This window comes from Clostridium pabulibutyricum, assembly GCF_058242705.1.
Map to the genome: position 1 here is coordinate 288,357 of NZ_JBZAYZ010000001.1, position 57,671 is coordinate 346,027.

Here is a 57,671-nt window from a genome sequence, read left to right on the forward strand (position 1 = left end):
AAGGCATCCAAAAGAGAAAATCAAAATGGCTGTAGTAAAGGGTGGAAAAAAAGCTGTCACACATTACAGGGTAATTAAAAGGTTCAAAAGTAATACACTTCTTAGGTGCATACTTGAAACAGGAAGAACACATCAAATAAGGGTTCATATGGCATATATTGGACATCCGCTCGTTGGAGATCCTGTATATGGTTATAGGAAGCAGAGGTTCAATTTGAATGGACAGCTTCTTCATGCAGGAAAACTTGGTTTTATACATCCGGACACTGGCAGGTATGTTGAATTCGAATCCGATATACCTGAGTATTTCAAGAGAATTATAAGTATTATAAGTAAAGAAACGACCTGAGCAACTTAAAACTCAGGTCGTTTCTTTACTTTTGTATTTCAATCATAACAGGGCAGTGGTCTGATCCTGTTATATCAGTGAGTATTTTTGCGTCTTTTACAAATGGAAGAAGGTTGTTTGACACAAAATGATAATCTATCCTCCATCCGGCGTTTCGTTCACGTGCTTTGAATCTGTAACTCCACCATGAATATTCTATCTTGTCTGGATTTATATGCCTGTAGCTGTCTGTATAGCTGTTTTCTATGAATTTATCTATCCAGTTTCTTTCTACCGGCAAAAATCCTGATCTTTTGGAATTTGCTTTTGCATTTTTTATATCCATTTCGGTGTGAGCAGTATTGTAATCACCGCATATTATGAGTCTTTTGCCGCGGGATACTAGCTGGTTGCAAAATTTTAGCACGGCATCATAGAATTTAAGCTTGTATTTAAGACGTTCTTCGCTCATCTGTCCGTTTGGAAAGTATATGTTTAGTATTGTGAAAAAATCGTATTCCAGTATAAGAAATCTTCCTTCCATGTCGAACTCGGGAATACCTATGGAATGTCCTACAGATATTGGTTTTAATTTTGTGTATGCACAGACACCGCTGTATCCTTTTTTATCTGCAAAACTGAAATAAGAGTGATATCCGTCTATATTCTTTATTTTACTTTCAAGAGTTTCATTTTGAAGTTTGGTTTCCTGTATGCAGACTATATCAGGACTTTCTTCATCCATCCATTCAAAAAAATTCTTTTTGCATATTGCTCTCAGCCCATTTACATTCCATGAATAAATTTTCATATAAAACCTCCTGGTCTAGGCGTCGTTTTCTTTCATTTCCTTAAGCTCGGAAGCACTATTTTCAGGAAGTATAAGATTTAAAACTATACCAATTATAGTTGCAAGGGCAACTCCTGATATTTCAACTGGCGAACCGGCAATATTAAATTTGAGTGAAGCACCGCCTATACCTATTACTATTATTACAGACGCAAGTATCAAGTTCCTGTTTTTGCTGAAATCTATTTTGTCTTCTACAAATATTCTAAAGCCGGAAGATGCTATTATCCCGAACAATAATATGCTGACGCCTCCTATGACAGGCATTGGCATATTTTCTATAAGTGCAGCCACGGGTCCTATAAATGACAGTATTATTGCAATTACAGCAGCGCCGCCTATTACCCACACGCTGTAAACTTTTGTTATTGCCATTACACCTATGTTTTCACCATAAGTTGTGGTAGGGGGTCCTCCTGCGAAACCTGCAAATATTGTAGCAACTCCATCACCGAGGATTGATCTGTGCAAGCCTGGAACCTTTGTAAAATCTCTTCCGACTACGTTGTTTGTTACGTATATGTGACCTATGTGTTCTGCCAGAGTTACAAATGAAATAGGTGCCATTAATAGCATTGCATTTACATTGAACTTGGGGAACACAAATGCAGGAAGCCTGAAGATGCTTGTGTGGAGTATTGAATTTATGGCTTCTTTTGGTACTACTCCAAGAACCAGTGCAGATATATATCCTACAATTATAGCTATAAGTATTGGGATTACACCAAAAAATCCTTTAAAGAACATAGTTCCTATAATACCAACTATAAGGGTTAGGAGAGCCACGGACATCCATGCCCACCTTGGAACAATCTGCATCTGGTCTGTTGTATAAGCTGGATTTAGTCCTGACCAGTTTATTGCAGTTGCAGCAAGTCCAAGACCTATTACAATTACTATCGATCCTACAACTATAGGAGGAAGTGCTCTGTTTAGCCAGTTTACACCACACCATCTTATTATCATGGATACAACTATATATACGATACCGGCAGCAACTACACCTGACAGCATTGAAGGTGTTCCATAACTTTTTGAAGCTATAAGTATGGGGCTTATGAAAGCAAAAGATGACCCAAGATATGCAGGTAATTTTGCCTTTGTGCATATTATATAAAGCAAAGTACCAATTCCACTGCAGAACAGGGCTATTGAAGGACTCATCCCGGTAAGTATTGGTACGAGTATAGTTGAACCAACCATTGCAAAGAGATGCTGCAAACTGAGAGGTATTGTTACGGGTATTGGTAGTTTATCTTCTACGTCTATAAAATTTTTCATATAATAAAAACGCTCCTTTTAGTCTCTCGGGACTATTTTAAAGTTTTAGTCTTCGTAAATTTTGACGGAATCAGTTCCATCTATTTCACAAATTTCTACAGATATTATTTCACTTTTTGATGTAGGTATGTTTTTACCTACGTAGTCAGCCCTTATAGGAAGTTCACGGTGTCCCCTGTCTATAAGTACGGCGAGTTGTATAAGCTCGGGTCTTCCACAATGGATTATGGCATCTATTGCAGCTCGTACAGTTCTTCCGGTGTAAATTACATCATCCACAAGTATGATTCTTTTATTTTTTACATCAATTAGATTTGAATCTTTTATAAGCGGAGAGTCTGAAATACTGCTTAAGTCATCCCTGTAGAGGCTTATGTCTACACTTTCAACCTTTAATTTAATTCCTTCTATATTTTCTATATTATTTGCTATTCTTTCTGCAATTGGATAGCCTCTTCGTTTTATACCCACAAGAATTATATCCTCTGCACCTTTGTTTTTTTCAATTATTTCATGAGATATTCTTGTAAGAGTTCTTTCTATAGATTTTTTGTCAAGTATGAGTGCTTTTAACTTCAAAATTATCACCACCTTTTTATCATGATATAAAAACTCATAAATAAAATGTTCTCCTTGAGGGAGAACATAGCAATCTTTAAAATAATATAATTACCTTGCTGATCTCTCCGGATCATTTAAAGGAAAATAAATTCTAATATATTATAAATTATATAATGTCAAAATTCAAGTCATTGACAATGAATTTTATTGAATTTGTTTTATTTCAGGTATTCCTGGAACTGTGTAGATGGTTTTATTTGTATAATATATAACCATTCCCGGTTTTGCACCATTTGGTTTATGTACATTTTTTATTTCGGTATAGTCTACAGCTGTTTTTGACATATTGCGAGATTTGCTGTAATATGCTGCAAGTCTTGCAGCTTGATATAGTGTTGTATCAGGAATATTTCCTGAATTTTTTATTATTACATGTGATCCGGGAATTTCTTTTGTATGAAGCCATATATCGTGTTTTCCGGCAAATTTTAATGTGAGATTGTCATTTTGAAGATTATTTTTGCCGACGTATATTTCTATACCGTCTTCCGATATGAATTTCATTGGTTTTGAAGGTTTTGATTTAGTTTTTTTGAATGATTTCTTGAACTTTATGTAGCCTTCTTCCATGAGTTCTTTCTTAATATCCTCTATGTCTTCATAGGTATCTGCATTTTTTATGTTTGACAATACTGAGGTTAGATAGTCCAGTTCTTGATTTGTCAGGTTCAATTGTTCATGTGATGCAAGTTCCGTTTTTTTTAGTTTATTGTATTTTTTAAAATATCTCTGAATGTTTTCCGATGGAGTTTTATTGGGGTCTAGGTTTATATTTACATATTCGAGTTCTGGACTATAAAAATTTTGAACATTTATGTTGGAAGCACCTTTTTTTATATTATATATATTGGAGGTCAGAAGTTCACCAAGAATTCTGTAGTTATCCTTTTTACCAGCATCTTTCAAGTTCTTGTTTAAAATTTTTACTTTTTTTATACACCTTTCAAGATTTATATTTATAAGCTTGATTAAATCTGAACTTTTGTTGTTTAATCTGTCAATTTTGTCTTTTTCGAAGTAAAATTCCTCAAGAAGTTTTGAAGGAGATTCGTAGGTATTGTATTCTTCATTATATACTAATGACAGGTCAAAACAATAAAAGTCTTTTATAGAACCATTCCTGAGATAGGAACTGAAGTGGAAATTTTTGAACTTAAGCTCATTAAAAATATTGTTTGAAAAACTGAACAGATTTTTTTTAAAATCTGAATCGTTTATGTTAAATTTTTCACTGAATTTTAAAAATAATTGTTTTGAAAATATTCGACTTACGCCTGTAAATAATGTTGAAAATATGGATTCGTCGAATTTTACATTATTGTTTTTGATGAATAAAACAAGATCCTCCAAATCGAATGAAAATGGATTAAGCTTGGGAGAGCATGGGGGAAGTTTATATTCTATACCAGGATAGATAGATCTCACGCTATTAACTTCAGGGGTGAGATGCTTTATACTGTCCATTATGATTTTGTCTCTTTTTCGTAGAAGGGTTATGTTGCTGTGTCTCCCCATTATTTCTACAATTATGGTATATATGCTGTTGAAGCCCATTTCATCAGAACTTTCGAAGTCTAAAAATATAACTCTATCGGTATCAAGCTGGTGAATTCCTATGAGTTTTCCTGAATTTATATGTTTTCTAAGAACCATGCAGAACATGGGTGCTTTTTGTGGATTCACCTTGTTTATATTGGTAATATGTATTTTGGGATAAACTGAACTTGCGCTTATGGAAAGTTTATAATTTTTTCTGTTGTTTTTTATTGAAAGAACTATCTCATCCTTTTCAGGTTGATTTATTTTTTCAACTCTTCCAGATAGAAGTTTAGTATTTAATTCATCTACTATGCTGGTTATAAAAATACCGTCTAAAGCCATCTAATCAATCCTCTCGTAACTGTGTATATTCATAAATTATATCATTTTAAAATTTTAAAATAAAGTTTGATTATATTTGTTGATAAAACGTTATACGCGTAGTAAACTTAAATCAAATAATGCTTTTCAGGAAGGTGGAAATCTACAGATGAAGTTTACCAAGATTCAGGGTACGGGAAATGATTTCATAATAATTGACGACAGGGACGATGAGTTTACAGGGAAAGAAAAAGAGACGGCAAAAAAGCTGTGCGACAGACATTTTGGAATAGGAGCAGATGGTATTCTTTTTATCAAAAACAGCAAAATTGCCCCTGTAAAAATGGAAATAATAAATTCAGATGGTTCCTATGCATCTATGTGCGGAAATGGAATAAGATGCTTTGCAAAATATATTTTTGAGAAAGGTTTGATTCTTGATAATCCTGTAGATATAGAAACAGGTGATGGAGTGAAAAGAGCATTTTTGAACATTGAAGACGGAGTTGTAGAAAGTGTAACTATAGATATGGGAAAACCGTTTTTTTCACCAGACAGGATTCCCGCAGATTTTGATGAAGAAGTAATAGACAGGGAGATTTTAATAAAAAATAAGAAATATAAAATTACATCGATGTTTATGGGGGTAACACATACAGTAGTTTTTGGAAAACTTGACAATTATAATATTTGTGAAGGGGCGGATATTGAAAAGTATGACATTTTTACAGAGAGGACAAATGTAAATTTTTGTGAAGTTACAGACAGAAGAAATATCAAGGTAAAAACATGGGAGAAAGGTGCGGGAGCAACGCTTGCATGTGGTACTGGATGCTGTGCATCGGTTGTTGCAGCCAATAGACTGGGACTTGTTGAAAAAAAAGTTGGAGTTGAAATTCCAGGAGGAAGGTTATCGGTTGAAATAAGAGATGAGGGTATTTTTATGACAGGTCCTGCAGTAATTTCTTTTGAGGGAGAATGTCAAATACCATGAAACGTTTTTTCAGGGCTTTCTTTTTTACAATGATTATTTTTGTGGCTTTCGTGTTTTCAGGATGCAGTAACAGGCAGAAGAAGGTGGTTGCATCTTCAGTACCTGATTTTTCAAAAACTACTGTAATGGAGAATTCAAGCGGTGAGGGTAAGTTCTACAAGCTTTATGGAAGCGGTCTAAGTGAATATGGAAAAGCAGATGGAGTACTTGATCTTGTGTATAACAAAGATAAATCAGTTTATGTATATCTTAAAAAGGAAAGCAGTCAAAATTCACCTAAAAAAAACAGAATTGAAATACTGTATGGTGATTCAAAAATAGAACTGGATGATTTTTATTATGCAGCGGATATAAAGTTGAGTCCTTCAGGTGATAAGATAGCATTTAGAACTTATGCTTCAAGTCTTCCTGAAAGTGCCGAGGGTTTGAAAGTATACGATTTGAAAGCAAAAAAGTACGTAAAATTAAAAACAAATGTTATTGTCTCGGGAAATCTGTATGATTGGATGGATGACAATAGAATTTTATATTATGGTATAAATCAAAAAAAAGTGAATTCCAGCAATATGTATGAATATAATACTGAAACGGGGATTGAAAAAACTTATTTTGACAACATCGACGGATACTGCATGTATTTTGTGAGTATAGGTGAAGATGTCATGTACATGTCAGGTATTGGCGATAATACTTCATTTTATTATTATGATTCAAAAACGAAAAAATCACGATTTCTCGATGAAGGCATATCAAAAATATATTCGTATTCGAAAGACAAAAAAAGTGGTGATGTATTTTTTACTGCAATCCAGAAGAACAATGTATCTGCTGTTTATGAATTTTCTACTAAAGACAGTGCGCTCAAGAGAATTACATATGATTTTCCAGAATGGGTAAGTGTAGAATCGGGAATTTCATATGATGATCATGGACATGTTTATTTTGTAGGTGGAAATGGTGAGAGCAAAGGAGACATATTTGTTTACAGTACAAAAGATGATACTATAAGTTTATTTTCCAATCATGAAGCAAAATACAAAATTTATGGAAGTATATAACTTTAAAATTTAATAATTCAGTAGTAAGAAACACCTTTTCGTAAAATTTAAGTTTTATGGAGAGGTGTTTTTGTTTAAAAAACAGTATTCTGTCAATAATTTCAACTAGATGATTTATGTCAAGGAGGTGTGATGTTGGAGGAAATAGAGTTGGAGAAGATTGAGGTCGATACAAGTTTGTCTAGAGAGATACCTGAGGAAATGGCAAGGGAGAATTGTCTTGTAGGCTTTAAGAGAGACGACCGTACCTTATATGTAGCTGTAAGTAACATGCCGGATTTTGAACTTGTTGAGAAATTGAAATTTGTTACAAAACATAATGTAGCTTTTTTTAAATCTCAAAAGCAAAAAATATTTGATTTTATAGATAACATGTATTACAAGCGAAAACTGGACATTGCAATAAATAGCATAGAAACTTCCATAGAGGAAGATGACAATTCCGGAGAGGATGACTTAAAAGAGTCACCGGTTATAAAAACTGTAAATTATGTAATGGAAATGGCTATAGTTAAAAATGCAAGTGATATTCATATAGAACCCTTTGAAGGATACTTGAATATAAGATTCAGAATAGATGGAACAATTCTCAAGTTTATGGAGATGCCGAAGAAAATATATCCATTTATATGTACAAGGATAAAAATAATGGCGGGTATGGATATATCTGAAAGAAGAATACCGCAGGATGGAAAAATACGATTTTCGAGAAACAATGAAAAATATGATATAAGAGTTTCCACGCTCCCTACAATATATGGAGAAAAAATAGTTATGAGAATACTTTATAGGGACAGGGACATATGCAGTCTTGAAAAACTGGGATTTTTAAAAAAAGATGCAGAAAAAATAATGTACATGACATCTAAACAAAACGGCATGTTACTGTGTGCCGGTCCCACTGGAAGCGGCAAGTCAACTACAATTTATTCAATTTTAAACAACGTTGATAAAACAGGCAAAAACATAGTAAGTATTGAAGACCCTGTAGAGTATGCTATGGATGGCATAAGCCAGGTAAATGTAAACAATAAAGCGGGAGTGAGCTTTGCGTCAGGCCTAAGGGCAACTCTTCGCCAGGATCCAGATATAATAGTGGTTGGTGAAATAAGAGATGCAGAGACTGCAAATATAGCTGTAAGGGCTGCTATAACAGGTCATTTTGTATTAAGTACAATTCATACAAGCAGTGCCGAGGAGGCAGTGTTCAGACTGGAAAGCATGGGAATACCTTCATATTTTATAAAAGATGCACTTATAGGAGTAATATCGCAGAGGCTTGTCAGAAAATTGTGTACTGACTGTAGAAAAAAGGAGTATGAGGCTTATTCTTCAAAGGGATGTTCAAAATGCAATTATACGGGATATTCAGGGAGAATATTGACCTACGAGGTAAATTTCATGAAAAACCCAAGCATGAACACCACTACAATGAAAAATAATTCCATGAATCTTGTTGAGAAAGGAATTACAAGCCTTGAAGAGATAAGAAAAATTTACATTTGAATTTTTGATTGGAGCAGAGATGATGAAACATGTGGAATATTCGTATAAAAGCTTAAATAAAAAGGTTTTAAAGAGAAAGTTATTTTTTGTAAAACCGGGTTTAAGGGATATATCTGTTTTATGCAGCAAAATGAATATTATGATTGGTGCAGGAATAGGAATATCAAAGGTGCTTTTGAGTATAGCATCGCAAACTCAAAATAAATTGCTACAAAATGCAGTTGTAGAAATAAAAAATGATGTTGTCCGTGGAAAAAGTCTTTATTCGAGTATGAGTAAATTTACAGAAATATTTCCTGATTATATGGTGGAAATGATTGGAGTTGGTGAAGAGAGTGGAAAGCTAGAAAGCGTGCTAGGACAATTAGCTGAGTATTATGAAAAACAGTATAAAATATATTCGGGTATAAAAGCTGCACTTGCATATCCCGCATTTGCATTTGTAATTTCAATAGTTATCATAACATATCTTGCAAATTCTGTAATTCCTCAGTTTATAAATATCATGGAACTTCAAAATGTACGAATCCCTGCAATTACAGAAATATACGTAAATGTATTTTATATATTCCATGCTTATGCTGTACATATTGCTTTTATTGGAATCGTATTCTTGTTTGCAATGTTGAAATTTTTAAAAAGTGCTTCGGGAAAATATTTAATGGAAAAGATAAAAAACAGTATTCCGTATTTTGGCGGTATTCATAGAAAAATATTGATTTTTAAAATAGTTTCTTCTATGAAAATTATGAACGCTTCAGGAGTCAATATATTAAAAGGAATATATATAACTTCAAAAATGATTGACAATATCAGTATAAAATCAAAGTTTATGAATTCAATTGTACTTATAAAATCGGGTGAAAGCATAGGAAGTGCTTTTGAAAAGTGCAACATCGGGAATAAATTGTTCCTTTACATGATAAAAACAGGTGAGGAATCCGGAAGACTTGACTTTATGCTGGAGAAGCTGGAAACTATTTTTTCACAGGATTTAAACAGAGATTTCAAAATTGTTTTAAAGATGATTGAGCCTGCTGTAATAATAATTTTGTCACTTTTTATTGGGGTTTTTATAATGTCGGCAGTCATGCCGGTGTTCAATATAATGGATTCTATTTCATAAGGGAGGAAAAAAACATGAACAGGAGAAAAAATATTTCTTCAGGAGGATTTACTCTTATAGAGCTTTTGGTGGTTGTTTCTATAATTCTTATTTTAATGGGATTTTTAGTTCCAAAGTTTTCGGGATATCAAAGCAAAGCAAAAAACACTAAAGCTATTAATACTGGGAAACAAATTCAAACAGCAGCCATGGCGAGCTATGGTGAAAATGACGGAGAATTTTCAGAGCAGGACGTGGGTGATTCAGTGAAGCAGCTTACATCGGCCGAGAATCCCAAGGTAAGCTGCGATGAAGGAGGATCAAAACAGATAAGTGTAACTTATACGAGTGATAAAAAAGAATACAGAGTTGATGTAGATGCTGATAAAAATAGCTATACAGTAAGTGAAGTTGATAATTCAGGAAATGAAAGCAGGATATTTCCAAAATAAATTTTAATTTGGAGTTTTTTATGAATTGTAAAACAGTAGAAAGAAGAGGATTTACACTTGTTGAACTTATTATTGTCCTTGGGATCATGGCAATTATTTTTGGCGTTAGTATGATAAATGTTGCAGCTTTTGAAAATTTAAAGAACAAAAACGACGTGTATATATTTCAAAACGAAATAATTCATTTCATAAATAGTTCAAAAAAATACTGCAGCGATAAAAATGTAAGGGGACATGTATATTTTGACATGAACAGAAAGGAAATGGGGTTCAGAAGTAATTCTAAAATTGTTTTTAGAGAGCAGTTTCCCAGAGGATTTGTATTAAATGTAAATACAAGAGACAATAGTATATCGATAAGTAGTAGTGGAATAGTTGAAGATGCATGCAGTATAGGATTCAAGGATAGAAAAGGAAAGATGCATTGTATAACGATTTGTGTGGGGACTTTTTATGAAGATATTAAATATTAGAAATACCAATTTGCCAGCCGGTGGATTTACGATGATAGAGGTTTTAGTAAGTGTGTCTGTATTTATGATTATGTTTGGGGCAGCGTTACAAGTACAGTTAAATTGTCACAAGATTAAGGCATACAATAAAAAAATAGAAAAATATGCTTATGAATTAAAATATGTAAAAGATAGTATTTTGTATGATTTAAGTTATCAGGATGTGGTGAGTCTTTGTAATAACAACAAAAGATATATAGATCTTAACCGTAGTTTGCCGACAAATGAAAGTGTCAAATATGTTTTTTCAAACAACAGTGCTGGCAAGAATTATATTGAAATGGAAGTTGAAAAAAGCGAAGTACTTAAAATAAACCTCAAGGTATGTATTGATTTTTATGGAGTAAATAAAGTCAAGGAGTGTGAGTTTTATAAAGGAGATTTTAAAAGGTAAAAAGGCTGGATTTACAATTATAGAAATACTTATGGTTATGGCTATTGTTGGAACGATTTTCACAATTCAGGCGCCGCTGCTTTTAAAGTATATGAAAGTAAACAGAAATGAAATAGTTACAAGCAGAGATGAATTTTATGTAAATGAAGCATTTATGATAATGAAATCTCAGATTAATAATGCAAAATATATAAAAATTTCGGATAATACAATTTATCTAAAAAGACATGACAATATGGGCTGGGATTATATGAAACTTGGGAGTGGCTCAAATATAGTACTTGTGTACGGATATACAAGATTTCAAACGGTAAATAATATATTGAGAGATGTTTCAAATTTTAAGGTGTATGAAAGAAGAAATTTATGTTATATAAGTATAAAGACAAAGAGAGGGAATGTTTACGACAAATGTTTCGGAATAAGTTCAAAGAGTGTAAAAGAGGATTCGTAATGATTTATGTACTTGTTATAGGATTTATGCTTTTAATGCTGTCTTTGGGGGCATATTACATGGAAACACTTGTAAAGACGGATTTAGTACATGATTATAAAAGTGTATTTTATGTTCAGAATATTCAAAAGGAGAGAGAAACTCTGCTTACAAAATTAAATTTGTATGTTGATAAGAATATAAATTATACAAATAACGATGATATAAAAAAGTGGTTTGCAGACCGGGGAGATTTTAGAATTTATTGTGGTCAAAGTTATATAAGCTATGATAAAAACAGTGATTTGTTCAAAGTCGAATATATTTTAAAAGGTGAGTTTTACAAGGAAGAATCTTATGAATATACGATAAAACAGGAAAGTATGAAATTTGGATGTATAGATTATTCTTTCTGATAATTTACGAGGTGATTGGATGTTTGATAGGGATGTTTTAGAGTTTGCAGAAAATAAGATTATATATGACAACGGAAAAAATAAAAAAGTTGTTTTTACTATTGATCAAATCAGTAGAATAAAGTTGGAACTTAGATTAAAAAATGTATTGATAATTGTTCGAGGGGAGAAAGTGTACATAGACGAGTTTGTTATACCTAGGGTGAAAAGAAGATATATAAATAGATTGATACAAGACAGGCTAAAATATAAATTTAAAACTATTGACGATATAATGTTTTGTTCTAATGTTACTTCGAATTCAGATCATAATTTGTGTGTGAAGCTTTTCTGTATAAATTTAAACTGCAGGGATTTGATTGAGAAGTTTACAAAAAACAAAATTAATATAAAAGGCATAGTTCCAATACAATGGTATGCTTCTCAAAAATATAGAGATAGTGTTAAAGTGGACAATTATTTTTTACCAAAATGGTATATGGACAATAGAAAAAATAAAATAAATAAAAGAATAAAAATTTTAATTGTAATATGTCTAATTTTAAATATGTTTTTTACCGGCATTTTTATATTTATGGGAAGAAAAATAGAAACTTTAAAATTAAAGGCGAATCAAATATCGAAAAAATATAGTATTTATAGTATGGCATACAATGAAAAACACTCAAAAGAGTTTGATTCAACACAAACTTTTTTTGAACTTGTAAATATAATCAAGAATTATGGAGATTTTAGAAATATAAATATAGAAGGCAGAAGTTCAAGTTTAGAATTTATAGGAGACAGTAAAAGATTTTCACAATTTATAGAATCAATGGAGAAGCACAACGAATTCGATATAGAAAATATAGTGTTTGAAAATGAATTGTACAATTCTATGCCTGAAGAAGGGAAGCGTAGTCAAAACGCAAATGTATGGAACGTAGAAATAAAATACAAAGGCAGGTGATAAAAATGGAATTTTTAAAGGATGAATATCTAAAAAACAAAGTATATAAAGTAGTGCTTGGATTTGTTGTAGCATGTGGGATATGTATTTTTTGTGCAGATGGTATGAGAGTCGGAGTAATGGAGGACGCGTATGCAAAAGTGGATAAATCCTATAAAATATCCCATATAACTAAAAGAAACGAGACAATAAGCAGCAGTAAATTGATAATATGTTTAAAGAAAATAAAAAATATAACTATTTTAAATTTTAAAAATGAATACTCTAGTGACAAGATAGAAGTTTCAATCAGAATTTCAGGAAATAAAAAGGTATTTGAAGATGTATTTCAAAATATAAAGAATATAAAAGGATTTTATAGCTTTGGAAATATAAAAATAGACCAATATAAAGATGGAAAAGCCAGTGCCATATTTTATGTAAATTTTATGAAAAAGATTGCGACCTAGTATTTGCAAATACCAATGAGTTTTGATAAAATAACATTGTTTAGCATGTGATTATCTATTCTATATGTTAAAGAATAATAAGGTGTAGGATTGGATAATATAATACTGAGTAAGCTCGTTGAAACTGTTAGGGGGATTTTAGTGTTTAGAGATAGAATCGAGAGATTAAGACAGTCTATGACAAGTGCAAACATGGACGCAGTCTTGCTTGTTGGAGATCCAAACAGAAATTATTTAAGTGGGTTTACAGGCGATGAAAGTTATTCATTAATAACTCAAAAAAAGCTATTTTTTATAACTGATTCAAGGTTTACACAACAGGCAAAACAACAGGTGAAGGATTACGAAGTTCTGGAATATGGTGGCAGTGGCTCGTTTGTAAGTTTTATATCAGACCTGGTTTGTGATAATAATATAAAAAGACTTGGTTTTGAAGAAAATGTAGTTACCTATAGAAACTACAGCCTTTATAAAAGCGGGTTGAACTGTGAACTTGTTCCAATGAATGGAATGATTGAAAATATAAGAATGATTAAAGATGAGCATGAACTTAGTTTTGTAAAAAGTGCTGCAGAGATTGCTGATAATGCTTTTCAGCATATGCTGGATTATATAAAATCCGGTATGACAGAAAGAGAGATAGGACTTGAACTTGAGTTTTACATGAAAAAACTTGGAGCATCGGATTTGTCTTTTCCGTCTATAGTGGCATCAGGGCAAAGATCAAGCCTTCCGCACGGTCAGGCAACCGACAAAGTATTAAAAAAAGGTGAGTTTTTGACATTGGATTTTGGATGTGTGTATAATGAGTACTGTTCAGATATGACAAGAACAGTTGTAATCGGAAAGCCGTCTGACAAGATGGTGGAAGTTTACAATACTGTGCTTTCGGCTCAGAAAAAGGCTATAGGTGCATATAAGCCGGGAGCTTTAGCCTCGGATGTTGATTCTATTGCCAGAGATTATATAACTAAGAAAGGTTATGGAAAGTACTTTGGGCATAGTCTTGGGCATGGTGTCGGAAGGGAAATTCATGAATCGCCGGCCATTAGTCATAAAAACAATACCAGGCTTGAAGAAAACATGGTTGTAACTGATGAGCCGGGTATATACATACCGGGTTTTGGAGGAGTAAGGATAGAAGACCTCCTCGTAGTTTCGAAAAATGGAGGAGAAGTGCTGTCAAAGTCTCCAAAACAGCTAATATGTATTGATTGATGCTTGTATTTATTTTGGGTTTAATTTATATTTACAAATAAAAAACTGATTATTCAATATGATGTTTATTGTTTAAGTGTTAAACTAGATAGGTCAAATAATAAAGAGAAAGGGGTAAAAGGCCGTTTTTATCAGCATTTTAGTTTTGAAATGCTGATTTTAGGGTGTGTGTCATCCGAATTTAAGCCTCTGGAGTGCAGAGACCAAGTAAAAGTAACATTAATGTGAAATTGTGTATTATGAAAGAGGAAGCAGACTTAAGTTAAATGGAATGTTTGCATAACGGCATGTTTATATGATATCAGCAGGAGATTTAAGAAAGGGAACAACTTTTGAAAATGATGGACAAGTGTACACAGTAGTTGATTTTCTTCATGTAAAACCAGGAAAAGGAGCAGCGTTTGTAAGAACGAAGCTTAGAAATGTAATAACAGGAGCAGTTACAGAAACAACATTCAACCCAACAGCTAAACTTCAGGAGGCAGTTATAGAAAGAAAAGAAATGCAATACTTGTATTCCGATGGAGAACTTTATTATTTTATGGATCAGGAGACTTTTGAACAGATACCTCTTGAACATGAAAAAGTGGCAGATGCTATAAAATTTCTCAAGGAAAATATGTTTGCTACAATAAAATTTTACAAAGGTGAGGCATTTTCAGTAGAAGCTCCGAATTTTGTTGAACTTCAAGTAACACATACTGAACCTGGAGTAAAAGGAAATACAGCTACAAATGTATTGAAACCAGCTACTCTTGAAACAGGAGCAATTGTATCAGTACCTATATTTGTAAATGAGGGTGAAGTAATAAGAGTTGATACTAGAACCGGAGATTATATGGAAAGAGTTCAATAGAATATATCTTTAGAGAATGTGATATAATATAACGAAAATATTTTTGAGGATGTGTGGCATTATGAATTCTGTAAATTCAAAGGTATCTTATTTGAAGGGACTTGTAAAGGGACTTGAAATTGACAAAAACAGCAAGGAAGGGCGAATAATTGTAGAAATTATAAATGTGCTTGATGATGTTTCCGAAGAAATTTCAGATATGGCTCACAATCAGAGATATATGAGTGAACATATAAATGAAATTGATGGAGAACTTTCGGATTTATTGGATGCTGTTATGTATGATGATACTGGATCTTTCGAGGATGCTTATGATAATTTTGAGGAATTGAAATGCCCCAATTGCAATGATATGGTTTATATAGACAGAGGTATTATGGAACAGGGCAAGGAAATAGCCTGTCCTAATTGTCATCAAAAGATACCAGTTGTCATTAAAAAGGATAAACAGTAGATTAAAGATAATTTTATATTATTTTAACGTAAATAACTATTTAAACAATGTTTAAATAGTTATTTTTTTATTTTGGAATAATTTTAGAAAAACAAAAATACAGATTATATAAAGAAAGGAGATGAAGGTATGGATACTAAAGAAATACTTGATATACTTCCAGAGGTTTTAAAAAAGCACCTTGCAGGGAATTTAGAAAAGAATAATCTTCAGGAGATAAGAATAAGGATAAACAGGCCGCTTATGCTCCAAATTGGAGATAAAGAGATCATTTTTAAATACAAGCCCAGTCATGATGATTTAAATACGATAGTAAAAAGAATGAGCAATTATTCCATGTATGCTTTTGAAGAGGAACTAAAACGTGGGTACATAACAATAAAGGGAGGACACCGAGTTGGAATATGTGGAAGATGCATTATTCAGGAAAATGGGGTCAAGACAATAAAGGACATATCATCTTTAAATATAAGAATATGCAGACAGATAAAGGGATGTTCTAATAAAATAATGAAGTTCATCATAAAAGGTGGATGCATGTTGAACACCATTATAATTTCCCCGCCAAAGTGTGGAAAGACAACACTTATACGTGACATTACAAGAAATATATCAGACGGAATGCCTGAGTTTGGCTTTTATGGAAGGAAAACTTGTGTAATAGATGAAAGAAGTGAAATTGGTGCCTCCGCCCTAGGTGCACCACAGCTTGATGTGGGCATCAGAACAGATGTGCTTGATGGATGTCTTAAAAGTGAAGGCATAATTATGGCTATAAGAAGCATGGCTCCCGAGGTAATTGTATGTGACGAAATTGGAAGTGATAGGGATATGGAAAGTGTAGTCACTGCTTTGAATTCCGGAGTGGGACTTGTTACGACAATTCATGGTCAGGGAATTGAAGATCTGTATAAAAGGCCTGTTTTTGCAAGTATAGTTCAAAACAGCGTATTTCAAAGGGCAATAGTTCTAAGTGGAAAAGATGGAGCGGGAACTGTGGAATATATATATGACTTTGCTGAGAGCAAGAAAATTCCAGGTGATGAATATGCTTAAATTTATCGGGTGTATTCTTATAATTTTCTCAACTACTGCATTTGGCTTTAATTTTGGTGAAAAGTTGAAGAAGAGAACAAGGGAACTTGTAGAAATACAGGGGTGCATATGTGAAATCAAGACCAGGATAATATATACAAATGAGCCTCTCCCGTCAGCAGCAGCAGCGGCTGCTGGGAAAACAGAGCCACCCGTATCTACTCTTTTTATGGAAGTTTCAAATATGCTTGCTAAAAATAGTGTAGATAGTGTGTATCAGGCATTTGAAAAAGTGTTTTCAAGTAAAAAAGAGATTTTTAGTTTAAAGGACGAGGATATAGATATAATCATGGATTTTTCAAAATCTCTTGGTGAATCCGATGTTGAAGGACAGAAAGCCATATTTTCTCTAACATCTGAAAATTTGAAGAAGCAGATAGAAAAGTCGGATAGGGTTTCAAAGAAAAATGTGAAAATGTACAGGTATCTTGGGTTTTCTTTGGGGGCGGTAGTAGTAGTGCTACTTATTTGATGTCTATTTAACAAGATTATAAGGGGAGATACGAAATTATGTTAGATGTAAGTTTGATATTCAAGATAGCGGCAGTAGGCATAATTGTAATAGTGATAAACAAAGTACTCGAGACAAGTGGAAAAGGTGAATATGCAGTAGTAACGAATCTTGCGGGAATAGTAATTGTACTTATGATGGTAATAACTGTAGTAAACAAGCTGTTTAACACGGTCAGAACCATGTTTCAGTTTTAGGAGAGACTATGGATATTATAAAAATAGTACTGTTTGCTTTTATTGCACTTTTTATAGTACTTATGTTCAAGGGAAAAGGCAGGGATGATTTTGCAGTATATGTAAGTATTGCAGCAGGTGTTTTGATATTCATATTCATGTTTTCAAAAATAACGGCAGTACTTCAATTTGTACAACAGCTTGCGTTGAAAGCAAATATAGATTTTGTATACCTTACTACTGTATTTAAAATACTTGCCATTGCATATCTTGCTTCTTTCTGCAGTGAAATATGCAAGGATGCAGGTGAAGGCAATTTAGGAACGAAGGTTGAATTTGCAGGAAAGATTCTCATACTTGTTCTTGCAATTCCTATACTTATGGCTGTGCTTCAGTCAATTTTAAAGATTATGTAGGTGTTCATATGAAAAATATTTTGTTAGGTTTAATTATTGTATTTATGGCGGGGTTCAGCGTACAGGCGGCGTACAATACGCAGTCAGGGAACTTTTCCATAAATCAGTATAATACTGGTTCAGGGGATAGTAATTTAGATAAACAGATTGATGAGCAGACTAAACAAATAGATGGTTTATATGACTATATATCAAATATGAAAACTAAGAATGAGATGCTGAATGATATAGATTTCAAGGAATATGTGAAGGACTTTATTAAATCCGGAAAAGGGGATATATCACTTAAAAAACTTATAAATACATGTGCAGCGTATTTTATAAGGGAATTTACGTCATCTGCAAAGCTTCTTGGAATTTTAGTCGTAATAGCAATAATATGTGCTCTTATAACGAATTTGGAGCGGGCATTTAGTTCAAATGGCCTTTCAAACATAGCATATTATGCTTGTTATTCACTTATGATAATAGTAATGGCGAAGAGTTTTTACATAGGTGTAGACCTCGCTAGATCTGTTATAAAAGATATGACTGATTTTATGCTTGCACTTGTACCTATACTTATAATGTTTCTGACAGTTTCAAGAAGTGCAGTTCAGGCTGCAGTCATGGATCCTATTGTAATTGGAACCATAAATTTGAGTGCCGAGCTTTTTACAAACTTCATAATTCCGGTAATATGTATGTCATTTGTACTTCAATTTGTAAACAATCTTTCGTCAGATTACAAAATAGATAAATTGACCAAACTTTTGAATCAGGGTGCGTTGTGGTTACAGGGAATAGTCATGACTGTATTTGTAGGGATAATTACAGTTAGGGGAATAACTTCAAAGAGTATAGATCAGGTAACTGCTAAAACGGCAAAATTTGCAATAGATAATTTTGTTCCGGTAGTAGGGAAGAGTTTATCGGATGCAGTATCCACTGCAGCGGGATATTCCATACTCATAAAAAATTCAATAAGCAGTCTTGGTCTTGTGGTACTTGTATGCATAATTGCATTTCCTATACTGAAGCTTTTAATACTTGTGCTACTCTACAAGCTTACGGCAGCTATAATAGAGCCGGTAAGTGACAGCAGAATTGTAAACTGTATAAATTCTGCAGGTGATTCTCTTGTGCTTATAACAGCGTGTCTTATATGTGTTTCCTTCATGTTTTTCATAATGCTGGCAATCATTGCTGCCTGTGGTACCGGGGCAGTTTAGGAGGCGGTTTAGCTTTGATAAACTTTTTAAGAGAATGGATTATAAACATATGCACTGCTGTATTTTTCATAACAGCAGTAGAGATGATACTTCCAGACAATAGTATGAAGAAATATTCCAAATTCGTACTTGGCTTGATCCTAATTACTGTATTTATAAATCCTATAATAAGTATTTTCAACAAAAATTTTGATATGAGTGCGTACACTACTAAAATTTCCAGAGAAATTGACAAAAATAGTGAAGGAAGTTCTACGAGGGTTGAAGAGTACAAGAAAGAAAATATAAGAAGCACTCTTGAAACCTTTAAGACAAACCTTGAAAAAAATTGTGAAGAAAAGCTTAAACAAAAATATCCAGATGGAACGTACGATGTAGATGCGGAAGTTGATTATGATACTGAGAAGGAAAGTGTAAGCATAAAAAAAGTGTGTGTTAGTGTGGACTACAGTACTGTAAGTGTTGTAAAAAAGGTTACTATAAATTTACAAAATGATGAAAAGGAAGGGGGAACTTATCAAAAAAAAGATGATGAGATACAGTCTTATTTGAGTAGTCAGCTTGATGTCCCAAAAGATTTGATACAAATAAGGCAGGCTTAAATGGTTAATTGAAAAATTAATTTAGAGAATGGATAGGTGAAAAACTATGAATTTAAAAAAGTGGTTTTCTTATGTTAATGAAAAGCTTAAGAGGGGAAGTCCGGGAGATAAGAACAAGGCTGTAAATTTTATAATAATATTTCTTATAGGTTTGCTTATGGTTATGACCGTAAGTTTCTTCAAAACATCTGATTCAAGTAAATCGGAGCAAACATCAAATTTAAGTTACAAAAATTCAAGCACAGATGAAAGTTCCGGTTCAAAAACACAGTCATATTCAAAAAATACCGATTCAGGAGAATATGAAAAATCCATTGAAAATAAACTTAAAGAAACTCTGGAAAAAGTACAGGGAGTTGGGAAAGTTGAAGTGATGATAAATTTTGAAAGCGGAGAGGAGCAGGTTCCTGCTGTAAATGTAAATGATTCTACAAATACGACTAATGAGAAAGATACATCTGGAGGCACTAGAACAACTACTCAGAATAATAATGGGAGTACTGTAGTTGTTACAAATAATGGAGAAAAATCTGAACCTCTGATAGTAAAAACATATAAACCAAAGGTGTCTGGAGTTTGTATTGTAGCTGAAGGTGCAGGCGACAAGATAACACAGCTTAGAATAGCCAAAGCGGTGGAGGATTTGTTTGATATAACAGATGACAAAGTAAATGTTTATCCTATGAATAAATAGTATATATATGTGTGTGGGAGCATATAATTTTTAAAGAGATGATAGAGGGGGAGATAAAATGAATAAAAAACAGGCAGTAATTATTGTAACTCTTTTGGCACTTGTAGTTTGTGTTGGTTTACTTGCAACAAAGGTAAACAGTCCTTTCAGTGTTGCAGACAGTTCAAATGGAAGCAGTGGCAAAAGTGCTGTTTCTTTTAACAGCAACGATACAATTAGTAAATCCAAATCACAATTTTTTGAAGAAGCAAGGTTAAATAGAGATCAAAAAGACGCTGAAACGCTTCAGAAGTTGAAGAGTCTTATTGACGACAAGAATGTGTCCAAGGACAATCGTGATGACGCTGAAAAGAAATATACGGCGCTGGCAATGGCTGCAGATTACGAATCAAAAATAGAAACCACTTTGAAAAGCAAAGGATATGATGATGTAATTTGTTCTATAGAAGGTGGAAAAGCCAGGGTTATAGTAAAGAAAAATGATGATATGACGGACAAAGATACGAGAGCCATAAAAGATGTAGTTGTAAGTATATCAAATCTTCAAGACATAGAAATAGAAACAAAAAAGTAAATTTTAACCATGAACATATTTATTTGTAAAAAAAAATTCCATTTGATATAATAAAAGTATTAATAAATCAAAATCAGGAGGTGCCATGGTGGAAGAAAATTCGAACGGTGAAATAGATATGGGCATTGTAAAGATATCCGACGAGGTAGTAGGTGTTATCGCAGGACTTGCAACTACAGAGATAGATGGGATAGTTGGTATGAGTGCAAATCTTGTTGGCGGCATCACCCAGATACTGAGTGGAAAGAAAAACCTATCAAAAGGTGTAAAGGTAAGTGTGGGAGAAAACAGTGCAGCTATTGACCTGTACGTAGTTGTAGAATATGGAGTTAGAATTCCGGATGTCGCACTAAAAGTTCAGGAAAATGTTAAAAAAGCGGTCGAATCCATGACAGGTCTGGAAGTTACAGCAGTAAACATACATGTTCAAAATGTTATAATTTCCAATTCGGAAGAAAACGAGTATGAAGAAGAATAGCATATACACCCTCATTTCCGGAGGGTGTTTTTTATATACTTGAACTGTACTTTATGTTTAAGTATAATTATATCTGAAATGACAGCAGTATATAACTCGTATTCATATGGAGGTCAGGATGAATAGAAAAAAGACAAGGGAAATATCAATGAAACTTTTGTTTCAAATGACTATAAACAAGCAGGATTCAAGTGAGGTGATGCAGTACCTGAAAGATGGAGAATATGAAGATATTGATCTTTCAGAGGTAGATATGGATTACCTTCAGCGTGTTGTAAGAGGTGTTGAGGAGAACAAGGATGAAATTGACAGTAGAATCAAAATGTATTTGAAACAGTGGAAAATAGGTAGGATTTCAAAAATAGACATAACAATTTTGAGAATATGTACATATGAATTTTTCCATGAAGACAACATACCTAAAAATGTATCTATAAATGAGGCGATAGAACTTGCCAAAAAATATGGAGAAGATAAATCTAGAAGTTTTATAAATGGAATACTTGGAAGCATGATAAAGGATGTTCCAAATAAAGCTTGAGCAATTCAGCAGTAAATAATACGAGAGGTATTGATATGAATATAAGGACGCTTACAGTATCTGATATAAACAATTATATAAAAATGAATTTTGACAATGATGTTATACTTCGAAATTCTTCCATCAAGGGTGAAATTTCAAATTTGAAGTTACACAGCAGCGGACATGTATATTTTTCACTTAAGGATGAATTTAGCAAGATAAATTGTATAATGTTTAGAAGTTCAGCGTCACATCTTAAATTTATGCCGGAAACTGGTATGAGAGTGATTGTCAGCGGCAGGATTTCAGTGTATCAAAAAGAAGGAGCTTATCAGTTGTACTGCAATGAGATGTCCCGGGAAGGTATGGGGGATCTTTATGAGGCCTTCGAAAAGTTGAAGAGGGACTTAAAGGCAAAGGGACTTTTTGATGAAAGACATAAAAAACCAATTCCACAGTATTCTTTTAAAATAGGGATTGTTACATCGCCTACAGGGGCTGCACTCCGTGATATTATTAATGTTACAAAACGACGTAACAGTGCGGTGAAACTTATTTTATGTCCATCGCTTGTTCAAGGCGATAATGCCGCGGATAATATAGTAAATTCAATAGAGGCACTTGACGGCAGAGAGGACATAGATCTTATAATACTTGCAAGAGGCGGTGGTTCAATAGAAGATCTGTGGTGTTTCAACGAGGAAAAAGTGGCCGCGGCAATATATGATTGTAAGACACCTGTTATAACAGGAATTGGCCATGAAATAGACTATACGATAGCTGATTTTGCGGCAGACAGAAGGGCTCCAACGCCTTCTGCGGCTGCAGAACTTGCTGTATTTGATATGAAGTCGGAGATTCAGAAAATAAGATCCATGAGAGATGCTCTGGTTCGAAATATGGAATTTGTTATTCAAGGTAGAAAAGAAAAATTTTCATATGCAAAGAAAAGATTAGCTTCAAACAGTCCTATGGTTTATATTGCAAATCAGTATGTAAATATGGATAGACTCAGGGAAATGCTTGATATGAAAATAAATACTAAAATTTCAGGAAGTATGGAGAAAATGGATAAATTCAAGAAATTGCTTGATGCAAACAATCCGTTCAATATACTTGCAAAGGGCTATTCGGTGATAGAGGATCAAAGGGGAAAGGTTGTAAGTTCAATAAATGCCTTGAAACTTCAGAATGAAGTTGATGTTATTATGAAGGATGGAAAATCAAGATTTGAAATTTCTGGGATCCATGATTGAAGGAGGGGTTTTGATGCCTAAAAAACAGGAAAATTACGAAGACATGATGGCTAAGCTTGAAGATATAGTGTCCAATATGGATGGTGACAAGCTTTCGCTGGAAGATAGTATGGGTAAATACGAAGAGGGTATGAAACTGTGCGGCAAGATATATAAGCTCCTCAAAAATGCAGAGGCCAGGGTAAATGTACTTACTGAGGAAGGAGAAAAGGAGTTTGATTCCAGAGACTGATGGAATTATAAAATTGGGGGGAATAGATTATGGGAAAAGAAAATAGTGGATTGATTGAAAAGCTTAAGATGGAAATAGATTCATATCTTCACAATTACATGGAGAACAAGGGTTCCTACAACAAAAGAATATATGAATCCATGCAATACAGTCTTGATGCAGGAGGGAAGAGAATAAGGCCAATTCTTTTTCTGCTCACGTATATGTTGTACAGGGATGATTACAGGGAAGTAATAGATATTGCTTCAGCCATAGAGATGATTCATACTTATTCGCTTATACATGATGATCTTCCAGCTATGGACAATGATGATTTAAGAAGGGGAAAACCTACCAATCACAAGATGTTTGGGGATGCAGTTGCAGTGCTTGCAGGGGACGGACTTTTAAATGAAGGAATGAGTATAATGTTTCGTCACTGTTTACAAAAAAATGATAAAAATGTAATAAAGGCATGCAGCATTATATCCGAAAGCAGTGGAATTGAAGGAATGGTCGGGGGGCAGACTGTTGATATACTGAGTGAAAACAAAAAAATTCCCATAGACCAGCTCTATTACATGCACAGTAAAAAAACAGGCGCACTTATAAAAGCGGCCATAGTTTCAGCAGCAGTTTATTCCGGAGCAAATGAACACGATTTGGATAAGCTTGAGTACTACGGCAAAAAAATAGGACTTGCATTTCAAATAAGGGATGATATACTTGATGTAACTGGAGACACTGAAAAACTCGGGAAAAAGGTAAAGAGTGACGAGAACAACAATAAAACAAATTTTATAACAACATATGGGTTGAACAAGTGTATTGAAATGTGCAATTCAATTACCAGCGAGTGTATAAATCAACTGGATAAAATAAACAAGAATACAGAAAATCTCAAGTATATTACGTACAGGCTTTTAAATAGAGAAAAATAGTATGCCTAAATTTACTTTGAATATGAAAACAGCTGTGTTATAATAATTAACTGTAATAAACCCTTCCTGAAGATTTTACAAAACTTCAGGTTTTTATTATATAAGAAACAAACTCGATGCTAAATTGATTTTATAAGGATAGATGAGTATATGTATACTTTACTTGATGATTATAAAGGTATAAATGATATTAAAAAAATGACACTTAAAGATAAAATGGAACTGGCCTGTGAGATAAGAAAATTTCTAATAGACAAGGTTTCAAAGACAGGAGGGCATCTGGCATCAAATTTGGGAGTCGTGGAACTTACGATTTGCTTGTTCGATGTTTTCGATTTTGATAGGGACGAAATAGTTTGGGATGTGGGACATCAGTCTTATGTGTACAAGATATTGACAGGAAGAAAAGATGGCTTTGATGTTTTGAGACAGTTCGGGGGAATGAGTGGTTTTCCAAAATCAAGTGAGAGCAAGTATGATTTTTTTCAGACGGGACACAGCAGCACGTCTATATCGGCAGCTCTCGGAATGGCAAGGGCAAGAGATATTAAGGGGAAAAATCATAGTGTAGTCGCGGTAATAGGTGATGGTGCACTCACAGGAGGAATGGCTCTTGAGGCTTTAAATGATGTTGGGTATAGAAAAACCAGGCTCATTATAATATTGAATGACAATCAGATGTCCATAGCCAAAAATGTGGGAGGTGTTTCAAGGTATTTAAACAGGCTGAGAATTGATCCAAAATACAACAAGTTCAAGCAGGATGTGGAGAATATTCTGAAGAAGATTCCAAATATAGGCAAGGGCATGGCTAAGTACTTGGAAAAATTAAAAAACGGCATAAAACAGATGGTAGTGCCTGGGATGTTTTTCGAAGATATGGGAATAAAATATCTTGGACCTGTAGATGGCCATGATATGAAGGAGCTTCAAAGAGTTATCGGACTTGCAAAACATATGGAGGGTCCTGTTGTAATACACGTGATTACAAGAAAAGGAAAGGGATATAAATTCGCCGAAAAAAATCCTGGAAAGTTTCATGGCATTGGACCGTTTAACTGCACAAGTGGAGAAATTTCTGCGGTGTCTACGGACACTTATTCGAAAGTTCTAGGACGTGAGCTTGTGAAACTTGCAGAAAAAAACAAAGATATAGTAGCTATAACAGCTGCAATGAGAGATGGTACCGGATTGAAGGATTTTTCGAACATATATCCCAAGAGGTTTTTTGATGTTGGAATAGCCGAACAACATGGCACAACTTTGGCGGCGGGAATGGCAAAATCAGGTTTGAAACCAGTATTTGCAGTTTATTCAACCTTTCTTCAGAGGGCTTACGATCAGATAATACATGATGTATGCATACAAAAGCTTCATGTTGTGTTTGCCGTTGACAGGGCTGGCATTGTGGGTGCAGATGGTGAAACACATCAGGGACTGTTTGACTTGTCATATCTTACACAAATGCCAAACATGACTGTAATGTGCCCAAAATGTATGGAGGAAATGTCTCCAATGCTTGAATTTGCATTTGGGTTTGAAGGCCCTGTGGCCATAAGATATCCGAGAGGTGGGGATATTATGGCATTAAAGCCAGTTGAAAAGTTAAAACTTGGAAAATGGGAAAAAATTATAGAGGGTAGAAGTATAGCCATAATTGCTTCAGGGAAAATGGTACAGTATGCACTGCTTGCGGGCAAGAAGCTTATGGAAAATGGAATAGATGCTTGTATAATAAATGCCTGTTTTGCAAAGCCAATAGACAGAAGTCTTATAGATGAACTTGTAGACAGAAATTTAGATATAGTTACGGTGGAAGACAATGTAGTAAGAGGAGGCTTTGGTTCTTATGTACTCGAGTATGTAAATACAAAGGACAGGGGAACCAGGGTGTTGAATTTAGGGTTCAAAGATGAATTTGTACCTCAGGGAAAATCGGAAATGATTTATGAATTGTATGGACTTGATGATGAAGGAATAAAAAATAAAATATTAAAATTCGCAAATAAAGGAGTTAAATATGTCGGATAGTAAGGAAAGACTTGACGTACTTCTGGTTGACAGGGGGATGTTTGAGTCAAGACACAAAGCACAGGCAAGTATAATGGCTGGAGAAATATTTGTAGATGGAGAAAGAGTTGACAAATCCGGAGAAAAAATAAAAGCAACTTCAAAAATTGAATTCAAGGGAAAAAAGCTTCCCTATGTTAGCCGTGGAGGTTTAAAACTGGAGAAGGCTGTCAATAATTTTAATATAAGTTTGAAAGATAAGGTATGCATGGATGTAGGTGCTTCAACAGGAGGATTTACAGATTGTATGCTTCAAAACGGGGCTTCAAAGGTTTACGCAGTTGATGTTGGATATGGTCAGTTTGCATGGAAATTGAGAATAGATGAAAGAGTAGTCTGTATGGAAAGGACAAATATAAGATATGTCAAGTTTGAAGATATAGGTGAACACTTGAATTTTTCGAGTATAGATGTATCTTTCATATCACTTACGAAGGTAATTCCTGCAGTATTGGATCTATTGGACGAAAAAGGAGAGGTAGTGGCACTTATAAAGCCGCAGTTTGAGGCTGGAAGAGAGAAAGTTGGCAAAAAAGGTGTAGTAAGGGACAGAAAAACACATATAGAAGTAATAGAAAAAATTGTAGATTTTATACATAAATCCGGACTTAAGATAATATCTCTCGGATATTCTCCAATAAAAGGACCGGAGGGAAACATAGAATATTTAATATACTTTACAAAAAACTCGGAGGCCTGTGAGATGTTTAAAAGTGAAGACATTTTAGATAAGGTCGATTTGGCGCATGAGAAGCTGAATGGAGAAAAACTATGAAAAGAATCGGAATTAACGTAAATATGACTAAAGATCCAGAAGGGAAAATGCTTCATTCAATTATAAGTACTATAAAGAATATAAATGACAGTGTAAATATAAGTGTTTACAAAGACTGTGCCGGACTTGATACAGAAGAAAGCAAGAAGCTTGATGTAATAATAGTTCTTGGAGGAGATGGGACTATACTTAATACTTCCTGTAACCTTTTAGATTCAACTACCCCTATACTTGGTGTAAATATAGGACATCTCGGATTTCTGGCACAGATTGAGATAAATAGTGTGAGGCCGGCTCTTGAAAGGTTTTTCAAGGGAGATTATACAATTGAAGATAAAACCATGATACATTGCAGTTTCAATGATGGGACAGGTAAGAAATCATATGATGGATTGAATGATATCATATTATATAAAGGTATAAGGAACAGAATTGAAAAATATGATATATTTATAGATGATGAATTTTATAATGCTTTTAGTGGAGATGGAATAATCATTTCAACTTCCACAGGATCTACAGCTTACAATTTATCGGCAGGAGGTCCTATAATTCATTCGAATCTTGATGCTTTTTGTATAACGCCGATGTATTCACAGTTTTTAACTGCAAGGACAATTGTACTTAAAAGCAGCAGTCGTATAACAATAAAGATGAAAAAAAACAATGAAAGTGCCTATTTGTCAATTGATGGACAGGAATGGATTGAAATAAACGGGCCTATAACTATAAATATAAGCAAGTCTGTTTATAAGAGGAAACTTATAAAGTTCAAGGAAAGTTCGTTTTTCAAAACACTTAGAGATAAAATTACATCGGGTACTAAGGAATGTGAAGGTGAAGTGTATGAAAGTTACAAGACACGCAAAAATACTTGAAATTATAAATTCAATAGATGTTGAAACTCAGGAAGAACTTGCCGAAGAGCTGAAAAAAAATGGAATGAACGTTACACAGGCAACGGTGTCAAGAGATATAAAAGAACTCAAGCTTATAAAAGTTCTGTCTGAAGATGGAAAATATAAGTATGCTACTATAAACCATACTGAAAAATTTCTACCAACAAAGCTGGCAGCTATATTTTCCCAGACAGTTACAAGCGTTGAGAATGTGGATAACTTTGTTGTAATAAAAACAATTTCAGGGTCTGGTTCCGCTGCTGCTGAAGCAATAGATTCTTTGAGTTTTATGGGAATCGCAGGAACTATAGCAGGAGATAATACCATATTTGTTCTGGCAAGGGACAAGGAAAAAGCTGGAGAGATAACTAAAAAAATGAAGAAAATGATTTCTCGTTAGGAGGATTGTTTATGCTTCTTCAATTAAATATAAAGAATTTTGCACTTATAGAAAACATGACTATTTCATTTGGACGTGGTTTCAATGTGCTTTCAGGTGAAACTGGAGCTGGAAAATCTATATTGATTGATGCTATAAACTATATAATTGGCAACAAGTTTAATAAAGAACTTATAAGAACAGGAAAAAACAAGACATTTGTGGAGGCGGTTTTTACACTTGAAAATTCAAAAACTTCCATGGAACTAAAATCAATGGGAATAAATTATGAAGAAGGAATTTTAATAATAAGCAGAGAGACTTTTCAATCGGGAAGAAGCATTGCCAAGGTAAATGGCAAGTCGGTTTTGCTTTCAGACCTTAAAAAAGTGACTTCTACTATACTTGATATTCATGGTCAGCATCAAAATCAAAATCTTCTTCTTCCTGAAAATCATATAGATTATCTTGATGATTATGGAGAAAATTCTATTTTGGATTTATTAAAAAAATATTGTTCCGAATACATGAAGTTTGATTCGATTCGTTTAAAAATACAGGAACTTTCGGATGATCATGGTGATATAAAGAAAGTGTCTGCTTTTTTAAAATATCAGCTTGATGAAATAAATTCATCAAATTTAAGTGAAGAAGAGGAAAGTGAACTGAATAAAAAGTTCAAAATTCTTTCACACTCCGAAAAAATAAGCAACATATTGAATAAGGCTTATCAGGGTATTGACAGCAGCTTTGACGACAAGAAGTCAATACAGGATGAACTTGGCTATATAACCCGGAGTATTGAATCCATAGAAGATGTTTCTCAAAATATAAAAGATATAAATAGATTGCTGAAAGATGCATATTATAATATTGGTGAAGCTGCAGAAGAAATAAGAGCTCTTATAGGAAATGTAAATTATGATACAAAGGAGCTTGAGCGCATAAACAATAGAATATATGAGATAAGTGGATACAAGAAAAAATATGGAAATACTATAAAAGAGATACTTGAATACAGGGATAAAATAAAAAAACGATATGAGAATATAATAAACAGGGAATACATTATAGAAAAATTAAAAAAAGACAAACTTAAAATTGAAAGTAATTTGAAGAAAATATCAAATGAAATACATAAAGCAAGAACTGATGTTGCAGAAGAACTTGAGATGAGAGTGAAAAAAGAACTTAATTTTATAGGAATGGAAAGAAGTACCTTTAAAATAAAAGTTGAGCTCAAAGATAGGTTCACGAAAAAAGGTATGGATTTTGTGCAGTTTTATATGTCTACAAATCCAGGAGAACCTTTAAGACCTCTTGAGAAGATAGTTTCGGGAGGAGAACTTTCACGAATAATGCTTGCTTTAAAAACGGTATTTGTCGACAAGGATAAAATACCTTCTGTTATTTTTGACGAGATAGATACTGGAATAAGTGGAAGAGTTGCACAGTGCGTTGCAGAAAAAATGTATGCTATATCAAAAAAACGTCAGGTTCTTTGTGTGACGCATCTTCCACAGATAGCTTCAATGTCGGATAATCATTATCTTGTAGAGAAAGAAGTTCAGGAGGGAAAAACATATACTAAAATAAGAAAGTTGAGCCATGAAGAAAAAGAATGTGAAATATCAAAAATGGTTGGCAGTTCAAAAGTTACAGAAATAACTATGGCACATGCCAGAGAACTTATAAAAATGGCAGATTCCAAGAAAAATAGCATTAATAATTAAATTTTAGGATTGGGTTGAAATACATAGGACATATTTTAAACCAATCCTAAAATTTTTTGAAAAAATTATATTAAACATCAATTCATTTACTAAAAATGAAAGTATATAATAGCATAATAAAATATTTAAAAGGGCAACTTAAACATAGAAAAAGCAATGCAGACAGGAGGCAGTAAAACATGAAAAATAGGTTCAAAAACGTACTTTTTTATATGTTGATTCCTATTCTGTGTATTATGCTATTTACTTGTTACGAGTTGAAAAATATACCTACTGTAATATTTTTAAGAGAAAACCAAAATATAGATCAGAGTATAGGAAAAAGCATATTTTTAAAGGTAAAAAATGTTACAAATAAAAGTTTAACTAAAAATGCAAATATAGATTTGCTTGGTGTTCTGCCGCTAGGTTCTGTACCTATTAAGCCTGTTAAGAGTGATATGATGGTATATCCTGGAGGAAAACCTATAGGAGTAAAATTAAATACAAAAGGAGTGCTTGTAGTCGCACTTTCTGATGTAACTACATCAAATGGAAAAGTAGCAAGTCCTGCATCAGAAGCAGGAATAGAAATCGGTGATGATATACTAAAAATAAATAATGTCAGCGTAAACGGATCTGAACAAACTAGAGATGAAATAAATAAAAGTGACGGTAAAAATGTAAATATTGTTATCAATCATAAAGGCAAAAAGCTTCGAAAAAGTATAAAACCTGTGAAAAGCTCAGAAGATAATAATTATAAGATAGGATTGTGGGTGAGAGATTCTACAGCAGGAATAGGAACACTTACCTTCTATGACAAAAACAGCAACACTTTTGCTGCCTTGGGGCATCCTATAACAGATATTGACACCGGAACCATGCTTAATATTAATTCAGGAGAAATAATTTCATCTTCGATAATATCGGTAAAAAAAGGGGCAAAGGGAGATCCTGGAGAACTAAAGGGTATATTTGTAGATGAAGATTCAATACTTGGAAATATATACAAAAATACTGAATGTGGTGTTTTCGGAAAAGGAAATGAAAAGTTGGAAAAAGGAGATTTTCCTCCAATGAAAATAGGACTGAAAAATGAAATAAAAGAAGGTCCTGCAAAAATATTGACTACTATAGATAAAGATGGTGTGAAGGAATATGACATAGAAATTCAAAAACTTCTTCAACAAGATGCTCCCGGACCAAAAAGTATGGTGATAAAAGTCACAGATAAAAGACTTCTTGAAAAAACTGGAGGAATAGTTCAGGGAATGAGTGGAAGTCCTATAGTCCAAAATGGAAAAATAGTAGGAGCTGTTACCCATGTTCTCGTAAATAAACCTGACATTGGATATGGAATATATATAGAATGGATGTTAAACGACGCTAATTTGTTTAACAGCAGTCAACATAAATAAAGATAATTTTAGAGTGTGTTTAACAAAAAATTAACAAATCTATATAGATATTACAGAATGAGAAGTTTAGGCATACTGTAATATCTATATTAGTATAAATATAGTAAAAAAATTTTTTTATAGAAGGAATTGAAACTTCTTTGTCGAATTAAATTATTGTTAAGTTATGGTAACTTTTTAGTAAAAGGGGAGTAAAATTTATGGAAGAGTCAAAAATAAGTGTTGTTATTGCAGATGACAATAAAGAATTTTGTAGTATTTTAAATGATTATTTAATGAGTCAGCATGATATAATGGTTACGGGTATTGCAGGCGATGGCCTTGAAGCTCTGGACCTTATAAAAGAAAAGAAACCGGATTTGGTTGTGCTTGATATAATTATGCCTCATCTTGATGGACTTGGAGTTCTTGAGAGGTTAAACAATATTGAAATTAATCCAATGCCGCGAATAATTGTTCTGTCAGCAGTTGGACAAGACAAAATAACCCAAAGGGCAATAACTCTTGGAGCTGATTATTATGTTGTAAAACCTTTTGATATGGATGTTTTTACGAAGAGAATAAGACAAATGTTCAATAATGTCATAACAGATGGAAGCGAAACCAAGAAAACAATTTCATTTTTTGAAAACAACACAGGTGGAAATAGGCATTTTGCCAATAATCCAAATAACCTGGAACAGGAGATTACAGATATAATACATGAGATAGGAGTTCCTGCACATATAAAAGGCTATATATATTTAAGAGAGGCTATAACAATGGTAGTGAATAATATGGAACTTCTTTCGGCGGTTACCAAGGAACTATATCCTTCGATTGCAAAAAAATACAACACTACGGCAAGCAGGGTGGAGAGGGCTATAAGACATGCAATAGAGGTTGCTTGGTCTAGAGGTCAGGTTGAAACAATAAATAAAATATTCGGCTATACAATACACAATGATAAAGGCAAGCCTACAAATTCCGAATTTATTGCCATGGTTGCAGACAAGCTTAGATTAAAAAATAAAGTAAGCTAGGACAAGTAATATTAAATTAATATAATTTTTAAATTAAAAAGCACTTTTGTATTTATTAAAATATGGAGGTGTTTTTTCATTTGGGCATATATGTATATATATTGAAAAAAAATATACATTGACAGGCGATGTATATTCCAATATAATATAACTAAATTATTAAAGTAAGTTATTTTACAATTTAATATGTTGTAGGGAGTGAGGATAAGTTTATAAAAAAGACGGATAATAAATATGAGCTCAAGGAAGTGCATTTTAAGCTGACTTGGGAAAAATACTAAGATAGAATAGACAAGCTTATTAATGGAGGTAATTAAAATGCATGAAAGATTGAAAAATAGTGTTGAAAAACTATTTGAAAATTCACCTAAAACTTACAGAGCAACAGAGCTTAAAGAAGAACTTTTAGCTAATCTTATAGATAAATATGACGATTTGGTTTCTTCAGGAAAAGATGAAGAGGAAGCTTTTAAAATAGCTATTTCAAGTATAGGTGATGTAGACGAACTTTTGGAGGCATTGAAAGATAAGAATATGTTTGATTACAATCAAATGAAAAAATATCGTAAGAAAAATGCACTTGCATTATCAATATCCATAGGACTGTATATTATGAGCACGGTAGTTTTGATGCTGCTTATCGAAGTTTTTATGGTAAACGAAGTTATTGCTGTAAGTATTATGATTACAATAGATGCTGCGGCAACTTGTCTTATTGTGTATAATCATGCTTCAAAACCTAAATATGTAAAAGAAGATGACACTATTGTGGAAGAATTTAAACAGTGGAAATCTTCAAATGACAACCAGGTGGAAATTGTTAAATCCATTAGATCAATAGTATGGTTAATTGTAGTTGTAGTATACTTTATATTCAGTTCTATTTTCGATGCATGGTCATATTCCTGGATTATTTTTATATTAGGTACTGCTGTAGAAAGAATCATAGTATTGAGATTTAAATTAAAGGAGTAAGATATGAATAAAAATATAAATTTAATAAAAGCGTTAATTGCAATTTGGTCATTAATTGCTTTGGCAGGCATATGTCTTTTAGTATATGGTTTTTACCATGAAGATAGCTTTAGTTTTTTAAAATTTAGGAACAAAATGATGAATGCTAGGTATGTTGTGCAGAAATCCCAAAGTGTATCTGTAGATGACTGCAGGAAGCTGAGCTTGGAATTTTCTACAGGAGACATAATTGTTAACACAACAGATAAAACAAGTTTAAAAGTTGTACAAAGTGCATCAAGAAAGTTAAAGGACGAAGAAAAGTTTGAAATAGAAAAACAAGGAAATAATATTGAAATTAGAAGGAAAGATGAAAACAAGTTTTTTCATAATAAATTTATAAATGTACTTCGTGGATTCAATTCAAATGAGAAAATAGAATTGTATGTACCTAAAGCATATGCTGAAAATTTGGATATAAAAACAACTTCTGGAGATATAGAGTTTAATTCTGATATGAAATTAAATGCTATAAGTTGTACGCAAAGTTCTGGAGATATTAAGATGGATGGAAGGATTGTGGCGGATAGTATTGGCATAAAAACAACTTCTGGAGATATAGATATAGAGAGCTTGAATTCTAAATATTATAATATACAAGTTGCGTCGGGGGATATTTTCATAAAATCTGTTTCAGGTTCAGGAAATATTAAAGCCATATCAGGGGATATAAAAATCAATTACAAGTCTATTGGCGAGTATGTTAAAGCAAATGCTACTTCTGGAGATGTAAAGATGAAGGTTGACAAAAATTTGAATTTTAAATTTAAAGGAAGATGTACTTCAGGAGATATAAATGGAGATTTCCCATTAACTTATGAAAATGATAGAAAAAGTAAGGCATCTGGACAAGTAGGAAAAGCGCCATATAAGACGATAGATGTAAGTACAATGTCAGGGGATATAGATATTTTACGCAATTGATATAGAAAATAAAGTTTCAAGAGGTGGAAAATTTGAATATTACTGACTTAACAAAATTTACAAATATATTCGAATACAATATATATATATTTGCAATTGGATTTATGTTCTTATGTGAGTTTATAATATGTATATTTGCATCAAGTGGAAATAAAAAAAATAGAAGAAAATCTGACAAGGGTTCAATTTGGTTGATAATTTTAGGATATTGCTCAAGTATATATATAAGCTATTATTTGACAGGTTTAAAAGTAAGTGAATTTATAAGAAAACTTATTTTCCCACATGTATTTTATTATATAGGTATTTTTTTAATAATAACAGGTACTATAATCAGGGCTTATTCTGTGTGGACATTAAAAAGAGCATTTACATTATCTGTTCAAACAACGTCCGACCAGCATTTAATACAGAAAGGGTTTTATAGATATGTAAGGAACCCTTCTTATACAGGAAGTATATTAAGTCTTTTGGGAATAGCATTTTCATTGAGAAATATACTGGCACCCATAATTGCTTTGATTATCTGTATATTATGCTACGGAATTAGAATAAAAGTTGAAGAAAAGGTATTAAGGGAACAGTTTAAAGGGGAATTTGAAGAGTACTGTAAAAACACGTATAGTTTATTTCCGTTTATTTGGTAATATGTAGAAAATTAACCATCTTGATAAAATTTATTGAAAAATTTTAGAAAATATTATATTATTATAATTGTGGATAAAATATTTGGATATCAAATTTATAATTACAGGGGAAGGTCTGTAAATTCTAAATGATTTATGTTAAACCATTTAATATTTAAAAAGTATCTTTATAATCATAAGGATATTTTTTTTGGGCAATTTTAAAAATAATAAATCTTATATAATTAATTTGAAGGGGGATTTTTTAATTGGAAGAAAAAGATTTGACGAGAGGACTTAAAGCACGTCATATTGAATTGATTGCTTTAGGCGGCACAATTGGTGTAGGTCTGTTTATGGGATCTGCAAGCACGATTAAATGGGCAGGCCCATCGGTACTGCTTGCATATGCAGTGGCAGGTATTGCCATGTACATAGTTATGAGAATAATGGGGGAGATGTTATATATTGAACCTATAACAGGATCATTTGCAAATTATGCTAATAAATACATATGTCCCTGGGCCGGGTATATGACAGCATGGTGTTACTGGTTTATGTGGCTTGCTGTAGGAATGTCGGAGGTAACTGCAATAGGTATTTACATGAATTATTGGTTCCCGGCACTTCCAGCATGGATTCCGGCTCTTGTTGGTGTAGGTATTCTGGCTGCGGCAAATACAGCTTCAGTTAAATTTTATGGTGAGTTTGAGTTCTGGTTTTCTTTAATTAAGATCGTTACAATTATAATTATGCTTATAATTGGATTTGGACTGATATTTTTTGGAATGGGAAACCATGGCAGGGCCATTGGACTTTCAAATCTTACAGCAAATGGAGGATTTTTTGCAGGAGGATGGAGAGGATGGCTGTTTGCACTGTGTATGGTAACGGCTTCCTATCAGGGTGTGGAACTTATAGGGATTACAGCTGGAGAGGCTCAGGACCCTCAAAATACCCTTAGAAAAGCTACTAAAAATATAATCTGGCGTATATTGATTTTTTATATAGGTGCCATATTTGTAATAGTTACAATATATCCGTGGAATAAAATAAGTGTTCTTGGCAGTCCTTTTGTTTTGACATTTGCCAAAATTGGAATTTCAAGTGCTGCAGGAATCATAAATTTTGTAGTACTTACTGCAGCCATGTCTGGTTGCAATAGTGGCATGTACAGTTGTGGACGTATGCTTTACACCCTTTCAAAGAACGGACAAGCACCTAAATTTCTTGGAAAATTAAATAAACAAGGTGTTCCTGCAAATGCAATCAGAACAACGCTTGCGTGTATTCTTATTGCAGTTATTTTGAATTACATTTGTCCGAATTCAAAATTGTTTGTTTATATTTATAGTGCAAGTGTGCTTCCAGGCATGGTTCCATGGATTGTACTTTGTATAAGTCAGATAAAATTTAGAAAGGCACATGCATCTGAAATGGATTCCCATCCATTTAAATCTAAGTTGTATCCTTATGCAAATTATGTTGTGGTAGCGTATCTCTGTCTTGTGCTCGTTGGGATGAGTTTTAATCCAGATACACAAATGTCGCTTTTGGTAGGGGCTGTATTCTGTATTATAATTACGGTATGTTATTTTGCATTTGGCATAAATAAAAAAGGTTATTGTGAAAACAAGTGATTAATATTGTTCATAATTTTAAAAACACCACCGAGGTTTATACCTTGTGGTGTTTTTATGGTATTTATAAAGAAGGATTTTATGGCAATTTGTAGAATAAAATATATAAGAAAATGATAAAAATAAATTTATATGATGTAATTTATAATAATAAATTGTCTTTAGCAGCATATTATTTAACAAGGAGGGTCTTACATGAATATAGAATTGGAATTGGAAGAAATAAAGAATATAAGTAATCTGATTAAAAGTAGAATTAATGAACTTAGAGATAAAATGTCAAATGATCCTGAAAGAGAAGAGGAATTGAAGCATATAATAAGGTACTATAAACATATTGAAGAGAAGATAAATCATCAGATAAATTGAGTTTAGTGGAGGATATGCAAAATGAATTTTACAGAAAAAACTATAGATAAAAAGCTTATATACAAAGGAAAAATAATTGAAGTAAACATGCATAGGGTTGTTCTCCCAAATGGAAAAGAAGGCAAAAGAGAAATAGTAAACCATTCAGGTGGTGTAGCTATTGTTGCATATAAAGACTTCGATACTCTTATATTTGTTGAACAATTCAGAAAGCCATTTGAGAAAATGTTGCTTGAACTTCCAGCAGGAAAGATTGAAAAAAATGAAGAACCAGAGCTGTGCGGCAGGAGAGAACTTGAAGAGGAAACTGGGTACAGGGCGGGAAGTTTTAAATATCTCGGAAAAATAGTTACAAGCCCGGGATTCTGTGATGAAGTCATATATATATACGAGGCAAGAGATCTTTTAAAAGGCAGAGATGATATAAAAGATGATGATGAATTCATAAATCTAAGAGAGATAAAAGTTAAAGAAGCAAGAGAAATGATAAGGTCTGGAAAAATAGTAGATGCAAAAACTGTAAGTGCATTTATGTTTATATGATATAGGAATATAACTCGGAAATCCTTCATAGATATAGAAAGAGATTAACAAAAGGGGGATGAGTTATGCGGGAAGGCAGGATAACAAACGTAATAAACAGACATGTTCAAGATAACTTCTGGCTTTATGTGATAACACTGCTTTGCTTTTTTACAGGAATAGTTATTGGAATATACAGTGTAAGATACATGGGCGGTTTCGAGAAAAATGATCTAGTGAGTTATCTTACAAGTTTTAAAAATAGTATAAATTCGGGAAATATAGATTACAGAACTATTCTTTTGGAGGCTTTGAAGGTAAACATACCTGTGATATTTGTAATATGGTTTTTAGGACTTACAATGATTGGAATACCTGTAATACTTGTAATGGATGTGCTTAAAGGATTTACCATAGGTTTTGCTTCCAGTTTTATAATAAATGGACTTGGCATAAAAGGGGTATGGATGGACCTTGTTGGAATACTTCCGCAAAATATAGTTTATGTTCCATGTATAATATTTTCTTCTGTAATTGCGATGGAATTTTCTCTTGCTATACTTAAGGACAAATCAGGCAGTCAGTGGAAAAATCATGCATTTATAAAGTTCACATCATATTCAATGACATTTATACTGGTGGTTGTTTTAATGGGCATAGGACTTCTGATGGAGACATATGTTACACCAAACATGATGAAACTTGTTGCAATTTCAAGCATTGTACTTTAAGGTGGGAGAGCAATTATGAAATTTTTATTTGTGACTTTGAAATGCTTTCTTATACTTATGGTATTTGGACTATTTTTGCCAAAGCTTGTTGATTATATGTTATACTATTTTATAATCAAGCCGGATGTATATCATAACAGTGTATTTGTGTACAATGAATTTAATAAAAATATAACTGTATTATATAATTATAGTGTAATAATCAAAGAGTTTTTAAAATTTAGTTGAATTTTGAAGTGTGGTGACTTTCGTGAAAAATTTTTTGCTTGATTATGTTCATGAACTGCAAAAAAAACAAGTTTCAAAAAATACTATGGATGCTTATGTTAGAGATATTATAAAATTTTTGAATTTTATAAATGACAGGGAGGAAGATGTAAAAAATATAGAAGTTGTTTCTATTATGGCATATGTCCAGCAGCTCCAAAAAGAGGGAAGGGCTGTTTCTTCAATAGTGAGAAATATAGTATCTTTGAGAAACTTTTACAAGTACCTGATGTTGAAGGGGGTTGTAGATGAAAATCCAGTTTTATATTATGAAGTTCCAAAGGTAAAGCATAATATTCCGAAAATACTGACGGTAGATGAAGTTGACAGGCTACTTTCCGCACCTGATGTAATGAAGGACAAGGGAATAAGGGACAAGGCGATGCTTGAAGTTATGTATGCAACGGGGATGAAAGTCATGGAACTTTTAAGTCTTACTATATACGATGTGAATTTAAAACTTTCATATATAAGATGCAGGAACTCCAAAAAACAGGAGAGAGTAATACCGATAGGTTCTGTAGCTGTCAGATGTTTAAAAAGATACATTGATGTAAGGTCGAAACTCAATACATATAATCTTGATTTTGTTTTTTTAAATTTAAGAGGTGTGCAGATGAGCAGACAGGGCTTTTGGAAAATAATAAAATACTATGCTGAGAAAGCTCATATAGATAAAAATATAAATGCGTTTACTTTAAGACATTCATTTGCTGTCCATCTCCTACAGAATGGAGCAGATATAAGGTCAGTTCAGGAATTGCTTGGGCACAAGGACTTGTCTGCCACCGAAATATATGAATCTGTAGTAAAGAAGAACAAAATTGCCGAGGTATATAAAAAATTCCATCCGAGAGCATAGAGGGTGAGATAAAAAAATGTTTTCCAAAATGAATAATTACAACCTTCAATTGCAAATACTAAATTTGATGTAATTTTAGTTTTGTAAAAAGATGAAGGGAGTAAAGTTTAGATGAGGAAAATATTCAGGTCTTTTATTTCAAAAATATTGCTTTCTGTATTTTTAGTACAATTTTGTAGCGCCTTTACTTTTTACGTAGAAGCCAATGGAAATATGTATGAAAGAAAGACTGCTGGAAGTATATATGCTGCTCCAAAAGATAATCAGGATACATCTGCTTTGAATGTAGATGCCAGTTCAGCGCTTCTTATGGAGCCAAAATCCGGAAAAGTCATATTTGAAAAAAATGCTCATGAGAAATTTGAACCAGCATCCGTCACAAAAATAATGACAATGCTGCTTACAATGGAAGCTGTTGATTCAGGCAAAATCAGTCTCAAAGACAAGGTTACCGTAAGTGAGAATGCAAAGAAGATGGGCGGAAGTTCCATGCTGCTCGATACTGGAGAGGTTAGAAGTGTTGAAGAACTCATAAAGGGAATTGGAATAGCTTCTGGAAATGATGCAGCAGTGGCTATGGGAGAGTATATTGCTGGCAATGAGCAGGCCTTTGTAGAAATGATGAATAAAAGGGCACAGGAACTTGGAATGAAAGATACATCCTTTAAAAATTGTACTGGGCTTACGGTACCGGGACATGTAACATCTGCTTATGATATATCTATAATGTCGAGAGAACTTTTAAAGCATCCTAAGATACTTAAGTATACGGGGACTTATATGGAAACCATATCACAGGGAAGAAAAAAGCCAATAGAGCTTGTTAATCACAATAAGCTGGTAAGGTTCTTCAAGGGATGTGATGGACTTAAAACAGGATTTACAGACGCGGCAAAATACTGTATATCCGCAACTGCAGTAAGAGATAATGTTAGAATGCTTGCAGTTATAATGGGATCTCCAAGTTATAAGGTGAGAAATAAGGATGCAAGTATGCTGATGAACTATGGATTTTCAAAGTATAAGTCGTTAAATTTGGTTACTAAGGGAAAAAAGATTAAAAAAGTAAATCTCGATAAAAAAGGAAATAAATTTTTTTATGCAGTTTCCGGTGACACGCTAAATGTTGTTATAGATAGGAACGAAAGTAATAAAGTAACTTATAAATGTGAAATAAATAAAGGAAGAAAAAAATATAAAAAGAATGATGTTATAGGCAATTGTTATGTTTATGTGAATGGAAAGATTGCAGGAAAGGTAAAACTTCACTGTGACAGAGATATCAAGCTGCCTGGAATTCTTCAAAATTTGAAAAATAGTTTGGTTGATATAGTTAATAAGGGTGTATGAGATTATAGAGCATAATGGTATAATAAAGGCAGAAATCATTAAAAAATGTTTTCTGTCTTTATTAGCGTTTTGGAGAGATGAAAGTGAATATATTAGATGAATTTGATTTTCAGGAATTACAAGTTGTAAAATCTATAAAAGATACGTGTGTCTCTAAAAAACTGGACGCCTATATAGTTGGAGGAGCAATAAGGGATGCACTTTTAAAGGTAAAAGTTAAAGATATAGACATATGTGTTAATGCAAATCCTCTTATTATAATTGAAAATATACCAGGAGTTTTAAAATTTGATTATCATGAAAGATTTCAGACAGCTTCTCTGAAGTTTGAAAATGGCGTGAAGATAGATTTAATAAGATCCAGAAGTGAGAAGTATTATAGGTTTGGGGATTTGCCTGCAGTTCACCCTTCTGATATCATGCAGGATCTTTATAGGAGGGATTTTACCATAAATGCGCTTGCATATGATTTGAAGCGTGATAAAATAATGGACTTATATGGAGGAATACAGGATATTGAGAATAAGATTCTGCGGAAGATACATAAAAATAGCTATGAAAAAGATCCTACCAGAATATTCAGGGCAGTAAGATACAGCAGCAGATATGGATTTTCTATTGCTGATGAGGAGGAAATTACAGCCTGTATAGATGCAGGAGTATTGAAGACTATAAGCAGTGATAGAAAAATAAGAGAAATGCTGCTTATATGTTCCGAAAGTCAATGGAAGACATCATTTAAAGTTTTAAAAAAATTGAATATAGTTGATTTGGATTTAAAAAAAATAGGGATAAAAAATCCTTTAATAAATTATGAAGATGAAAATTTGAGATTGTTGAATTTGGTTTATTCTATTAATAACAAGTCGAATATAAATTATTTTGTTCATAATTCCATAATGAGTCCTGTTTTAAGAAAATCTATTGTGTATATATTGGAGAATGGTAAAAACTTTGAAAAAAATCTTGAAAATGCTGAAGAGAACAGCTACATATTCACTTGCATGGACAAGATTACGAAATACAGCATGGCATATTTTGCGTGGAATTATAAGTTAAAGTATAAAATATACAATTACATTTTTAATCTCAGTGAATGTAAATTAAATGTAAATGGAAATTACATAAAGGCTCTTGGAGTTAGTAACGGAAAAACCATAGGAAAAATATTAAAGTATATTTTAAAAGTAAAATTAGATACAGGTATAGAAATTACTGCAGGTTCGGAGGAATTTGAATATGTCTTTGAACATTAAAATAGAAAATTTTGAGGGACCCTTCGATTTGCTTCTTCATCTTGTTAAAAAAAATAAAATGGATATATATGATGTAAAGATTCATGAAATAACAAACCAGTATATAGATTATATAAATAAAATGAAGCAAATGGATCTTGAAATTACATCGGAATTTATAGTAATGGCATCTACACTTCTCGAGATAAAATCGAAGATGCTTTTACCAAAGCATGTACAGGAGAGTGAAGATGAAGAAGAAGATCCGAGGAAAGAACTTGTGAAGAAGCTCGTTGAATATACAAAGTTTAAAAGGGCAGCTGAATTTTTGAAGCAGCGTGAAGTAAATACAGGCATGAGTTTTGGAAAAAAACCAGAAATAATAATTGAGAGTGAAAGCAAGATAAATTCGGAGAACTTTTTGAAAGGTGTAACTATTTTGAAGCTTTACAATATATATACGAAACTTATGAATGTATATTTAAATAAGTTGAATACTGAAAACGGGCTTCCAAGGGAAATACCCAGAGACAAGTTTAAGATAGAAGATAAAATGGAGTATATAGAAAAGAACATAAAAGTTGGACAAACTATTAGATTCTCCAACATAATGAACGAGTGCAAATTTAAAGTTGAAAAAGTAGTAACATTTGCTGCACTTTTGGAACTTGTAAAGATAGGATTTGTCACTATAGCACAGGAAAATGTTTTTGATGAAATATATTTGGAAGGGACGGTTAAATTTGGAAAAGAAAAAGCATTGTGATATTTTAGAGGAAGGTAGGTTTGATAATAAAAGGTATTTTTCAGTAATTGAATCTCTCCTTTTTGTGTCTGGTGAACCTCTTGAACTATCAAAAATTGCCAGAATACTTGAGTGCAGTATGGACTTTGCTAATAAAATAATGAGTGATATGATGAAGTCATATAAAGATTCCAGCAGAGGGATAAATATTATAAACTCTGATGAAAAATACAGTTTGGCTACAAAAAACGATAACAGCACATATGTTGAAAAGCTCATAGGTTCAAATTCAAGACAATCACTCTCAAGAGCGTCACTTGAAACTCTTTCTATAATTGCATACAAACAGCCTATAACAAGAGTTGACATAGATGAAATAAGGGGTGTTAAGAGTGACAGGGCAATTTCAAGTCTTATGGACAAGGAACTTATAAGAGAAAATGGAAGACTTGATGTGCCTGGAAGGCCGATACTTTATAGTACTACTGATAATTTTCTAAGACATTTTGGATTTGAAAATCTTAATATGATGCCTGAGTTGGATCAACTTGTGAAACAATGATTTAAAAATCTATATTTGGAGGGGATGTATTTATGGACGAAAATAAGAAATGGGTCAGAGAACAGAGAGTCATGAGGACAATTGACAATTTGAAGAAAAACAATATGGAAGCTTATTTTGCAGAGGACAAAGAGGTTCTTTTGAAAAAATTAGGCGAGTTATTAAAAGAAGGAGACAGTGTGGCAGTTGGAGGTTCAGCTACTTTATTTGAAACAGGAGTTATTGATTTTTTAAGATCAGGGAAGTACAATTTTTTTGACAGACATAAAAAAGGACTTTCTCGTGAGAACATAAAGGAAATATTCAGAAAAAGTTTTTTTTGCAATGACTACCTGGTAAGTACCAATGCAGTTACAGAAGATGGTGAACTTTATAATGTAGATGGAACTGGAAACAGGGTTGCAGCGATGTTGTATGGTCCCGATCATGTAATAGTAATTGTGGGATCAAATAAAATAGTAAAAGATGTGAATGCAGCAGTAGAAAAGGTAAAGCAGGATGCTGCACCGGCAAATACAAAAAGACTTGGAATAGATACACCCTGTAGCAAGATTGGATATTGTGTTGACTGTAAATCCGACAGCAGAATATGCAATGACTATGTTCTAATAAAAAGACAAAACGTAAAAGGAAGAATAAAAGTAATTATTTTAGATGAGGATTTTGGCTATTAATAAATAAATTTAAGGTTGGCACAGTGAAGCGCCAGCCTTAAGTTATTTTCGTATATAACTGTTGCCGTCAAGTGGAATCAAAAGCTTCATATTTGTAGGATCCAGGGAATTTCCAACAGCAGCTATACTGTAGAATCTGTTTGGAAGAAGTCTTGCATTTGGCACGGTAAGAAGCCTTCTGTTATTTTGGTCTGTTATAAAAAATGTATATGTTCCGGGATCAAGAGTTTCATATGAAGTTACTCCCATATAAGGTACATTTCTAAATAGGGTTCTTCCATCATGTGTTACCAAATTCAAATTTACAGGAGAGTCAAATAGATTTACGAACTTAAGCATGACTTTGTCTTGAGGTTTCGGCATTATTACATCTTCTATAGGCAGAATACCTATATTTGGGTAATTTCCTGTAATTGCAGCAGTCCATATTTTGCCCGGTGGTATAAATATGCTGCGTGAAAAAATCGGATTTGCAGTGGTACCGGCAGGAAATACAGTTACATTGTAAATACCTGATGGGATAGGCTTATATTCTGAAAATGACATATATTCTAGATTTCTGAAAAACAGCCGTTCGTTCAAGTATACGTCAACTGGTCTGGAGTTTACACTTGAATTAAGCATTCTTATATGGGATACTTGACCTGTTTCTCGCATGTAGTAGTTCCTATATAGCATGTCTGGAAAGATGAACATAACATTCCGCCTTTTATAATTAATTTACATTATAATATATGTTTACTTAACCTGCTGTGATACAATTATATAATAGTATATTACTGTTTAAATATATATTTGCCGAGGCTGTATAAATTGAGAGATATGGGTATCTTGCTTGTATCTATGTAGTCCATACTGTAGATTCCGTCCCAGGGATACACAGATACGAGTGTACTGCTGTAGATGTTGACAAGAAACTTTTCTTGTTTGAATTCAATGATTATCTTGTAAAAAGGTTTTTTATTGGATATATTTTTAGGTGTATTTATAAAATTTTTTTGATTCAGAGATTCAAACATGTCTTTTACATCTTTTATAGTTTCTTTGTCGAGGGGTTTTTCCTTGTGAAAATTAGTTTCTGTTATAATGCACTTTGAGGGCATTTCCTGTTTTAGCTTTTTTACGAGTATGTTTGTATAATAGAATTTGTTTTGTTTTTTGGAATTATACTCTAGAAGATTTAAGTTGTTTGTACATCCTGTAAATAAAATAAATACGGCAATTATTAAAGTGAAAAAGACAACTAACTTTTTCATATTTGACACCTTTATAATCATTACTATAAATTAAAGATATGCATGCGTAACATCTTTTATTACTTGACTTTAATTAATGTGTAGGAGGTTTTTTTTTGAAATATAAACTTATAGCTGTGGATTTGGATGGAACACTTTTAAATGATGAAAAACTGATTTGTGATTATAATTTCAGCAGAATAAATAAGGCAATTGACATGGGAGTCAAATTTGTACTTTGTTCTGGAAGACTGAGAAGTGGATTGGAAATTTACCATAAGATGGTGGGACAAGAGCAGCCGATCATATGTTGCAACGGATCTATTGTAGTTGATGATAAAGGAAAAATAATATACAACAGCCCGATGAGTAAAAGTTCAATAATTAAAATAATAGACATAATCAGGGAAAGAAAAAAGGATACATATTATAATCTTTATGATGAGAATATAGCTTATACCGAGAATTTTTCTGAGATACTTCAGGGCTTTTATAGATTTAAAAAACAACTTGGCCGGGATTTCAAATTTGAAGTTAATATTGTGCCAGACTTGAAGTCTACCGTGCTCGATCCGGACAGGTCCATAAATAAAATGGTAATAATTGATGGCGAATTGGAATATTTGGAGCATGTAAGAGAAAAGCTGCAATTTGTCTCCAATATAGAAATTACAAGTTCGGATATTACAAATATAGAAATTATGAAAAAAGACGTGTCAAAAGGTGCAGGAATTGAAATATTGTCGAGGCATCTTGGAATACCTATAGAAGAATGCATAGTAGTTGGAAATGATCAAAATGATATGAGTATGATTAAAACGAAAGCTTTTGGAGTTGCTGTTGCAAATTCAATAACTTCGCTAAAAGAATCGGCGGACTATGTTACACTTAAAGATAACAATCAGGGTGCAATAGGAGAAATTATAGATAAATTTATAATAAATCAATAGGGTAGGAAGTGAATATTTTGGAGGGAAAAGTAGTTAAAAACAGAGATATCCAAATCAGACTTAGAAGAATAGAGGGACAGATAAAAGGAATTGAAAAGATGATTGACGGTGATAACTGCTGCAAGGATATTTTAATACAGGTTGCAGCGGTAAGGGCGGCCATAAACAAAGTTGGTGGTCTTGTAATTCAAAATTATGCTAAAACCTGTTTTCTTTCCGAATATGATAAAGAAGTGGAAAAGGAGAAAATAGAGGACTTTATTTCAAATCTTACAATGTTTTTAAAATAACCCATAGAATAATGGCGGGCTTTTTTCAGGCCCGCTGTTTTTTTTACCTATTTTTAAATTTGTTTTTTAAAAGAAGCAGTTTTTCAAGATGAAGTTTTCTTTTGAAAAGTACGGATGCTTTTGATATTGAGGATACGGAAAATACACCAATGGCTATGGTTCCTGCAATTTCAAGGGTATGTATTCCGGTTTGGATTGAGTCTTGTGTATTTCCCTGTACTGTTTCAAACATGGTATTGTACATTCCGCTTCCAGGTACAAGAGGAATCAATGTTCCTATTATAAAAGGTGTTGCAGGGGTTTTTAGGAGTCTGGCCATTATTTCGGAATATATGGAACCTATGATGGAGGCGGAAAAATACGCCAGAATATTTGAATAACCAAGAAAGTGATATACAAGGAGATATATGAACCAGGTTATTCCTCCGCCTATTGAGGAAAATATAAGATTTTTACCTCTTATATTGTAGAGTATTCCGAAACATAATGTTGCAATCATTGCATATAAAGAGCTCAACATCATAGATTTATACCTCCTGTAATAATCCACAGCTTTACTATGATTCCGGTTCCGACTGCTATGGCTACAGCCACAAAAAGCGCCTCTATGGCACCTAGAATTCCAGATAGAAGATCACCTGCTATAGTATCTCTTATAGCGTTTGTAATTGCAATTCCTGGTACAAGCACCATTATTGATCCTATTATTATAGTATCGGTATGTGATGCGATATTTAAAGAAGTGCTCACAAGGGCTATAAATGCTGCTGATGCACCACATATTGCGTTTAGAAAAAACTCATTTGATTGAAAATAACTTAGCCATACTGATATTATTTTTATTATGCAGCCTATTGCAAAAGATACATAGAAATCATTTATATTTCCCCCGAAAACAAGGCAAAAAAATGCGGAGGCGCCCCCCGAGAAAAGTATATTTGCAGTTGTTGAATAAGGCTTTGTGTTGTCAATCTTACAAAGCATATTTTGAATATCACCTGGATTACAGTTGAAATCCAGAATATGTCTTGAAATATTGTTCACCTGTGATATTTTTTCAAGATTTTGGGTTCTTCTCTTTACTCTTTTTACAAGTGATATGTTTTCACCTTGATTACTTCGGACAGATACGATTATTACATTTATGGTAACATAAGCATCTACATCACATATGCCGAAGGAGATACATATCCTGGTTATAGTTTCTTCAACCCTGTATATTTCAGCACCGCTTTCCAGAAGAATTTTGCCTGCATAGGCTGCAACATTCAGTACGTTGTTGATATCCATTCAATATTCCCTACCTTAGATTGAAGTTTTTAATTTACGATAATTATAGTATAATTTTATCGATTTTACTACAATTAATTTGTAATTAAATTGATTATGATAATTATAAGCTGTATAATAAATAACAATAACAAAATTATATAATCTTTAAAATAACGTACGGGGAGGAATAATAGATGGATTTTAGTAGTCTAAAAAATACAGATAAAGATGTATTTGATATTATAAATGAGGAAAGTGCAAGGCAGGAGGACGGTATAGAACTTATTGCCTCTGAAAATTTTACCAGTAAATCGGTAATGGAAGCCATGGGATCATTTCTTACAAACAAGTATGCCGAGGGTTATCCCGGAAAAAGATACTATGGAGGATGTTATGTAGTAGACAAGGTAGAGGATATTGCAAGAGATAGAATGAAGAAATTATTTGGTGCCGAGCATGTAAATGTCCAGCCTCATTCCGGTTCACAGGCAAATATGTCTGTTTATATGTCGGTTTTAAAGCTTGGCGATACAGTTATGGGAATGAATTTGAACCATGGGGGTCATTTGACTCATGGAAGCAAGGTAAGCTTTTCAGGAAAACTTTACAATTTTGTATCCTATGGTGTGAGCAAGGAAACTGAAAGAATTGATTATGATGAAATGAGAAAGATTGCACTTGAGTGCAAACCTAAAATGATCGTATCCGGTGCAAGTGCATATCCTAGAGAAATAGATTTTAAAAAAATAAGAGAGATTTGTGATGAAGTTGGAGCATATATGATGGTTGACATGGCTCATATAGCAGGTCTTGTTGCAACAGGAGACCACATGTCTCCTGTACCTTATGCAGATTTTGTAACTACAACTACGCACAAAACTCTCAGAGGCCCAAGAGGCGGAGCTATAATCTGCAAGGAAAAGTATGCAAAGGCAATTGACAAGACTGTATTCCCTGGAGTACAGGGCGGACCACTTATGCATATAATTGCAGCCAAGGCAGTTTGTTTTGGTGAGGCACTTACAGAAGACTACAAAAAATATATGAAGCAGGTTGTTAAAAATGCAAAAGTACTTGCAGAAGAACTTAAAAATTATGGTTTCAGGCTTATAAGCGGAGGAACGGACAATCACCTTATACTAATAGACCTCACAGCAAAGAACATAACAGGAAAAGAAGCTGAAAAACTTCTTGAAGATGCAGGAATTACAGTAAACAAAAATGCAATACCTTTTGATACACTTGGACCTAATATAACCAGCGGAATAAGAATAGGAACTCCGGCTGCAACTACAAGAGGATTCAAGGAAGAGGAAATGAAGAAAATAGCCTATTTTATAAATTATGTAGTTGAGAACAGAGACAAGGATTTGTCAAGTGTAAAGGCGGAAGTAAAAGCTTTATGCGATAAATATCCTATATATAAATAATTTTGAACGGGAAACAGGGAAGGTGCTTTAAGGCACCTTCCCTAGTTTTTTGCCTAAATTTTATAAAATACAAATAAAATAAAACTTCAGTTCATATAAATTAAATTAGTAATATAAATTATATGGCGGGGTGATTTTATGATAGAGAAGGGCAATCTTATTGAAGTAGAAGATATTAAAAATACGAGGAATGGAATACATGTTTTTTTTCGTGGAATATGTATGGAAAACTGTAGTCCGGGACAGTGTGTAAATGTAAAAATGACATCTGGACGTACTGTATCAGGTAAAGTTTACAGGAATATGAATTCTTATATAAATGTTCACCACTTTTTTAAACAAGCCAAGCAAATTATACAAATAAAAAGTTTTTAACGTGATTTTGTTGTAGCTGTTTCCCAAAATGTTTATATATGATATAATATACACGAATAATTTTAAAAAAAATATAAAAAACGTTCGAAAAATATAGTTGAGGGAGATATCGCAAATGAGTATTAGAAGATTATTTGTAGAAAAAAAATCGGGATTTGATGTTGAAGCAAAAAACCTTTTAAGAGACATGAGAGAAAGTCTTGGAATAAGAGACATCGATAATGTGAGAATAATAAACAGGTACGATATTGAGAATATAGACGATAGTGGATATGAGAAGTTGAAGTATACTGTATTTTCCGAAAAAACTGTAGATAAGATATATGATGAAAATATAACTGACATTGGAAAAAATAAAATTTTTGCAGTTGAATATCTTCCAGGACAGTATGACCAGAGAGCGGATTCCGCATCACAGTGCATTCAGATATTGACCCAGAAAGAAAATGTGAATGTAATATCTTCCAAGGTTTATATAATTCAAGGCGATGTAACTGAGGCAGAATTTAATTCTATAAAGAAATACTGTATAAATCCAGTAGATTCGAGAGAAGCTTCTCTTGAAAAACCTTTTGAGCTTTACAAAGAAGTGAAGGTACCTTCGAATGTTGAAATTTTAGATGGATTTTTAGAAAAAAGCAGAAAAGGTCTTGCAGATTTTATAGCAGAGAAAGGCCTTGCAATGAGTCTTGACGATCTTGAATTTTGTAGAAGATATTTTAAAAATGAGGAAAAAAGAAATCCTACTATAACTGAAATAAAGGTAATAGATACATATTGGTCCGATCATTGCAGACATACTACATTTATGACAGAGTTGAAAAATATAGAAATTGAAGACGGAAATTTAACAAAACCAATTAAGGATACATGCAGGGAGTATTTTAAATTCAGGGAAGAACTCAAAAGAGACAAAAAGCCTGTATGTCTTATGGATATTGCAACAATTGCAATGAAAAAGCTCAAGGCTGATGGAAAGCTTGATGATCTCGATGAATCTGAAGAAATAAATGCATGCAGTATAGTGATTGATGCGGATGTAGATGGAAAGTGTGAAAAGTGGCTTGTAATGTTTAAAAATGAAACGCACAATCATCCTACTGAAATTGAGCCTTTTGGAGGAGCTGCAACGTGTATAGGAGGGGCAATACGAGATCCTCTTTCTGGAAGGTCATATGTATATCAGGCCATGAGGGTTACGGGAAGCGGAGATCCCACATTGGATTTGAAGTCAACTTTGGAGGGCAAACTTCCACAGAAAAAGATAACGAACGGTGCAGCAGAAGGATATAGTTCCTATGGAAATCAGATAGGGCTTGCAACTGGAATGGTAAGTGAAATCTATGATCCTGGTTATGTTGCAAAGAGAATGGAAATTGGAGCTGTAATAGGTGCTGTACCTTCGAAGAATGTAGTGAGGGAAAGGCCTGAAAAGTCGGATATAATAATACTCTTGGGAGGCAGAACCGGCAGAGATGGATGCGGTGGAGCTACAGGATCTTCAAAGAAGCACACGGAGAAGTCAATACTTACGTCAGGTGCAGAGGTACAAAAAGGTAACCCTGTTACAGAGAGAAAGCTGCAGAGACTTTTTAGAAAACCTGAAGTCAGCACTCTTATAAAGAGATGCAATGATTTTGGAGCAGGCGGTGTATCGGTTGCAATAGGTGAACTTGCAGACGGACTTGATATAAATCTGGATCTTGTACCTAAGAAATACGAGGGGCTGGATGGAACTGAACTTGCAATATCGGAGTCTCAGGAGAGGATGGCAGTTGTTGTTTCAAAAGATGACAGGGAAAGGTTTATAAAGTATGCTGAGGATGAAAACCTTGAAGCGACTGCAGTTGCAGTAGTTACAGATACAAACAGACTGAGGTTTTACTGGAGAGATAAAATAATAGTTGATTTGAACAGGGATTTTATAAATACAAATGGAGTCAGGGCTCAAACGGATGTATTTGTAAAATCGCCGGATGAGACAGAATCATACTTTAAAAATACTTTGAAGGCAGGAAAAGGAAATGTAAAGACAACATGGCTTAACATGCTTGAGAATCTCAATGTGTGCAGTGAGAGAGGGCTTATAGAAAGATTTGACAGTACTATAGGCGCATCTACAGTGCTAATGCCTCTTGGAGGAAAATATCAGCTTACAAAAATTGATGCCATGGCAGCTAAAATACCGGTACCTTCGGGAAACACAAATACAGCTACAATCATGAGTTATGGATATAATCCTAAAATATCAAAATGGAGTCCGTTTCATGGAGCTTTGTATGCTGTATGCGAGTCAGCAGCAAGAATTGTTGCATCAGGAGGAAGAGCTGATAAAATAAGACTTACTTTTCAAGAGTATTTTGGAAGTCCACAGAAAGATCCAAAAAGATGGGGAAAACCATTTTCTGCACTTCTTGGAGCGCTACTTGCACAGAAAGAGCTCGGGATTGCTGCAATAGGAGGAAAAGACAGCATGTCTGGTACCTTTAAGGATATGGATGTACCGCCTACACTTGTTTCTTTTGCAGTTGTGGCTTCAGGGGCGGATAAGATAATATCCCCTGAATTCAAGAGGCCGGGGAATAAAATTATATTCATACCAGTTTCGATGGATGATTGCTGCATACCTGATTTCGAAGGAATGAAAAAAAATTACGAGGCTGTAAATTCACTTATAGGACAAGGAAAGATAATATCGGCCCAGTCAGTACGAGATTATGGAATAGCAGAAGCGGTAAGCAATATGAGCTTTGGAAACAAGATCGGGTTTGATTTCTCGAACAATTTCGATCAAGAGAAACTTTTCTACCCATACTACGGTTCGATAATAGCAGAGGTAGAGGGCGACTTTGAAGAGTGCCTGGAACTAAAAGACATCACCTATGAAATTATAGGCACGACTACAAGTGAATGTGTTATAAAAATAGATAGTGAAACTATAGATATAGACCAAATGATAGATGCATGGAGCGGTACTCTCGAAGGTGTATTTCCTACAAGAACGGGAGATTCAAGTAAAAAAATTGAAAATATAAGTTTTGAAGCCAAAAAGGTTGTATCGCCGTCAATTAAAATTTCCGCTCCAAGAGTGTTTATCCCGGTATTTCCAGGCACTAACTGCGAGTATGATTCAGAGAGAGCTTTTACAAAAGCAGGTGCTAGGGTTGATACACTTGTATTTAAAAACTTGACTATAAATCAGATAGAAGAATCTATAGATGAAAGCGTGAAGAAGATAAATAATTCCCAGATTATAATGTTCCCCGGAGGATTCAGCGCGGGCGATGAACCTGACGGTTCTGGAAAATTTATAGCAGATGCATTTAGAAATCCGAAAATAAAAGAAGCTGTTCTTGAACTTTTGAATAAAAGAGACGGACTTATACTTGGAATATGCAACGGTTTCCAGGCACTTATAAAACTTGGACTTGTGCCTTTTGGCGATATAAGAGATATAAAGAGTGGTTATCCTACCTTGACATATAATAAGATAGGCAGGCATATATCGCGTGTTGTTAATACAAAGATTGTTTCAAATATTTCGCCGTGGTTCAGCAAAGTGAGAGTAGGGGATGTACATTCAATTGCAATATCTCACGGAGAAGGAAGATTTGCAGCTTCCGAGGAAATGATGCACAAACTTATTCGTAACGGCCAGATTGCAACGCAGTATGTTGATTTTTCTGGAAATCCTGACTGCAGTGACGAGTTTAATCCTAATGGATCTTTCTATGCAGTGGAAGGCATAACAAGTCCTGATGGAAGAGTGCTTGGAAAGATGGGACATTCAGAAAGAATTGGAAAGAATATATTGAAAAACATACCTGGATGCAAGGACCAGAAGATATTTGAGTCTGGAGTAAGATATTTTATGGATTAGCCTGCAGTGTTAATTTTTAGGTGAAGGTGGTATACTAAGTACAACTGTGTGATTAATACTTATATAAGGGGAGATTGCTAGTGGTAAAGCCTATAATTATGACAGACGCCAGTTGTGATATGCCTGAGAATTTTATATTTGAAAATCATGTGCCTTTTCTTGGATTAATGTGTCGTTTCAAGGGAAATGACTATGAAGATGATTTTGGACATTCACTTAGCTATGAGAGATTTTACAAGGGACTCAGAGAGGGAGAATTTCCATATACTACCCAGGTGAATGAATACAGATTCCTTGAAAAGTTTCGCGAACTTCTCGGGGAAAACAGGCCTATAATCTACATAGGTTTGTCTTCTGGAATAAGCGGAACTTTCAACAGTGCAAAGCTTGCACAGGAGGAACTTGCGGATGAGGGATTCAAAAATATAACTGTAGTAGACAGCCGAGGAGCATCCATAGGACTTGGACTTTTAGTATACCATGCCGTTGAAATGGCGAATCAAGGTTCAAGTGTAGATGATATAGTCCGATGGGTAGAGGAAAGCAGAGACAAGATGAACTATTGGTTTGTGGTTGAAGATCTTAAACATCTTAAAAACGGAGGAAGAATATCAGCATCGAAAGCTATAATAGGTACAGTTTTGGATGTAAAACCTATAATTGTAATACAAAAAGATGGTACTTTGAAAAATGTTGCAAATATCAGGGGAAAGAGAAAAGCTTTCAAGTATCTTGCTAGAAAGTTCGGAGAACTTGCGGAGGACAGCCAAGATACACTCATAGGAATATCTCATGGAGATTGCATTGATGATGCGTTTGAACTCAAGTCAATGATGGAAAAAGAGTTCCCGGGCAACAGGTTTATAATGAACTCCCTTGGACTTGGAATGGGTACTCATTGCGGAAATGGCATGGTTTCACTTTGTTTTATGGGAAAAACAAGAGATTATATCTAAAGAACGGAAGATTTTATCTTTCGTTCTTTAACATAAAAAGTTTTTCCTTCAACTAGTATAATATATGTCTATGTGATAATATATATCTGAATAATAAGTCAAAAAACAAAATACCTAGTATTGGAGGAGAAAACATATGTCGAGATTTACTTTACCAAGAGATATTTACTTTGGAGAGAATTCACTTGAGGAATTGAAGAATATTCAAGGAAACAAAGCAGTTGTGGTAGTTGGCGGAGGTTCAATGAAAAGATTTGGATTTCTAGACAAGGTTGAAAAATATCTGAATGAAGCAGGAATTGAAGTTAAGCTTATAGAAGGTGTTGAGCCGGATCCATCCGTGGAAACCGTAATGAATGGTGCAAAAATCATGAGAGAGTTTGAACCGGACTGGATAGTTTCTATAGGTGGAGGATCACCGATTGATGCAGCCAAGGCAATGTGGATATTTTACGAATATCCAGATTTTACATTTGAAAAAGCAATAGTTCCTTTTGGAATTCCAAAGCTTAGAAACAAGGCAAGATTTATTGCGATACCTTCAACCAGTGGAACGGCAACTGAAGTAACATCATTTTCTGTTATAACGGATTACAAATCAAAAATAAAATATCCGCTTGCAGATTTTAATCTTACTCCGGATATTGCAATAATAGATCCTGAACTTGCACAGACAATGCCGAAAAAACTTACTGCACATACTGGAATGGATGCCCTTACTCATGCAATAGAGGCGTATGTTGCAAGTCTCCGTTCTGATTTTTCAGACCCACTGGCACTTCATGCCATTGAGATGATTTATAAATATCTTGTAAAATCCTATGAAGGAGACAAGGAAGCAAGAGCACAAATGCACATAGCTCAGTGCTTGGCAGGAATGGCATTTTCAAATGCACTTCTCGGAATAACTCACAGCATGGCTCATAAAATAGGAGCTGTTTTTCACATACCACATGGCTGTGCCAATGCTATATTCCTTCCTTATGTTATAGATTTCAACAAGAAAGCATGCAAGGATAGATATGCTGATATAGCAAGAAGATTAAAACTTAGTGGAAGTACGGATGATGAACTAGTAGATTCCTTGAATGCACTGATAAAGGATTTAAACAAGAAAATGGAAATACCTTCTACAGTAGAAGAATACGGAATAAGCAGGGAGGATTATGATGCTGATGTTGATTTTATAGCACATAATGCAATGGAAGATGCCTGCACAGGTGCAAATCCTAGAAAGATAACAGAACCTGAAATGAAAAAGTTGTTCCAGTGTGTATATACTGGAGAAAAAGTAGACTTCTAATTTTACATAGAAGATTTATTTTGAGCCTAGAGATTTCAATCTAGGCTCTTTTTATCGGGGTTGTATTAATATAAGAAATATCTAGTGGAGAATTGGTGAAATGAAAAATGAGAAAAAATTTGCATTTAAGTTCGGAAGAAGTGTAATAAAAGATGTATTAATTGTTGATACGTCTTTTTTTGTCCAAAGTTTTTCTCAAAGACACATTTTAATAATTTAAAAATAGAGAACATTAAATAAAAAACTATTGAAAAATTTTATACAATCTGATACTATAACACTATACCAATTTATCACTTTATCATGATAAATTAAAACAGGAGGATACAGATGGAGAACTGGGAAAGATATATACCTGAAGGTGCAAAAGATCTTATTTTTGAGGAGTGCAGCAGAAAAGTCGGCATACAGAATATACTCAGGGAAACTTATATGGATGCCGGCTTTCTGGAGATTTCATCGCCTCTCTTGGAATTTTATGATGTATTTAACTATGACAAAACTATATTCAAGCAGGAGGATATGTATAAATTATTTGACAGTCAGGGAAGAATGATGGTATTGAGACCGGATATGACGACACCTGCTGTTAGAATTTCAGCAACAAAGCTTAAAAATGCACCTCATCCATTAAAGCTCTGTTATACAGAAAATATATATAGACGAAATGAAATTTTAAACGGAAAAGATATGGAAATTGCCCAATCGGGAATAGAAATAATAGGGGCGGACAGTATAAACGCCGATGTTGAAATTGTTACTACTGCAATAAGAGCTCTTTTAAGGTGTGGACTTGAAAACTTTAAAATTGAGCTTGGTCAGATTGATTTTTTTAAAAGCATAATAGGCGATACAAAATTGGATGAAGAGAAGAAAGAAATACTGAGAAACTATGTTGAAAATAAAAATTTTACAGCTCTCGGAAGTTTTATATACAATAATAAAAATGAGATAGGCAAAAACAATACATTGATATTAGAACAGATCACAAAGTTGTTTGGAGGCATTGAAATCCTGGATAGAGCAGCTTCAATGACAGATAATAGAGAGGCACTCCGTGCAATTCAAAATGTAAGAGATGTATACAATGCAGTTTCAAGTGCCGGATATAAAAATTATATATCAGTTGATCTTGGCATGATACAAAATATAGATTATTATACTGGAATAATATTCAGAGGGTATTCAGAGGGTGTCGGGGACAGTATATTAAGCGGAGGAAGGTATGACAACCTTGCAAGGCAATTTGGAGATAATGAATGTGCTACGGGACTTGCTGTAGATGTTGACAATATAATGAAAGTTTTTGATGGTGAATCTTGGAAAAGAGATAAAAAGAGAATACTTATATATTATGAGAATGGGAATTATGCAGATGCCTATAAAAAAGCAGAAGCACTTAGATGTGAAGGCGCAGTGGTTGAAATGAGCATATTTAATACGAGAGAAGAGGCGGAAGAATACTTTAATTTTAAAAAAATGGATGAATTTATAGTTGTATGATAGTTTTAAATTTTATATGTGGGAAGTGAAAAAACTTGAATAATAGAAAACTTTTAAAAATAGCTTTGACAAAGGGAAGAATAGAGAAAAGTGCAGTCCGTATGTTCAAGGCCATTGGTGCGGATTGCAGCGAAATTGAAAATAAGGGAAGAAAACTTATATTCCATGATGATAATTATAATGTAGATTTTGTTCTTGTAAAGGCTCCGGATGTACTTACCTATGTTGAGCATGGAGCTGCAGACATAGGTATA

General features: G+C 33.5%; 66 protein-coding genes (2 of these 66 cut by a window edge). 58 read left to right on the plus strand and 8 right to left on the minus strand.

Annotation, left to right across the window (positions count from 1 at the left end):
- On the plus strand, nt 1-349 hold the end of the coding sequence (locus AC4CVH_RS01420) for an RluA family pseudouridine synthase (RefSeq protein WP_490785929.1). The gene continues 569 nt to the left of window position 1, outside the view; only the last 349 of its 918 coding nucleotides appear in the window; its start codon lies off the left edge, out of view; the stop codon is at nt 347-349.
- 25 nt (nt 350-374) lie between these two features.
- On the opposite strand, the gene AC4CVH_RS01425 is transcribed toward AC4CVH_RS01420, so the two are convergent.
- The 4 genes from AC4CVH_RS01425 to AC4CVH_RS01440 form a co-directional block, all read right to left on the minus strand.
- Nucleotides 375-1,139, minus strand: a complete 765-nt coding sequence (locus AC4CVH_RS01425) for an exodeoxyribonuclease III (protein ID WP_490785930.1) — start codon at nt 1,137-1,139, stop codon at nt 375-377.
- A 15-nt stretch (nt 1,140-1,154) separates the two neighbouring features.
- The gene (gene uraA, locus AC4CVH_RS01430) at nt 1,155-2,459 is read right to left on the minus strand and encodes a uracil permease (RefSeq protein WP_490785931.1); all 1,305 of its coding nucleotides are present in this window, start codon (nt 2,457-2,459) and stop codon (nt 1,155-1,157) included.
- Between the two features lie 45 nt (nt 2,460-2,504).
- Nucleotides 2,505-3,038: a bifunctional pyr operon transcriptional regulator/uracil phosphoribosyltransferase PyrR gene (gene pyrR / locus AC4CVH_RS01435; RefSeq protein WP_490785932.1), complete on the minus strand. Its 534-nt coding sequence runs from the start codon at nt 3,036-3,038 to the stop codon at nt 2,505-2,507.
- 186 nt (nt 3,039-3,224) lie between these two features.
- Nucleotides 3,225-4,961 carry an Rqc2 family fibronectin-binding protein gene (locus AC4CVH_RS01440; RefSeq protein ID WP_490785933.1) on the minus strand — a complete coding sequence of 579 codons (1,737 nt, stop codon included), beginning with the start codon at nt 4,959-4,961 and terminating at the stop codon, nt 3,225-3,227.
- 148 nt (nt 4,962-5,109) lie between these two features.
- Here AC4CVH_RS01440 and dapF point away from each other — a divergent pair, with 148 nt between their 5' ends.
- From dapF to AC4CVH_RS01680, 48 genes are all read left to right on the plus strand, one after another.
- Complete coding sequence (dapF, locus tag AC4CVH_RS01445) at nt 5,110-5,934, plus strand: diaminopimelate epimerase (protein ID WP_490785934.1); 825 nt, start codon at nt 5,110-5,112, stop codon at nt 5,932-5,934.
- On the plus strand, nt 5,931-6,992 hold the full coding sequence (locus tag AC4CVH_RS01450) for a hypothetical protein (protein ID WP_490785935.1): 1,062 nt from the start codon (nt 5,931-5,933) through the stop codon (nt 6,990-6,992). Before dapF ends, AC4CVH_RS01450 begins: the two co-directional genes overlap by 4 nt.
- A gap of 150 nt (nt 6,993-7,142) precedes the next feature.
- Nucleotides 7,143-8,498, plus strand: coding sequence for a GspE/PulE family protein (locus tag AC4CVH_RS01455; protein WP_490785936.1), 1,356 nt, complete (start codon nt 7,143-7,145; stop codon nt 8,496-8,498).
- A 22-nt stretch (nt 8,499-8,520) separates the two neighbouring features.
- Nucleotides 8,521-9,624: a type II secretion system F family protein gene (locus AC4CVH_RS01460; protein ID WP_490785937.1), complete on the plus strand. Its 1,104-nt coding sequence runs from the start codon at nt 8,521-8,523 to the stop codon at nt 9,622-9,624.
- Between the two features lie 14 nt (nt 9,625-9,638).
- Nucleotides 9,639-10,055, plus strand: a complete 417-nt coding sequence (locus AC4CVH_RS01465) for a type II secretion system protein (protein ID WP_490785938.1) — start codon at nt 9,639-9,641, stop codon at nt 10,053-10,055.
- Between the two features lie 20 nt (nt 10,056-10,075).
- The gene (locus AC4CVH_RS01470) at nt 10,076-10,528 is read left to right on the plus strand and encodes a pilus assembly FimT family protein (RefSeq protein WP_490785939.1); all 453 of its coding nucleotides are present in this window, start codon (nt 10,076-10,078) and stop codon (nt 10,526-10,528) included.
- Nucleotides 10,509-10,961, plus strand: a complete 453-nt coding sequence (locus AC4CVH_RS01475; RefSeq protein ID WP_490785940.1) for a type IV pilus modification PilV family protein — start codon at nt 10,509-10,511, stop codon at nt 10,959-10,961. Before AC4CVH_RS01470 ends, AC4CVH_RS01475 begins: the two co-directional genes overlap by 20 nt.
- Entirely contained in the window at nt 10,930-11,415 is a 486-nt protein-coding gene (locus AC4CVH_RS01480; RefSeq protein ID WP_490785941.1) for a prepilin-type N-terminal cleavage/methylation domain-containing protein, read from the plus strand. Before AC4CVH_RS01475 ends, AC4CVH_RS01480 begins: the two co-directional genes overlap by 32 nt.
- On the plus strand, nt 11,415-11,810 hold the full coding sequence (locus AC4CVH_RS01485) for a hypothetical protein (protein ID WP_490785942.1): 396 nt from the start codon (nt 11,415-11,417) through the stop codon (nt 11,808-11,810). Before AC4CVH_RS01480 ends, AC4CVH_RS01485 begins: the two co-directional genes overlap by 1 nt.
- Before the next feature lie 19 nt (nt 11,811-11,829).
- A complete protein-coding gene (locus tag AC4CVH_RS01490) occupies nt 11,830-12,759 on the plus strand; it encodes a hypothetical protein (RefSeq protein ID WP_490785943.1) in 930 nt (309 codons plus the stop codon).
- Between the two features lie 5 nt (nt 12,760-12,764).
- Nucleotides 12,765-13,208: a hypothetical protein gene (locus tag AC4CVH_RS01495; RefSeq protein ID WP_490785944.1), complete on the plus strand. Its 444-nt coding sequence runs from the start codon at nt 12,765-12,767 to the stop codon at nt 13,206-13,208.
- A gap of 141 nt (nt 13,209-13,349) precedes the next feature.
- On the plus strand, nt 13,350-14,426 hold the full coding sequence (locus AC4CVH_RS01500; RefSeq protein ID WP_490785945.1) for a M24 family metallopeptidase: 1,077 nt from the start codon (nt 13,350-13,352) through the stop codon (nt 14,424-14,426).
- 295 nt (nt 14,427-14,721) lie between these two features.
- Nucleotides 14,722-15,282 (plus strand): elongation factor P, encoded by a 561-nt coding sequence (gene efp / locus AC4CVH_RS01505; protein WP_490785946.1) that lies wholly within the window; start codon nt 14,722-14,724, stop codon nt 15,280-15,282.
- Nucleotides 15,283-15,343: 61 nt separating this feature from the next.
- On the plus strand, nt 15,344-15,736 hold the full coding sequence (locus AC4CVH_RS01510) for a CD1247 N-terminal domain-containing protein (protein ID WP_490785947.1): 393 nt from the start codon (nt 15,344-15,346) through the stop codon (nt 15,734-15,736).
- A 129-nt stretch (nt 15,737-15,865) separates the two neighbouring features.
- Nucleotides 15,866-16,792: a stage III sporulation protein AA gene (gene spoIIIAA, locus AC4CVH_RS01515; protein WP_490785948.1), complete on the plus strand. Its 927-nt coding sequence runs from the start codon at nt 15,866-15,868 to the stop codon at nt 16,790-16,792.
- Nucleotides 16,785-17,303, plus strand: a complete 519-nt coding sequence (spoIIIAB, locus tag AC4CVH_RS01520) for a stage III sporulation protein SpoIIIAB (RefSeq protein ID WP_490785949.1) — start codon at nt 16,785-16,787, stop codon at nt 17,301-17,303. The genes spoIIIAA and spoIIIAB overlap by 8 nt, the downstream gene beginning before the upstream one ends.
- Before the next feature lie 38 nt (nt 17,304-17,341).
- Complete coding sequence (spoIIIAC, locus tag AC4CVH_RS01525) at nt 17,342-17,539, plus strand: stage III sporulation protein AC (protein WP_490785950.1); 198 nt, start codon at nt 17,342-17,344, stop codon at nt 17,537-17,539.
- Between the two features lie 8 nt (nt 17,540-17,547).
- Complete coding sequence (gene spoIIIAD / locus AC4CVH_RS01530; protein WP_490785951.1) at nt 17,548-17,934, plus strand: stage III sporulation protein AD; 387 nt, start codon at nt 17,548-17,550, stop codon at nt 17,932-17,934.
- A gap of 8 nt (nt 17,935-17,942) precedes the next feature.
- The gene (gene spoIIIAE, locus AC4CVH_RS01535; RefSeq protein ID WP_490785952.1) at nt 17,943-19,145 is read left to right on the plus strand and encodes a stage III sporulation protein AE; all 1,203 of its coding nucleotides are present in this window, start codon (nt 17,943-17,945) and stop codon (nt 19,143-19,145) included.
- A gap of 14 nt (nt 19,146-19,159) precedes the next feature.
- Nucleotides 19,160-19,747 (plus strand): stage III sporulation protein AF, encoded by a 588-nt coding sequence (gene spoIIIAF / locus AC4CVH_RS01540; RefSeq protein ID WP_490785953.1) that lies wholly within the window; start codon nt 19,160-19,162, stop codon nt 19,745-19,747.
- A 46-nt stretch (nt 19,748-19,793) separates the two neighbouring features.
- Nucleotides 19,794-20,441: a stage III sporulation protein AG gene (spoIIIAG, locus tag AC4CVH_RS01545; protein ID WP_490785954.1), complete on the plus strand. Its 648-nt coding sequence runs from the start codon at nt 19,794-19,796 to the stop codon at nt 20,439-20,441.
- Between the two features lie 58 nt (nt 20,442-20,499).
- Nucleotides 20,500-21,015, plus strand: coding sequence for a SpoIIIAH-like family protein (locus tag AC4CVH_RS01550; RefSeq protein WP_490785955.1), 516 nt, complete (start codon nt 20,500-20,502; stop codon nt 21,013-21,015).
- An 88-nt stretch (nt 21,016-21,103) separates the two neighbouring features.
- Nucleotides 21,104-21,493 (plus strand): Asp23/Gls24 family envelope stress response protein, encoded by a 390-nt coding sequence (locus AC4CVH_RS01555; protein ID WP_490785956.1) that lies wholly within the window; start codon nt 21,104-21,106, stop codon nt 21,491-21,493.
- 118 nt (nt 21,494-21,611) lie between these two features.
- Nucleotides 21,612-22,034 (plus strand): transcription antitermination factor NusB, encoded by a 423-nt coding sequence (gene nusB, locus AC4CVH_RS01560; protein WP_490785957.1) that lies wholly within the window; start codon nt 21,612-21,614, stop codon nt 22,032-22,034.
- 35 nt (nt 22,035-22,069) lie between these two features.
- Complete coding sequence (xseA, locus tag AC4CVH_RS01565; protein WP_490785958.1) at nt 22,070-23,272, plus strand: exodeoxyribonuclease VII large subunit; 1,203 nt, start codon at nt 22,070-22,072, stop codon at nt 23,270-23,272.
- 13 nt (nt 23,273-23,285) lie between these two features.
- Complete coding sequence (locus AC4CVH_RS01570) at nt 23,286-23,504, plus strand: exodeoxyribonuclease VII small subunit (protein WP_490785959.1); 219 nt, start codon at nt 23,286-23,288, stop codon at nt 23,502-23,504.
- Between the two features lie 29 nt (nt 23,505-23,533).
- Complete coding sequence (locus AC4CVH_RS01575) at nt 23,534-24,424, plus strand: polyprenyl synthetase family protein (protein WP_490785960.1); 891 nt, start codon at nt 23,534-23,536, stop codon at nt 24,422-24,424.
- Between the two features lie 150 nt (nt 24,425-24,574).
- Nucleotides 24,575-26,455, plus strand: coding sequence for a 1-deoxy-D-xylulose-5-phosphate synthase (dxs, locus tag AC4CVH_RS01580; protein WP_490785961.1), 1,881 nt, complete (start codon nt 24,575-24,577; stop codon nt 26,453-26,455).
- Nucleotides 26,445-27,269: a TlyA family RNA methyltransferase gene (locus tag AC4CVH_RS01585; RefSeq protein ID WP_490785962.1), complete on the plus strand. Its 825-nt coding sequence runs from the start codon at nt 26,445-26,447 to the stop codon at nt 27,267-27,269. Before dxs ends, AC4CVH_RS01585 begins: the two co-directional genes overlap by 11 nt.
- Nucleotides 27,266-28,147 carry an NAD(+)/NADH kinase gene (locus AC4CVH_RS01590; protein WP_490785963.1) on the plus strand — a complete coding sequence of 294 codons (882 nt, stop codon included), beginning with the start codon at nt 27,266-27,268 and terminating at the stop codon, nt 28,145-28,147. The genes AC4CVH_RS01585 and AC4CVH_RS01590 overlap by 4 nt, the downstream gene beginning before the upstream one ends.
- Nucleotides 28,116-28,568 carry an arginine repressor gene (locus tag AC4CVH_RS01595; RefSeq protein WP_490785964.1) on the plus strand — a complete coding sequence of 151 codons (453 nt, stop codon included), beginning with the start codon at nt 28,116-28,118 and terminating at the stop codon, nt 28,566-28,568. Before AC4CVH_RS01590 ends, AC4CVH_RS01595 begins: the two co-directional genes overlap by 32 nt.
- 11 nt (nt 28,569-28,579) lie before the next feature.
- A complete protein-coding gene (gene recN, locus AC4CVH_RS01600; RefSeq protein ID WP_490785965.1) occupies nt 28,580-30,280 on the plus strand; it encodes a DNA repair protein RecN in 1,701 nt (566 codons plus the stop codon).
- 179 nt (nt 30,281-30,459) lie between these two features.
- Complete coding sequence (gene spoIVB, locus AC4CVH_RS01605) at nt 30,460-31,680, plus strand: SpoIVB peptidase (RefSeq protein ID WP_490785966.1); 1,221 nt, start codon at nt 30,460-30,462, stop codon at nt 31,678-31,680.
- Between the two features lie 200 nt (nt 31,681-31,880).
- Entirely contained in the window at nt 31,881-32,702 is an 822-nt protein-coding gene (spo0A, locus tag AC4CVH_RS01610; RefSeq protein WP_490785967.1) for a sporulation transcription factor Spo0A, read from the plus strand.
- A 318-nt stretch (nt 32,703-33,020) separates the two neighbouring features.
- Complete coding sequence (locus AC4CVH_RS01615; RefSeq protein ID WP_490785968.1) at nt 33,021-33,677, plus strand: permease prefix domain 1-containing protein; 657 nt, start codon at nt 33,021-33,023, stop codon at nt 33,675-33,677.
- 3 nt (nt 33,678-33,680) lie between these two features.
- Nucleotides 33,681-34,640 carry a DUF4097 domain-containing protein gene (locus tag AC4CVH_RS01620; protein WP_490785969.1) on the plus strand — a complete coding sequence of 320 codons (960 nt, stop codon included), beginning with the start codon at nt 33,681-33,683 and terminating at the stop codon, nt 34,638-34,640.
- Nucleotides 34,641-34,672: 32 nt separating this feature from the next.
- Nucleotides 34,673-35,287 carry a methyltransferase family protein gene (locus AC4CVH_RS01625; RefSeq protein ID WP_490785970.1) on the plus strand — a complete coding sequence of 205 codons (615 nt, stop codon included), beginning with the start codon at nt 34,673-34,675 and terminating at the stop codon, nt 35,285-35,287.
- 248 nt (nt 35,288-35,535) lie between these two features.
- On the plus strand, nt 35,536-36,906 hold the full coding sequence (locus AC4CVH_RS01630) for an amino acid permease (RefSeq protein ID WP_490785971.1): 1,371 nt from the start codon (nt 35,536-35,538) through the stop codon (nt 36,904-36,906).
- 195 nt (nt 36,907-37,101) lie between these two features.
- Complete coding sequence (locus AC4CVH_RS01635) at nt 37,102-37,275, plus strand: hypothetical protein (protein ID WP_490785972.1); 174 nt, start codon at nt 37,102-37,104, stop codon at nt 37,273-37,275.
- Between the two features lie 21 nt (nt 37,276-37,296).
- A complete protein-coding gene (locus tag AC4CVH_RS01640; protein WP_490785973.1) occupies nt 37,297-37,818 on the plus strand; it encodes an NUDIX hydrolase in 522 nt (173 codons plus the stop codon).
- A gap of 65 nt (nt 37,819-37,883) precedes the next feature.
- The gene (gene spoIIM / locus AC4CVH_RS01645; RefSeq protein ID WP_490785974.1) at nt 37,884-38,528 is read left to right on the plus strand and encodes a stage II sporulation protein M; all 645 of its coding nucleotides are present in this window, start codon (nt 37,884-37,886) and stop codon (nt 38,526-38,528) included.
- A gap of 15 nt (nt 38,529-38,543) precedes the next feature.
- On the plus strand, nt 38,544-38,756 hold the full coding sequence (locus AC4CVH_RS01650) for an endonuclease III (RefSeq protein ID WP_490785975.1): 213 nt from the start codon (nt 38,544-38,546) through the stop codon (nt 38,754-38,756).
- Nucleotides 38,757-38,778: 22 nt separating this feature from the next.
- On the plus strand, nt 38,779-39,657 hold the full coding sequence (gene xerD / locus AC4CVH_RS01655; RefSeq protein ID WP_490785976.1) for a site-specific tyrosine recombinase XerD: 879 nt from the start codon (nt 38,779-38,781) through the stop codon (nt 39,655-39,657).
- A 111-nt stretch (nt 39,658-39,768) separates the two neighbouring features.
- On the plus strand, nt 39,769-41,007 hold the full coding sequence (locus tag AC4CVH_RS01660) for a D-alanyl-D-alanine carboxypeptidase family protein (RefSeq protein WP_490785977.1): 1,239 nt from the start codon (nt 39,769-39,771) through the stop codon (nt 41,005-41,007).
- Between the two features lie 83 nt (nt 41,008-41,090).
- Nucleotides 41,091-42,263, plus strand: coding sequence for a tRNA nucleotidyltransferase/poly(A) polymerase family protein (locus AC4CVH_RS01665; protein WP_490785978.1), 1,173 nt, complete (start codon nt 41,091-41,093; stop codon nt 42,261-42,263).
- Complete coding sequence (locus tag AC4CVH_RS01670; protein ID WP_490785979.1) at nt 42,247-43,008, plus strand: segregation/condensation protein A; 762 nt, start codon at nt 42,247-42,249, stop codon at nt 43,006-43,008. Before AC4CVH_RS01665 ends, AC4CVH_RS01670 begins: the two co-directional genes overlap by 17 nt.
- Entirely contained in the window at nt 42,956-43,549 is a 594-nt protein-coding gene (gene scpB, locus AC4CVH_RS01675; protein ID WP_490785980.1) for an SMC-Scp complex subunit ScpB, read from the plus strand. The genes AC4CVH_RS01670 and scpB overlap by 53 nt, the downstream gene beginning before the upstream one ends.
- 32 nt (nt 43,550-43,581) lie before the next feature.
- Nucleotides 43,582-44,223 (plus strand): lactate utilization protein, encoded by a 642-nt coding sequence (locus AC4CVH_RS01680; RefSeq protein WP_490785981.1) that lies wholly within the window; start codon nt 43,582-43,584, stop codon nt 44,221-44,223.
- A 42-nt stretch (nt 44,224-44,265) separates the two neighbouring features.
- Here the strand turns inward: AC4CVH_RS01680 and AC4CVH_RS01685 are convergent, their stop codons facing one another.
- Together AC4CVH_RS01685 and AC4CVH_RS01690 are read right to left on the minus strand one after the other, a co-directional pair.
- Nucleotides 44,266-44,919, minus strand: coding sequence for a DUF4397 domain-containing protein (locus tag AC4CVH_RS01685; RefSeq protein WP_490785982.1), 654 nt, complete (start codon nt 44,917-44,919; stop codon nt 44,266-44,268).
- An 80-nt stretch (nt 44,920-44,999) separates the two neighbouring features.
- A complete protein-coding gene (locus tag AC4CVH_RS01690) occupies nt 45,000-45,479 on the minus strand; it encodes a DUF4883 family protein (RefSeq protein ID WP_490785983.1) in 480 nt (159 codons plus the stop codon).
- A gap of 95 nt (nt 45,480-45,574) precedes the next feature.
- On the opposite strand from AC4CVH_RS01690, the gene AC4CVH_RS01695 reads away from it, so the two are divergent.
- Both AC4CVH_RS01695 and AC4CVH_RS01700 read left to right on the plus strand, forming a co-directional pair.
- On the plus strand, nt 45,575-46,408 hold the full coding sequence (locus tag AC4CVH_RS01695; protein ID WP_490785984.1) for a Cof-type HAD-IIB family hydrolase: 834 nt from the start codon (nt 45,575-45,577) through the stop codon (nt 46,406-46,408).
- Between the two features lie 17 nt (nt 46,409-46,425).
- Complete coding sequence (locus AC4CVH_RS01700) at nt 46,426-46,698, plus strand: metal-sensitive transcriptional regulator (RefSeq protein ID WP_490785985.1); 273 nt, start codon at nt 46,426-46,428, stop codon at nt 46,696-46,698.
- 43 nt (nt 46,699-46,741) lie between these two features.
- Here AC4CVH_RS01700 and AC4CVH_RS01705 read toward each other — a convergent pair whose 3' ends face one another.
- Both AC4CVH_RS01705 and AC4CVH_RS01710 read right to left on the minus strand, forming a co-directional pair.
- Complete coding sequence (locus AC4CVH_RS01705) at nt 46,742-47,221, minus strand: threonine/serine exporter family protein (RefSeq protein WP_490785986.1); 480 nt, start codon at nt 47,219-47,221, stop codon at nt 46,742-46,744.
- Nucleotides 47,218-47,988, minus strand: a complete 771-nt coding sequence (locus AC4CVH_RS01710; RefSeq protein WP_490785987.1) for a threonine/serine exporter family protein — start codon at nt 47,986-47,988, stop codon at nt 47,218-47,220. Before AC4CVH_RS01710 ends, AC4CVH_RS01705 begins: the two co-directional genes overlap by 4 nt.
- Nucleotides 47,989-48,164: 176 nt before the next feature.
- On the opposite strand from AC4CVH_RS01710, the gene glyA reads away from it, so the two are divergent.
- The 7 genes from glyA to hisG form a co-directional block, all read left to right on the plus strand.
- Nucleotides 48,165-49,400 (plus strand): serine hydroxymethyltransferase, encoded by a 1,236-nt coding sequence (gene glyA, locus AC4CVH_RS01715; protein ID WP_490785988.1) that lies wholly within the window; start codon nt 48,165-48,167, stop codon nt 49,398-49,400.
- Between the two features lie 138 nt (nt 49,401-49,538).
- On the plus strand, nt 49,539-49,775 hold the full coding sequence (locus AC4CVH_RS01720; protein WP_490785989.1) for a hypothetical protein: 237 nt from the start codon (nt 49,539-49,541) through the stop codon (nt 49,773-49,775).
- Between the two features lie 115 nt (nt 49,776-49,890).
- Nucleotides 49,891-53,655 (plus strand): phosphoribosylformylglycinamidine synthase, encoded by a 3,765-nt coding sequence (locus tag AC4CVH_RS01725; RefSeq protein ID WP_490785990.1) that lies wholly within the window; start codon nt 49,891-49,893, stop codon nt 53,653-53,655.
- Between the two features lie 98 nt (nt 53,656-53,753).
- Nucleotides 53,754-54,611: a DegV family protein gene (locus tag AC4CVH_RS01730; protein WP_490786303.1), complete on the plus strand. Its 858-nt coding sequence runs from the start codon at nt 53,754-53,756 to the stop codon at nt 54,609-54,611.
- Nucleotides 54,612-54,747: 136 nt separating this feature from the next.
- Nucleotides 54,748-55,914: an iron-containing alcohol dehydrogenase gene (locus AC4CVH_RS01735; protein ID WP_490785991.1), complete on the plus strand. Its 1,167-nt coding sequence runs from the start codon at nt 54,748-54,750 to the stop codon at nt 55,912-55,914.
- A gap of 330 nt (nt 55,915-56,244) precedes the next feature.
- On the plus strand, nt 56,245-57,417 hold the full coding sequence (hisZ, locus tag AC4CVH_RS01740; protein ID WP_490785992.1) for an ATP phosphoribosyltransferase regulatory subunit: 1,173 nt from the start codon (nt 56,245-56,247) through the stop codon (nt 57,415-57,417).
- A gap of 35 nt (nt 57,418-57,452) precedes the next feature.
- A protein-coding gene (gene hisG / locus AC4CVH_RS01745; protein WP_490785993.1) for an ATP phosphoribosyltransferase crosses the window boundary here: on the plus strand, nt 57,453-57,671 show its 5' end (the start). 459 nt of this gene lie beyond the right edge of the window; only the first 219 of its 678 coding nucleotides appear in the window; it begins with the start codon at nt 57,453-57,455; its stop codon lies off the right edge, out of view.

What these genes read in the sequence shown, in the direction of transcription:
- AC4CVH_RS01425 (WP_490785930.1), bottom strand. Translation starts at nt 1,139, where the DNA reads ATGAAAATTTATTCATGGAATGTAAATGGGCTGAGAGCAATATGCAAA.
- uraA (WP_490785931.1), bottom strand. Translation starts at nt 2,459, where the DNA reads ATGAAAAATTTTATAGACGTAGAAGATAAACTACCAATACCCGTAACA.
- AC4CVH_RS01440 (WP_490785933.1), bottom strand. Translation starts at nt 4,961, where the DNA reads ATGGCTTTAGACGGTATTTTTATAACCAGCATAGTAGATGAATTAAAT.
- dapF (WP_490785934.1), top strand. Translation starts at nt 5,110, where the DNA reads ATGAAGTTTACCAAGATTCAGGGTACGGGAAATGATTTCATAATAATT.
- AC4CVH_RS01450 (WP_490785935.1), top strand. Translation starts at nt 5,931, where the DNA reads ATGAAACGTTTTTTCAGGGCTTTCTTTTTTACAATGATTATTTTTGTG.
- AC4CVH_RS01460 (WP_490785937.1), top strand. Translation starts at nt 8,521, where the DNA reads ATGAAACATGTGGAATATTCGTATAAAAGCTTAAATAAAAAGGTTTTA.
- AC4CVH_RS01465 (WP_490785938.1), top strand. Translation starts at nt 9,639, where the DNA reads ATGAACAGGAGAAAAAATATTTCTTCAGGAGGATTTACTCTTATAGAG.
- AC4CVH_RS01470 (WP_490785939.1), top strand. Translation starts at nt 10,076, where the DNA reads ATGAATTGTAAAACAGTAGAAAGAAGAGGATTTACACTTGTTGAACTT.
- AC4CVH_RS01475 (WP_490785940.1), top strand. Translation starts at nt 10,509, where the DNA reads ATGAAGATATTAAATATTAGAAATACCAATTTGCCAGCCGGTGGATTT.
- AC4CVH_RS01485 (WP_490785942.1), top strand. Translation starts at nt 11,415, where the DNA reads ATGATTTATGTACTTGTTATAGGATTTATGCTTTTAATGCTGTCTTTG.
- AC4CVH_RS01490 (WP_490785943.1), top strand. Translation starts at nt 11,830, where the DNA reads ATGTTTGATAGGGATGTTTTAGAGTTTGCAGAAAATAAGATTATATAT.
- AC4CVH_RS01495 (WP_490785944.1), top strand. Translation starts at nt 12,765, where the DNA reads ATGGAATTTTTAAAGGATGAATATCTAAAAAACAAAGTATATAAAGTA.
- efp (WP_490785946.1), top strand. Translation starts at nt 14,722, where the DNA reads ATGATATCAGCAGGAGATTTAAGAAAGGGAACAACTTTTGAAAATGAT.
- AC4CVH_RS01510 (WP_490785947.1), top strand. Translation starts at nt 15,344, where the DNA reads ATGAATTCTGTAAATTCAAAGGTATCTTATTTGAAGGGACTTGTAAAG.
- spoIIIAA (WP_490785948.1), top strand. Translation starts at nt 15,866, where the DNA reads ATGGATACTAAAGAAATACTTGATATACTTCCAGAGGTTTTAAAAAAG.
- spoIIIAB (WP_490785949.1), top strand. Translation starts at nt 16,785, where the DNA reads ATGCTTAAATTTATCGGGTGTATTCTTATAATTTTCTCAACTACTGCA.
- spoIIIAC (WP_490785950.1), top strand. Translation starts at nt 17,342, where the DNA reads ATGTTAGATGTAAGTTTGATATTCAAGATAGCGGCAGTAGGCATAATT.
- spoIIIAD (WP_490785951.1), top strand. Translation starts at nt 17,548, where the DNA reads ATGGATATTATAAAAATAGTACTGTTTGCTTTTATTGCACTTTTTATA.
- spoIIIAE (WP_490785952.1), top strand. Translation starts at nt 17,943, where the DNA reads ATGAAAAATATTTTGTTAGGTTTAATTATTGTATTTATGGCGGGGTTC.
- spoIIIAG (WP_490785954.1), top strand. Translation starts at nt 19,794, where the DNA reads ATGAATTTAAAAAAGTGGTTTTCTTATGTTAATGAAAAGCTTAAGAGG.
- AC4CVH_RS01550 (WP_490785955.1), top strand. Translation starts at nt 20,500, where the DNA reads ATGAATAAAAAACAGGCAGTAATTATTGTAACTCTTTTGGCACTTGTA.
- nusB (WP_490785957.1), top strand. Translation starts at nt 21,612, where the DNA reads ATGAATAGAAAAAAGACAAGGGAAATATCAATGAAACTTTTGTTTCAA.
- xseA (WP_490785958.1), top strand. Translation starts at nt 22,070, where the DNA reads ATGAATATAAGGACGCTTACAGTATCTGATATAAACAATTATATAAAA.
- AC4CVH_RS01570 (WP_490785959.1), top strand. Translation starts at nt 23,286, where the DNA reads ATGCCTAAAAAACAGGAAAATTACGAAGACATGATGGCTAAGCTTGAA.
- AC4CVH_RS01575 (WP_490785960.1), top strand. Translation starts at nt 23,534, where the DNA reads ATGGGAAAAGAAAATAGTGGATTGATTGAAAAGCTTAAGATGGAAATA.
- dxs (WP_490785961.1), top strand. Translation starts at nt 24,575, where the DNA reads ATGTATACTTTACTTGATGATTATAAAGGTATAAATGATATTAAAAAA.
- AC4CVH_RS01585 (WP_490785962.1), top strand. Translation starts at nt 26,445, where the DNA reads ATGTCGGATAGTAAGGAAAGACTTGACGTACTTCTGGTTGACAGGGGG.
- AC4CVH_RS01590 (WP_490785963.1), top strand. Translation starts at nt 27,266, where the DNA reads ATGAAAAGAATCGGAATTAACGTAAATATGACTAAAGATCCAGAAGGG.
- AC4CVH_RS01595 (WP_490785964.1), top strand. Translation starts at nt 28,116, where the DNA reads ATGAAAGTTACAAGACACGCAAAAATACTTGAAATTATAAATTCAATA.
- recN (WP_490785965.1), top strand. Translation starts at nt 28,580, where the DNA reads ATGCTTCTTCAATTAAATATAAAGAATTTTGCACTTATAGAAAACATG.
- spoIVB (WP_490785966.1), top strand. Translation starts at nt 30,460, where the DNA reads ATGAAAAATAGGTTCAAAAACGTACTTTTTTATATGTTGATTCCTATT.
- spo0A (WP_490785967.1), top strand. Translation starts at nt 31,881, where the DNA reads ATGGAAGAGTCAAAAATAAGTGTTGTTATTGCAGATGACAATAAAGAA.
- AC4CVH_RS01615 (WP_490785968.1), top strand. Translation starts at nt 33,021, where the DNA reads ATGCATGAAAGATTGAAAAATAGTGTTGAAAAACTATTTGAAAATTCA.
- AC4CVH_RS01620 (WP_490785969.1), top strand. Translation starts at nt 33,681, where the DNA reads ATGAATAAAAATATAAATTTAATAAAAGCGTTAATTGCAATTTGGTCA.
- AC4CVH_RS01635 (WP_490785972.1), top strand. Translation starts at nt 37,102, where the DNA reads ATGAATATAGAATTGGAATTGGAAGAAATAAAGAATATAAGTAATCTG.
- AC4CVH_RS01640 (WP_490785973.1), top strand. Translation starts at nt 37,297, where the DNA reads ATGAATTTTACAGAAAAAACTATAGATAAAAAGCTTATATACAAAGGA.
- spoIIM (WP_490785974.1), top strand. Translation starts at nt 37,884, where the DNA reads ATGCGGGAAGGCAGGATAACAAACGTAATAAACAGACATGTTCAAGAT.
- AC4CVH_RS01650 (WP_490785975.1), top strand. Translation starts at nt 38,544, where the DNA reads ATGAAATTTTTATTTGTGACTTTGAAATGCTTTCTTATACTTATGGTA.
- AC4CVH_RS01660 (WP_490785977.1), top strand. Translation starts at nt 39,769, where the DNA reads ATGAGGAAAATATTCAGGTCTTTTATTTCAAAAATATTGCTTTCTGTA.
- AC4CVH_RS01670 (WP_490785979.1), top strand. Translation starts at nt 42,247, where the DNA reads ATGTCTTTGAACATTAAAATAGAAAATTTTGAGGGACCCTTCGATTTG.
- scpB (WP_490785980.1), top strand. Translation starts at nt 42,956, where the DNA reads ATGAAATATATTTGGAAGGGACGGTTAAATTTGGAAAAGAAAAAGCAT.
- AC4CVH_RS01680 (WP_490785981.1), top strand. Translation starts at nt 43,582, where the DNA reads ATGGACGAAAATAAGAAATGGGTCAGAGAACAGAGAGTCATGAGGACA.
- AC4CVH_RS01685 (WP_490785982.1), bottom strand. Translation starts at nt 44,919, where the DNA reads ATGTTCATCTTTCCAGACATGCTATATAGGAACTACTACATGCGAGAA.
- AC4CVH_RS01690 (WP_490785983.1), bottom strand. Translation starts at nt 45,479, where the DNA reads ATGAAAAAGTTAGTTGTCTTTTTCACTTTAATAATTGCCGTATTTATT.
- AC4CVH_RS01705 (WP_490785986.1), bottom strand. Translation starts at nt 47,221, where the DNA reads ATGATGTTGAGCTCTTTATATGCAATGATTGCAACATTATGTTTCGGA.
- AC4CVH_RS01710 (WP_490785987.1), bottom strand. Translation starts at nt 47,988, where the DNA reads ATGGATATCAACAACGTACTGAATGTTGCAGCCTATGCAGGCAAAATT.
- glyA (WP_490785988.1), top strand. Translation starts at nt 48,165, where the DNA reads ATGGATTTTAGTAGTCTAAAAAATACAGATAAAGATGTATTTGATATT.
- AC4CVH_RS01720 (WP_490785989.1), top strand. Translation starts at nt 49,539, where the DNA reads ATGATAGAGAAGGGCAATCTTATTGAAGTAGAAGATATTAAAAATACG.
- AC4CVH_RS01725 (WP_490785990.1), top strand. Translation starts at nt 49,891, where the DNA reads ATGAGTATTAGAAGATTATTTGTAGAAAAAAAATCGGGATTTGATGTT.
- AC4CVH_RS01730 (WP_490786303.1), top strand. Translation starts at nt 53,754, where the DNA reads ATGACAGACGCCAGTTGTGATATGCCTGAGAATTTTATATTTGAAAAT.
- AC4CVH_RS01735 (WP_490785991.1), top strand. Translation starts at nt 54,748, where the DNA reads ATGTCGAGATTTACTTTACCAAGAGATATTTACTTTGGAGAGAATTCA.
- hisZ (WP_490785992.1), top strand. Translation starts at nt 56,245, where the DNA reads ATGGAGAACTGGGAAAGATATATACCTGAAGGTGCAAAAGATCTTATT.